Below are 55,397 nucleotides of genomic sequence, written 5' to 3' on the forward strand. Positions count from 1 at the left end.
CGGCCCGGCTGGCCGGCCACCCGGGGTGCCTGGAACGAGCGCGCCAGGGAACCCCCCCCCGGGCGTGGCGGCGCGTCTTGCCGGAGTACGGCTAGAACGTTGAGGTGGCGTGGGTGGGGGCGGGGTGGCGGATGGGGGAGGTGATGGTCAGGGCGAGGTAGGCCAGGAAGCCGGCTACCAGGCCAACCACCCAGGAATAGTCGTAGAGGGGCTTGAGGAAGGGGATCAGGCCGTTCTCGGGGAAGGGCCCGGCGCCCGGGTTGGAGTAGGCGCCGCCCACAGCCAGGATCGAGCCGAAGAGGGTGGCTACTACCGCGCGCCAGTTCCAGCCGCCGGCGTACCAGTAGCGGCCGTTGGGGAGGTAGAGGTCGGCCAGGAAGAGGTTCGTGCGGTCGACGAACCAGTAGCCGGCGATCAGTACGCCGGCGACCGAGGCGAGCAGGCCGCCGTAGAAGGAGAGCCAGACGAAGATGTAGATCGACGGGTCGGAGATCAGTCGCCAGGGCTGGATCACGATGCCGATCACGCCGGTCAGCAGACCCGCGGTACGGAAGTTCAGGTAGCGCGGCAGTGCGTTGGCGAAGTCGTACGACGGGCTGACCACGTTCGCCGCGACGTTGCACGACATGGTGGCCAGGATCGCCATCACGAGGCCGATCGTCACCACCACCGGGTTCTCGAAGCGGCGGGTGAGTTCGACCGGGTCCCAGATCGCGGTGCCGTAGACGAGGACGGTGCCGGAGGTGGTGATGATCGAGACCAGCGCGATGAACGACATGGTCGTGGGCAGGCCGATGATCTGCCCGATCACCTGCTGGCGCTGGCCTTTGCCGAAGCGGGTGAAGTCCGGCATGTTCAAGGAAAGGGTTGCCCAGAACGCGATCATGCCCATCAGCGACGGCGCGAAGATCTTCCAGAAGTCGGCGTCCCAGCCGAGCTTCGACGGCTGCGACAGGATCGGTCCGAGGCCGCCGGCCTTGACCAGGATCGCGATCATCAGCGCCAGGAACGCGACCGTCACCAGTGGCGCCGCCCAGTTCTCGAAGCGGCGCAGGCCGTCGATGCCGCGCCAGATCAGCACCATCTGCAGGGCCCAGAAGAACGCGAAGCTGAGCCACATCGTCCACGGGTGACCGCCGATCGACGAAGCATTCGTCCAGCCGGAGCCCGCGAGCTCGCCGACGATCACGTAGATCGCCTGGCCGCCGATCCAGGTCTGGATGCCGAACCAGCCGCAGGCGATGAACGCCCGCAGCAGCGCCGGGAAGTTCGCGCCGCGGACGCCGTAGAAGGCGCGCGCGAAGACCGGGAACGGGATGCCGTACTTCGTTCCCGCGTGGCTGTTCAGCAGCAGCGGGACCAGCACGATCAGGTTCCCGAGGGTGATCGTGAGGAACGCCTGCAGCCAGTTCATCCCGAGCGCGACCAGCCCGGCGGCGAGCAGGTAGCTGGGGATGTTGTGGGCCATGCCCATCCACAGCGCCGCATAGTTGTACGTCGTCCAGCGGCGCTCGGGGAGTCGAGTCGGCGCGAGCTCGGCGTTCCCGTACGGGCTGTCCGCGATGGCCGCCGGATCCTCCAGCTCGACACGGCCGTCAGGATGATAGATCTGTTCGGTGCTGGCCATTGGTCCCACCTCATCCGGTCGGTACGGCGAACGCTTCGCAACAACGTGCGGGATAGGGGATCACCGTGTCAACGGATAACCCCCGCAGCGCTACCGGATCGGTATTCCGGACGTCGGGTTCAGCCGGGACCGAGTAGCGGCAGCGTGGGTCGCCGGGGAGTCCCCAGGACCTGGTAGCCGCGGCGTACGGCGTTTTCCAAGTGGGCGACAGACCAGGGCCAGTCGTCGGTGTGGGCGAGCGCGGCCTCGAGGGACGTGCCGGCGTGATGCAGCCCCGAGATCGTGTTCGCGACTGTGCCGAGATCGCCGGCCTGGTCGCGCACGAACTCGGCATCGACCACCGCGCCGTGTCCCGGGACGACCCTGGCCGTCGCCGACAGCAGGCCGATCAACCGGTCGACGGTGTCGGGCCACTCCAGCGGATAGGAGTCGTCGCCGTACGAAGGCGGAGCCGACTCCTCGACCAGGTCGCCGACGAAGAACACGTCGACATCCGGTACGACGACCACCACGTCGCCGTCGGTGTGTCCGTTGCCCAGGTGCAGGAGCTCCACCCGGCGATCGCCCAGGTCGATCACCTTGGCGACGGCGAAGGTGTTGTCGATGGCAACGAGTTCGGTGTCGGCGACCTGTGCCAGCACCGCGGCCGGGATCTCCGGGAAGGACAGATCCGGGCCCGGGTTGTCGCGGTAGTGCTGCTGCAGTTCGGGTCCTCGCTCAGCCAGGGCGGTCGCGGCGTTCTCCTGCGCGTAGGTCGCCGCGTCCGGAGTGAACACGTGATTCCCGAAGGTGTGGTCGAAGTGGGCGTGGGTGTTCACCACCCAGCGGACCGGCGCATCGGTGAGTTCGCGGATCTCGGCCAGCAGCTCCTCGGCCTGGGCGGTCGTCGCGCGGGTGTCGATCACCAGCGCGCCCTCGGAGCCGACCACGAGGCCGATGTTCAGATCCCACTCGTGATACCGGCGGACCCAGCATCGATCGCCCAGCTCGGTCCAGTCACTCATACCGCCGACCTTAACCGCCGCGGATTCTCACCAACTCAGGACCACCAACCCGTCCCGCGACCCTGGACGGTCGACGGCCCACAGCGGGCAGGTTTCGGCAAGCCCTATCCAACGGCCGGGACGGCACTTGAAGGGCCGTGATCCGCCGCCTAGGGTCGTCTGGACTCATCCGATCTCTGGACAGGCTTTCTGAAGGGTGGACAGCGTGACGACACGACGGGCACTGGTGACCAGGGGCGGATGGGAAGGCCATCTCCCGATCGAGGCCACCGACCTGTTCATCCCCTTCCTGCGGGACAACGACTTCGAGGTGGCGGTGTCCGACGACCTCGACAGCTACCTCGACCTCGACGGCACCGACCTCGTGCTGCAGTGCATCAGCATGGGCGAGATCACGCCCGAGCAGTCCAAGGGACTCGAGGCCGCGGTCCGGGCCGGCACCGGTCTGGCCGGCTGGCACGGCGGCATCGTCGACTCGTTCCGGAACAACGCCGACTACCAGTTCATGACCGGCGGGCAGTTCGTCTCACACCCGGGCGGCTTCGTCGACCACCGGATCGAGGTCGTCTCGGACGACCCGATCGTCGAGGGCATCACGCAGTTCGACCTGCACACCGAGCAGTACTACGTCCACGCCGACCCGACCAACAACGTGCTGGCGACGACCACGTTCCGCGCCCACCCCGACTACCCGTGGATCGCCGGCGCGACGATGCCGTCCGTCTGGACACGCACCTGGGGAGAGGGTCGTGTGTTCGTCTGTACGCCGGGCCACAAGCTCGAGGATCTCGAGGTTCCGGAGGTTCGGACGATCATCGAGCGGGGGCTGCTGTGGGCGAGCAAGTGATCTCCGGGAACACGCGGATCGGCATCGTCGGCACCGGCGTCATCTCCGGTACCTACCTCGACCACCTGGCCAAGCTGCCCGGCGTCGAGGTGGTCGCCGTGGCCGACCTCGACCTCAGCCGCGCGCAGGCGATCGCCGACCAGAAGCCGGGTATCCGGGCCCTGACGTCCGGCGAGCTGATGGCCGACCCCGAGGTCGACATCGTCTTGAACCTCACCATCCCGGCTGCACACGCCCCGGTCCACGAGGCCGCGCTGAAGGCGGGGAAGCACGTCTACGGCGAGAAGCCGCTTGCTGTCGATCGCGCCGAGGCCAAGCCGCTGCTGAAGCTGGCCGCCACCAACGACCTGCGGATCGGCTGCGCTCCTGACACTGTGCTCGGCACCGGAACCCAAACCGCACGAGCCGCCCTGGACCGCGGCGACATCGGCGTACCGACTGCTGCGACGGCCTCGTTCGTCACGCCCGGGCACGAGCTCTGGCACCCCGCGCCCGACTTCTACTACCAGCCCGGCGGCGGCCCGCTGCTCGACATGGGCCCGTACTACGTGACCAGCCTCGTCACGTTGCTCGGACCGGTACGGCGGGTCTCCGGGCGCGCCGGGCGTTCGAAGGACCAGCGCAAGGTGCACACCGGCCCGCGGGCGGGTGAGACCTTCCCAGTGGAGGTCCCGACCCACGTCACCGGCGTACTGGAGCATGAGTCCGGTGCGCTGACCACCGTGTTGATGAGCTTCGACGTCTGGGCAGCCCGGCTGCCTCGGATCGAGGTGTACGGGACGGAAGGCAGCCTGTCCGTGCCGGACCCGAACACCTTCGACGGCAAGGTGGAGATCGCCACTGCGACCGCCCGTGACTGGACGGAACTCCCGGTAGCCGGTGGGTACGCCGGAGCGGGCCGTGGTGTCGGCGTGGCCGACATGGCCCGCGCGATCCGCAACGGAGAACCTCACCGAGCCAGTGGTTCCCTCGCGTACCACGTGCTCGACGTACTGGAATCGCTGCTGGAGGCGGCTGCCCAGGACCAGCCGGTGGACGTGGCCAGCACGGTCGAGCGGCCGGCCGCCGTACCGTTGGGAGCGTCTCCCGAATCCGCCTGAGACCTGTCCCACGCCGCAATCAGGCGGTAGGCAGCGCTACGGCTCGGTAGACTGGCACTCGAATCTCGGGAGTGCCAAAGCTGCTGCCCGACCGTGGCCTGATGTGGGAGAGAGGGTGGTGCGCGTGCTGGACGAACGCAAACTGGACGTGCTCCGGGCCATCGTCGAGGACTACGTGGCCACGCACGAGCCGGTCGGCTCGAAGACGCTGGTGGACCGGCACAACCTCGGAGTCTCCCCGGCGACGGTCCGCAACGACATGGCCGCGCTGGAGGAGGAGGGGTACATCACCCAGCCGCACACCAGCGCCGGCCGGATCCCGACCGACGCGGGCTACCGGCTCTTCGTGGACAAGCTCAGCACGGTGAAGTCGCTGTCGCCGGCCGAGAAGAAGGCGATCTCGTCCTTCCTGGCCGGCGCCGTCGACCTGGACGACGTCGTACGGCGAACCGTCCGGCTGCTCGCGCAGATCACCCGGCAGGTCGCGATCGTGCAGTACCCGACACTGACCCGCTCGAGCGTGCGCCACATCGAGGTGGTCACTATGACGCCGCGCCGGCTGCTGCTCGTGCTGATCACCAGCACGGGCCGGGTCGAGCAGCGGATCGTGGAGACCCACCACGACGTCGAGGAACAGCTGATCGCCGACCTGCGCTCGCGGCTGAACACGGCCCTGACCGGCCAGCGGATGACCGAGGCCGCCAGCGCTCTCGCCAGCCTCCCCGAGGGCTTCTCGCACGCCGACCGGCCGCTGGTGGCCGCCATCGTGACCAGTCTGCTGGAAGCCTTCACCGATGAAGGCGAGCAGCGGATCGCGGTCGGCGGCGCGGCCAACCTGACCCGGTACGGCGACGACTTCGAGCGCAACGTGAAGCCGGTGCTCGAGGCGCTCGAGGAGCACGTGATCCTGCTGAAACTGCTCGGCGAGGCGACCAATCCGCAGACCCTGACGGTCCGGATCGGCCACGAGAACCCGTACGAAGGGCTTGCCACCACCTCGGTCGTCGCCACCGGCTACGGCTCCAAGTCGGAGACGCTGGCCACGCTCGGCATCGTCGGCCCGACCCACATGGACTATCCGAGCACGATGGGCGCGGTTCGTGCCGTCGCGCGCTATGTCAGTCAGATCCTGGCCGACTCATGATCGAATACCGAACTGCTACCTACCGTTGGTCTGGAGTATGAGCACCGATTACTACGCCGTCCTGGGCGTCAGCCGTGACGCCTCACCGGACGAGATCAAGAAGGCCTACCGCAAGCTGGCCCGCCAGTACCACCCGGACGTCAACGATTCCGAGGACGCGCACCACAAGTTCCAGGAGATCGGCCGCGCGTTCCAGGTGCTGAGCGACCCGCAGAAGAAGCAGGTACACGATCTCGGTGGTGACCCCTTCGCCAGCGGTCCGGGTGCCGGGGCCGGCGCCGGGTTCGGCCAGGCCTTCACCTTCACCGACATCATGGACGCCTTCTTCGGCCAGACCGGCGGGGCCACCCGCGGTCCGCGGCCGCGCACCCGGCGGGGCCAGGACGCCCTGATTCCGCTGCGGATCGACCTGAGCGAGGCGGCCTTCGGCACCACCCGCGAGCTGAAGGTCGACACCGCCGTACTGTGCCCGACCTGTTCGGGATCCGGCGCGGCTGCCGGGTCCGAGCCGGTCACCTGCGAGATCTGCCACGGTCGGGGCGAGGTGACGCACACGCAGCGCTCGTTCCTCGGTGAGGTCCGGACGATGCGGCCGTGCCCGAACTGCCGCGGCTTCGGCACGACCATCCCGAGCCCGTGTGTGGAGTGCGCCGGTGACGGCCGGGTCCGCTCGCGCCGGACGGTCACGGTCAAGATCCCCGGCGGCGTCGACAGCGGCACCCGGGTGCAGTTGTCCGGCCAGGGCGAGGTCGGCCCCGGCGGCGGCCCGGCCGGCGACCTGTACGTCGAGATCGACGTCGAGCCGCACGAGATCTTCAGCCGCAACGGCGACGACCTGCACTGCACGGTCACGCTGCCGATGACCGCGGCCGCGCTCGGCACCACGATCGACCTGCCGACGCTCGAGGGCGAGACCACGCCGCTCGAGATCCGTGCCGGCACCCAGTCCGGTACTACGATGACGCTCACGGCTCGCGGAGTCCCGCGACTGCGGCACGCGGGTCGCGGCGACCTGATCGTCCAGGTGATCGTCGAGACGCCGACCAAGCTGGACGACGGCCAGGCCGCGCTGCTGAGGCAACTCGCCGCGGCGCGTGACGAGGAGCGCCCGCAGGGCCACGTCCAGGCCGCGCACAAGGGTGTCTTCGGCCGGCTACGCGACGCCTTCGGCACGCACTGAACTCCCGGACATGGGACTCGCGGTTTTCTACCTGGCTGACCTGACCGGCTCGGAGTTGACGCTGGATGGTGCCGAGGGTCGTCATGCGGCAGTCGTACGCCGGATCGCGCCGGGCGAGCGGATCCGCCTGACGAACGGGCGCGGGTCTTTCGTGGAAGGACCCGTCACGGGTGCTTCGAAGACGGGCCTGACGGTTGCCGCGGAGAACCGCGGGACTGTGCCGGCGGCGAGCCCGCGGCTGGTCGTAGTACAGGCGTTGCCGAAGGGGGAGCGAGCCGAGCTGGCGGTGGAGATGCTCACCGAGGTCGGTGTGGATCTGGTCGTTCCGTGGAACGCGGAGCGCAGCCAGTTCCGGTCGAACCCCGAGCGGGTGACCAAGACGCTCACCAAGTGGCAGGCCTGGGCTTTCGAAGCCAGCAAGCAGTCGCGGCGCTCATGGTTCTGCGAGGTGGCCCCGATCGCCTCCACTGCCGAGGTCGCTGCCTTGATCCACGAGTCGGCTCTCGCCGTAGTGCTGCACGAGGAGGCGAAGATCCCGCTCGCGTCCTTGCAGTTGCCCTCGGAAGGCGACGTCGTCGTTGTGGTCGGCCCCGAAGGCGGCATCTCTCCGACCGAGCTGGACGCCTTCGCCGTGGACCCTGTCCGTCTGGGCGACACGGTCCTGCGCACCTCGACCGCCGGAGTCGCGGCCGCCTCCGCACTCCTCGCCCGCTCGCGCTGGAGCTGACCGACTACCTGACCGAGACCGTCTTCGAGTCGACGTCGGTGATGCGGCCGTCCTGGGCCGAGACCAGGTAGGCCTCGATCTGCCACTCACCGGGCGTGAGCTTGGTGGTGAAGGAGAACGGCGAGAACGCTTGCCCTTGTTTCGTCAAGGTGAAGTCGCTGACGACGGCCTTGGTCTTCAGGTTGATGGCGCGCCAGTTCACCTGCGCCTCGTACGCCGCTGCCATGCCGCTGACGGTGACCGGGGTCTTCAGCGCGGTGCCCTCCACCGGCGACAGGATCCACACCAGCGCCTGGACGTTGCTGGCCTGGGCCCGGCTGAAAGGCTCGGTCGTGTCGACCTGGCCGAACAGTGCCTGCCCACTCCGGCCCTGTTCGGTCACCCTGACCTTCTGGGTCTCGTCATTCACCGCGCCCTGGACCGTGTAGACGAGCTGCTGGACGGCGACCTCCGCCATCGCCGGCTCCAACTGCAGCCGCGGCAGCACCTTGAAGTCCACGGTCACCACACCGTCCGACCGAGTGACCGAGTCGACGGCCGAGCCCGTCCACAGCGAGTAGTAGTCGGGATCGCCGGACTTGTCGGTGGTCAGCAACCGAACTGCCTCGAGGGCCGGCCGACCGCTGACTTTCGCGAACGTCCGGTAGAGCCGCACTCCGGCCCCGGTGTCGTTCCCCACCGACTTCCCCGCCCAGTAGATGGGTACCGCCCTGCCCTTGACCGCCGGCTCGGGGGTGCTGCGCTCCCTCGGGAAAGCCGTGGTGGCATCAGTCCTGGCGACTGTCGGCGGCATGGGGGGCGGCGTGGTGGGCGCCGACTTGGGGCTCGGGGCAACAGTCGCGCTGGTGGCGGTGCCGGCCGGACCGGCGACCTCGGGCACGCCCGTGTTTCTGGTGTCGTGGTCGAGCATCGTGAACGCGCCGATGGCCGCGGCGGTGCCGACCACTGCCGCGCCAGTCGTGAGCACCCATGGGCGCCGGGTCACGACCTTGCGCTGGGAGCTGACCCGCGCCTGGATCTCGTGCAGCGCGTCGGCCGGTTCGACCTTGTCCGCCTCGTTGGCCAGGGCACGGCGCAGCAGCTCGTCGAACTGGTCGTTCGGGTGGTCGTTCATGCGCTCTGCTCCAGGACCTGGCGCAGCGACCTGGTCGCCCGCGCGGCATGGCTCTTCACGGATCCCCGGCTGATCCCCATCGTGTCGGCGATCTCCGCCTCCGACAGATCACCGTAGTACCGCAGCACCATCACGGTGCGTTGCTTCTCCGGGAGAGTCCGCATCGCCTCGATCACCCGGTCGGTCTCGGCGGTCCGTAGTACGGCGTGCTCCGCGCTGGGCTCGTCCGGCAGGGAGCGGGGCATGTGCTTGTCCACCACGACCAGATGCCGCTGCCTTGAACGGCAGCGGTTCACCACGGCGGTGCGCAGGTATGCCAGGGCCTTGTGCGGGTCGCGCAGCCGGTTCCACCGGGCGTGCATGGCCACAAAGGCGTCCTGCACGATCTCCTCCGCCGAACCGGTGTCACGCAACAGCAGGGAGCCGAGGCGGACCAGCGACGAATAGTGCGCGGTATAGACAGCCGTCAGCGCCTCGTCGGCGTCCCACGAGGACTCATGTGCCACGCACTCTTCGTACACCACGGCCGGTTGTGCCACGTGACAGAGACGCGAAGGTCGGGTTCCAGGTTGACAACGTGGCCGGCAGGATCCGCAGGCGTCGCCGAGCGTGACGCGACCGGTACTCCGGGTGCGGGAATCCGGGCCTTGCGGGGTTTATCGGGTGAGCCTGTCGGAGCGGGCGGCTAGCATGGTCAAGTCACACCATCTGCACCAGGAGGAACAGGCTGTCCAGGCCACGCAGTATCGAGCCGTCGCACCCGGATGCGGCGCGCGCTGACCGCAGCGCAACCAGCGCCAATCACAAGGCGTCCCACAAGATCGTCGTGCCGAACAGCATCGACATGGTGGCGCTGCTCGGAGCCCGGGACGAGTTCCTCCGGATCGTGGAGAAGGAGTTCGCGGCCGACATCATGGTCCGCGGCAACGAGATCACCCTGAACGGTGAACCGGCCGAGCTGGCCCTGGCCGAGCGGCTGATCGACGAACTGATCGCGGTGGTCCGGACCGGTCACGGGCTGACCGCCGACTCCGTCGAGCGCAGCATCGCCATGATCAAGGCCGCCACGGTCGAGAGCCCGGCCGACGTGCTGACCCAGAACATCCTGTCCAGCCGCGGCCGGACGATCCGGCCGAAGACGCTGAACCAAAAGCGGTACGTCGATGCCATCGACAAAAACACCATCGTCTTCGGCATCGGCCCGGCGGGCACGGGTAAGACCTACCTGGCCGTCGCCAAGGCAGTGCAGGCGCTGCAGGCCAAGGAGGTCAACCGGATCATCCTGACCCGGCCTGCCGTCGAGGCCGGTGAGCGGCTCGGCTTCCTGCCCGGCACGCTGTCCGAGAAGATCGACCCGTACCTGCGCCCGCTGTACGACGCGCTGCACGACATGCTCGACCCGGAGTCGATCCCGCGGCTGATGACGGCCGGCACGATCGAGATCGCCCCGCTGGCGTACATGCGCGGCCGGACGCTGAACGACGCCTACATCATCCTGGACGAGGCGCAGAACACCTCGCCTGAGCAGATGAAGATGTTCCTCACCCGGCTAGGCTTCGGCTCCAAGATGGTCGTCACCGGCGACGTCACCCAGGTGGACCTGCCGACCGGCACCCGCTCGGGACTGCGCGTCGTCCAGGACATCCTGGAAGGCGTCGAGGACCTGACGTTCTGCCGGCTGACCTCGCACGACGTCGTCCGGCACAAGCTGGTCGGCCGCATCGTCTCGGCGTACGAGTCTTTCGAAAGTGACGCTGAGCTCAAGAGATGAACGTAGAGGTCAACAACGAGTCCGGCGTCGATATCGATGCGCACGGACTGATGCGGCTGAGTCGTTTCGTGATGTCGTCGCTGCGGCTGCACCCGGAGTGTGAGCTGTCGATCAAGCTGGTCGACGAGGACACGATGGCGCGCTACCACGTCGAGTTCCTGGACCTGCCGGGCCCGACCGACGTGATGTCGTGGCCGATGGACGAGCTGCGGCCGGGTGCCGACGATGACGCCGAGCCGCCGCTGGGGCATCTGGGCGACATCGCGCTGTGCCCCACCGTCGCGGCCGCGCAGGGCGCGAAAGCGGGCCACGGCACCTGGGCCGAACTGGAGCTGCTGACCGTGCACGGCGTCCTGCACCTGCTCGGCTACGACCACGCGGAACCCGCCGAGAAGGCGGAGATGTGGGACGTGCAGGGCCGACTGCTGGAAGCATGGCGCGCACCGGGAAACAGGCTCGGACAGGATTGAGGTTCCAGTGACCTACCACGACGGCGTCCTGCTGGTTGTGGCTGCGGTGCTCGTTCTCCTCGCCGGGTTGTTCGCCGGCGCCGAAGCGGCCCTGTCGTCGTACTCCAAGGTGCGCGCGAACGAGCAGGTCGAGCAGGGCAATAAGCGTGCGGTGAAGCTCCGCGACCTGCTGTCCGACGCGCCGCGCTACCTGAACACGCTGCTGCTCGTCCGGCTGATCTGCGAGATCACCGCGATCGTGCTGGTGACCCAGGCGTTGTCGAACGTCTTCACCGTCACCTGGATGCACATCCTCGTCACCTCCGTGGTGATGGTGGTGGTCTCGTACGTGATCATCGGCGTCGCGCCCAGGACATTGGGTCGGCAGCACTCGGACCGGTTCGCGATGATCTCCGCCGGTCCGGTGATGGCGTTGACCAGCGTGCTCGGACCGCTGCCCAGGGTGCTGATCCTGATCGGCAACGCGCTGACGCCGGGCAAGGGATTCGCCGAGGGCCCGTTCGCGACCGAGGCCGAACTGCGCGCGCTGGTCGACCTGGCGGAGAAGTCGTCGGTGATCGAGTCCGGCGAGCGGCAGATGATCCACTCCGTCTTCGAGCTCGGCGACACCATCGCCCGCGAGGTGATGGTGCCGCGGACCGACATGGTCTACATCGAGCGGCACAAGAAACTGCGGCAGCTGACCTCGCTGGCGCTGCGCAGCGGATACTCGCGGATCCCGGTGGTCGGCGAGTCCCTGGACGACATCCTCGGGGTGGTCTACCTGAAGGACGTGATGCGCCGGGTCTACGACAACGCGCAGGCCGAGTCGACCGAGCGGGTCGAGTCGGTGATGCGGCCGTGCATGTACATCCCCGACTCCAAGCCGGTGGACCAGTTGCTGCGCGAGATGCAGGCCGCGCGGATGCACGTGGCGATGGTCGTCGACGAGTACGGCGGAACGGCCGGGCTGGTCACCATCGAGGACATCCTGGAGGAGATCGTCGGCGAGATCACCGACGAGTACGACGAGGCGCCGGAATCGGTGCAGGCGCTGTCCGACGGAGCGTACCGGGTGTCCAGCCGGTTCCCGATCGACGAGCTCGGCGAGCTGTTCGGCGTACCGCTGGACGACGACGACGTGGACACCGTCGGCGGGCTGATGGCGAAACTGCTCGGCAAGGTACCGATTCCCGGCGCCCAGGTCGAGATCGACGGGCTCGGGTTGTCCCTCACCGCGGAGCGGCCATCCGGCCGACGCAACCAGGTCGGTACTGTGCTGGTCCGGCGCGGAGAGCCCGCCGACCAGCCGCAGGACAGCAGTCACCAGACTGCCTGAGCCCAATGGGAGTCTTCCTTGTCCGCTGACCTGTCCGCCGAGGACGCCAAACTGGTCACCCTTGCCCGCGCCGCGCGGGCCCGCACGCGCGCGGCCGAAGGTGCCGCCGTCCGCGACACCGACGGGCGGACCTATGCTGCCTGCACGGTGCAGTTGGACACCGTGCTGCTGAGCGCGCTGCAGTTGGCGGTGGCGATGGCGGTGTCTTCCGGCGTGAAGGGGATCGAGGCCGCGGCAGTGGTCACCGATACCCCGGACGTCGATGTGGAGGTGGTGCGCCATTTCGGTGGCGCGGCGCTCCCGGTAGTCGTTGCTGATGGCAACGGAGAGGTTCGTGATGTCGTCCACACCTGAGAACTTGGTCGAGTTCCGCAGCGGTTTCGCCTGTTTCGTCGGCCGGCCGAACGCGGGCAAGTCCACGCTCACGAACGCCCTGGTCGGGCGCAAGATCGTGATCACCTCGTCGAAGCCGCAGACCACCCGGCACGCAGTACGGGGCATTGTGCACCGGGCGGACGCCCAGCTGATCCTGGTCGACACCCCCGGCCTGCACAAGCCGCGCACGCTGCTGGGGGAGCGGCTGAACGACCTGGTGAAGACCACGTGGGCCGAGGTCGACGTGATCGCCATCTGCCTGCCGGCCAGCGACAAGATCGGCCCGGGCGACCGGTTCCTGGTCAGTGAGGCTGCCAAGGTCGCCAAGACGCCGAAGGTGGCAGTGGCGACCAAGGCCGACCTGGTCTCGCCCGAGCGGATGGTCGAGCACCTTGCCGAGATCGCCGAGCTTGGCGAGTCCGTCGGGATCGAGTGGGCCTCGGTGGTCCCGGTCTCCGCGACCTCCGGCTACCAGGTCGAGGTGGTCGCCGACGAACTGGTAAAACTGCTGCCGGCCGGTCAGCCGCTCTATCCGGACGGTGACGTCACCGACGAACCCGAGGAGACCCTGGTCGCCGAGCTGATTCGCGAGGCCGCGCTGGAGGGCGTCCGGGACGAGTTGCCGCACTCGATCGCGGTCACCATCGACGAGATGGGCCTGCGCGAGGACCGCCCCGAGGACAAGCCGCTGCTCGACATCTACGCGAACATCTATCTCGAGCGCGACAGCCAGAAGGGCATCGTGATCGGCCACAAGGGCGCCCGTCTCCGCGAGGTCGGCGCGAATGCCCGCCACCAGATCGAGGCCCTGCTCGGTACGCCGGTCTACCTCGACCTGCACGTCAAGATCGCGAAGAACTGGCAGACCGACGCCAAGCACCTCCGCAAACTGGGTTTCTGAGTTGGGCCCGCTGACGAACCCGGCGTACTACGCACTGGCCGGCGCGCACGCTGGTCTCGCGGAGGTCCGCGGTGAAGCCCGCCGCTATCCGGCTGAGGTCGCGCCGTTCTACGGGTTGCCGGACGATCCGACCGAGCAGGACTGGACGGATGCCGCCGCCCTGGTCGGCGTCGGACACACAGCGGCTCTGGTGCGCCCGGACCTGCCGATCCCGGAGATCTTCAAGGTCGACCGGCAGTTCGACCTCGTACAACTCCTCGCCCCCGAGTCCTTCGGCGCGGACGCCCCGCACGCCCCGCACGCCCCGGACGCGTCCCGGCTCGCCCCGGACGCCTCCCGGCTCGACCCGGACGGCACCCAGCGCGGCGTGGAAGCCGTCCCGCTCGGCCTCGACGACGTCGCCGAGATGCTGGCCCTGACAGCCCTGACCGAGCCCGGTCCGTTCCGCTCCCGCACGATCGAGTGCGGGCCCTACCTCGGCCTGCGGCGCGATGGAGCCCTCATCGCGATGGGAGGCCAACGCTTCCACCCGCCCGGCTATGTCGAGATCAGCGCGGTCTGTACGGATCCCGCCTACCGCGGCCAAGGCCTCGCCACCCGCCTCATCCGGGCGATCTCCGCGGGCATCCAGCGAACCGGCGACCGCCCGTTCCTCCACGCCAGCGCCACCAACACCAACGCGATCCGCCTCTACGAATCCCTCGGCTTCACCGTCAGCAACCGGATGAAGGTCACCCTCATCCAACCCCGCTGACCCGTACGCCGCCCTGCGCCCCGCTTCAACCACCCGCCCGGGCCACGGCTGGCGGGTTGTTCGGCGGCTGGCGGCAGACAAGGCGCCAGCGGGCGAAAAGGCCGTTACCGGTGGTTGGCGCCCGCGCGCGCGTGGGTCGCCGAGATCAGGCCGTCTTTTGGTAGGCGATGGAGCGGGCGATTATTCGGTAGTTGAGTTGTTGGTTGATGGCGATCATGTGGGCATTGGATTCGGCGTTCCAGGTGTCGAGCTGGGTGACGGCCGGTTCGGCCTCGCGCATCCACAGGAGCATGCCGGTCTTGACGAGGGCGCCGAGGCGGTGGCCGCGGTGTTCGCGGGCGACGGCGGTATCGGCCTGTTCGGCGATGTGGGGGCGTTCCCGCTCGACCACGATGGTCGAATGCCCTGCCAGTACGCCGGTTGCGCGCTCGCGGGCGATCACTCGGTAGAGGCTCCGGTCGTGCCCGAACTGGGCGTCTTCGTAGGCGCGCAGCCGTTCCGGGCTGTACTCGTCGTCCTCCATCTCGAGGTCGTCCCTCGGGGCATCGTTGATCGAGGCGGTCACCGCGACCATGCCTTCGAGCAGCTCGTCCGGCAGCCGGCCGTCGATCCGGATCAGCTCGTAACCGGCCGATGCCTGCACTGCCTCGTCATACAACCTCTGCACGACCGACCAATCGAGGCTGGCGATGTCCTGCCGACGGTTGACCTCGATCGCCTTCTGCTCGAACCCGTGCCGGCGCGCGAACACGTCCGCCTTCGGCAGGTCCCACGCGCTCATACCGAGAAGGTTCCGCCCTAGCCGCTGGGCCAGCTGTTCGCCGTACTGGAGCAGTTGCGTACCGATGCCGCGTCCACGGTAGTCCGGGTGCACCTCGACCTCGAACCAGGCGAGGTTGGTGTTGTCGTACGTCGGCAGGTCGACAGACAGGAGTCCCACTGCGAAGCCGTCGGCGTCCCGGGCGATGTAGCTGTGACCCGGATCACCGTCCCAGCCGTGCTTCAGGTGCGCCGCATAGCCGCGCGGTGTCGACTGCAGCGCTTCTGGGCAGTCGACTTTGGCGGTGGCGGCGAGCAGTGCCACGGCGTCCACGCATCCGACCTCGTCGTCGGGATAGAGCCTGGTGATGTCCACCGGCCCAGCGTGCGCCCCAGTCGTCGGTTACCGCGAGTCAATTATCGCGGCCAAGAAGTTCCTCGCTCAGGGTCCAGAGCGATGTGGCGTGCGTGCACCTCGGTCTCCGCGCCGGCTCGTCCGCGAAGCAACAGCCGATAGGAGAACGCTTCACGGTGCACGTGTGCCGGACGTAGTTCGTCCTTGGCGACACGCGTGATCAGCAGGTGATGAGTGCTCTGACTGACACCGCCGAGTGCCAGTCGGCGGCCGTCGGACAGCTCCAGGGCGATGCCGTGCGGCGACCTCGAGATCAGCAGCACGTGGCCGACGTCGCTGGCCACGTACTGCGTGAGCTGCTTCTCCAGGCGGCGCAGTTCGTCCAGCGCGATCTCATCCAGGTGCGCGTCGAGTTCCAGCATCTCCGGCGCGCGGAACGGGCGATCCAACGGGTCAACCTTCGCGTTGCCACGCCGGGAGCTTCCAACGATCCAGTAGGCGGCGCCGGTGACCAGAATCATCACGACACCCAGAATGAAGAGCATGGTGGGTCTCCCTTCCGGCCGACTGGTCGCGTTGACCTCGGCGTCAGATCAAGACTGGCCTGGGCCGGGCGCCAAGTCGCCGCAGCCAGCCGCCATCTTCAGGTAGGGGCTGATGTACCAGCGACTACCTGCTAGCCGGTAGTGCGGCCGGTTCTCAGGTGGCAGGACGGTCAGCTGCGGCCAGTTGCCCGGGTGCGAGGAACAGCGTTCCGCGCAGGCTGCCTCTCGCGGTACGGACCGCGACGATGATCCAGGCGGCGACGAGCCCGACGTAGAACAGCATCGCGGCGACGCGGAAGACGTCTGATCCGGTGTGCAGAGCGAGGCCGGAGGTGCCCTCGACGACGGTGCCGATGGGGAAGGTGAACGACCACCAGGTCAGCGAGAACGGCAGGTGATCCCGCGCCGTGCGTACCGTGATAGCGGCTGCGATGGCGGCCCACATCACGGCGAACCCCCAGACCGGAACCCCGTAGACGACGCCGAATGCCTGCAGGGCCGTCGAGTACGGGCGTGGTAGAGCCTGCGAGGCGACGCCGCCCAGGAGGTTGGCGGCTGCGACCGACTGGCCCAGCGGGCCGAGCACGATCCAGAGTGTGGGCACCATCGCCGCCAGTCCCACCTTGTAGACGGCAAGGCGGTACCAGATCAGTGTGATGACCACGACCGAGGCAAGGAGCGACATACCGAACATCGCGTAGCAGCACAGCAGTAGCGCAAGCCTGGCTTGCCCGGCGGGTGCGTACGGGACCAGCAGGGCGCCCGTGGTGGCCGACACCATGGGTGGCACGACCGGCATCAGCCAACCGCCGAACGCGCTGTCAGGTTTGACTTCATGCCGGGTGAACATGACGAACGGCACCACAACGGCCACGGCCAAGCCGGTGATTGTGCCTGCGAACCAGAGGACCCAGTCGATGTCGACTGCAGCCCGGAGACCGAGAACATCCCGGCCGAGCAGGATCGTCCCGGCTCCCACCGTGAGCATGGCCATTGGTGGAGCGCCGTAGAAGTGGCCCATCACGGGGTTGAGGAGGTGGCGTCGGGCAGCGCCGGGGTAGCGCACCCAGTGGGTGACGGTCGCCGCTGTGAGCGCGACCAGCAGGATGGCGGCCAGTGCCCAAACAACAATGGCGGCGGTATGCAGGCCAGACGGCTGCCACGGCAGTGATGCGGCGGCGCCGGCGACGATGCCGGTGCCCATGATCGAGGCGTACCAGTTCGGCGTCAGGTTGGAGAAGACGTCTGACGGGCGGTTCAGATCCCGGAAGAGACCGGCCCGCGGCGGGCGAGTTGGCTGTCGCGTCTGCATCTGCTGCTGCGTGCTCATAAGCCCAGATTTGCGCAGGTCGACCCGCTCTTTCTGCACCGCCAGCAGCCGTAGCAACCCCCTGCCAGCAGGCAGAACGCCTACTAGCAGGGGACGGCGGCTCAGGGCTGCGGCATTCCGTAGGCGTGGTCGACGGTCATCGAGAAGACCAGCCGGCGGTCGCGGACCATGGCACGCCGGTAGTCGTCCCAGTCGGGGTGCTCACCGGCGGCTGCGCGATAGAGGTCGATCAACTCCTCGACCACAGGGTCGTGCGGATCAGCCGCCACCGCGCTGAGTTCCGCCTTGCCTTCGAGTACGACGTACGACCTGCCCTTGGGGCCGTTGACGTAGAGGCTGGCGCGCGGATCGCGCCGCAGGTTCGCGGTCTTCGCCCGGCCGTCAGTGAGGGAGACCCGGACCAGGTTGCGCGCCGCGTCGTACGCGTAAGTGACGTTGGACAGCTGGGGGCGGCCGTCGCGCTTGATCGTCACCAGTACGCCGAGGCCGCGGCTGCCGATCCGGTCCTGCAGGGACTCCGTCATAGACCAAGCCTAGGGATTCAAGTCCCCTTGAAGACAACTCGGCCACGCCGCGAGGCGATTAGGGGGTTCAACGTGCGTTGGCTTTGAGGAACGCAACTGCGCGGTCCCACGCTAGCTTGGCGTACTGCTCGTTGTAGGTCCCCAGCTGATCCTTGTCGTTGTGGAACGCGTGCCCAGCGGGGTAGTAGAAGAACTCGACGCCACCCTTGGACTCCTCGCGGATCTGCTGCTCCTGCGCGCGTGCCTGCTCGACCGGATAGAACGCGTCCTGCTCGCCGTAGTGACCCTGGATCGGTGCTGTGACAGTGCGGTACTGCTGGGGAACGGCCGGCCCCACGCCGTAGAAGGGCACGGCTGCGCTGACCTTGTCGCCGTGCTGCGCCGCGAGCTGCAGGACGAAGCCGCCGCCCATGCAGAATCCGACCGCTCCGACCGTCGTGGAGGTCACGGACGGATCGGCGAGCAGGAAGTCGACGGCGCCGGCGAGATCCTTCGCGGCCTGCTCGACCGGCAGCTCCGCGAGCATCTGACCTGCCGTGTCGGCATCGTGGGCGACCCGGCCGCCGAACAGGTCCGGGGCCAGCGTGACGAATCCCTCGGCGGCGAACCGGTCCGCGACCTCGGCCAGGTGGTCGTCCAGACCCCACCACTCCTGGATCAGGATCAGTCCCGGCCCCGACCCACCGGCCGGCTTCTTCAGGTAGCCGTGCGCCTGTCCGCCGTTGCTGGCGAACGTCACGTTCTGACGTGGGTTGACCTCAGTCATGGCAATTCCTCTCGATTCAGAAGTTGTGACTGCACAGACGGTTGTTCATGCCTCACGGCGAATGGCGTTTGCCAGGCGTGGCGAGCTGTACGCCGGGTGGTCGCCGGCGAGCCAACTCTCGATGTCCGGCGCATGCGGGCGGGCCCCTCCGAGCAGCAGGACCCCCAGGATCAGCGCGCCGGAAACCACGCAGAGCAAGACAAGGATGAGCGCGGACACCCTGATCCCGTCGGTCGGCATGCGGAACAGCGTCACCAACTCCGCGACGACCGGGGCGATCAGGAAGGCCGCCTCAGAGCGCAGGAGTTCCACCAGGGCGAATGTCGGTCCCAGCCGGTTGGACGGCACGCTGAGTCCGGCCATGAACAGACCTGGCGCCACCCCGGCCCCGGCACCGAACCCCAGGAACAGGCCCGAGACAGCTACCAGAAAGATCCCCTGGCCCAGGCCGATCCCCAACAGGATCGCGCCGCCGATCGCAGTCATGCCGAGGCCGCCCAGGGCGAGGACCGGCAACCACCGCGTACGCAGTACCGACTTGAAAAGCACTGCTGCCACGGCGACGCCCACGACCTGGGCAGCAAGAATCGTTCCTGTCCGCACTGGTGAGACATGCTCGACCTGCAGCAGATAGACCACCGCCAGGTCGACCAATGCGGTCACCGAGGCTCCCGTGACCATGGCTGTCGTAATGCCGGTCACGGGCAGCGTGTGCGCGATCAGCTTGAGCGGCATCAAGGGACGATCCTTGCGGTACTGCTGGATCAGCAGGAGCAGGAGCGCAAGCAGCCCGACAGCTACTGGTACGAAGAAGATCGGGGAGCCGAAGCCGCCGCGGACCAGCCAGGACACGCCGAAGAACGGCAGGACCGTCGCGGCCAGCGCCAGCGGGATCCCAGACCAGTCGAACCTCATGGCCGGTGCGGTGGGGACCCCCCGCTCGAAGGCGAGCACCCCCAGCAGGGTGCCGGCGACGCCCAGGACGGCCGCGACGGCGAACATCAGCCGCCAGGTGCCGCTAGCGGCCACGATTCCGCCGATGATCGGTCCGATGGTCACCATGCCGAACAGACCCAGGTTGACGAACGCCGCGCTGAGTGGCACGTGCGATGCGCCATGTCTGGTGAGCAGCGGCGGAAGAGCGACCACCAGCAACATGCCGGTCGCGAGCCCCTGCAGCACCCGCCCTACTGTGAAGAGCCCGATGTCGGGCGCCAGGGCCACGAGCAACGATCCAAGGGCGAAGCCTGCCTCGATCCATACGTACAGGCGCCAGGTCGGCAGCCGCTGGAAGAGGTCGGCGGCCGCGACGGCACCGAAGGCATACCCGGCATTCGACAGGCCGCCCGCCAGCAGGACCCCGAACGCGGAGGCGTGCAGGTCGGTTGACACCTGCTGCGTGATGAACAGCGACGCGGTGGACAAGACGATGAACGGGCACAAGGCCACCAGCACCAGGGACACCGCCGCGCGGTAACGGCCCGCGAACGGCGGACTGTGGCGAGACAGTTGTTGCGTCTGCTGCTGGGTCGTCATAGGCCCACAGTGACGCCGCAGGCTGTGCTTCTGCTGCACCGCCAGCGGCCGTTGTCACCCCCCGCTAGCTGGAATTCTCCACGCTTGAAGAGAGGACGGTCGCGCTCCGTCATGCTCACCCAGGGTCAGGGATGTCTCGCCGATCGAGACCCCCGGTTCGACGGGCGTCTGGGTTGTGCATAGACTCACTGGCATCATGCGGCACCAGCTTCTCCTCCTTCGCTGCCGCGGCGAGGCCTGACAAGGCCGGTTCCCTCGCCGCGGGGTTCTGTCGTACGCCGGTCGTCCACGACCCCACGACAACAGCAGCACCACTCCCGAGGAGACCCCCCGTGGCACCCAAGAACCAGCCCAAGCCCGTTCAGCAACCTTCGGTGATGCCGATCCACCGCTACTCGGCCTTTCCGCCGATCGAGCTGCCGGACCGGACCTGGCCGGCCAGGTCCGTCGACCGGACCCCGCGCTGGCTGTCCACCGACCTGCGTGACGGCAACCAGGCCTTGGTCGAGCCGATGTCCCCGGCCCGCAAGCGGCGGATGTTCGACCTGCTGGTGAAGATGGGCTACAAGGAGATCGAGGTCGGTTTCCCCAGCGCCAGCCAGTACGACTTCGACTTCGTCCGCAGCCTGATCGAGGGCGACGCGATCCCAGCTGACGTCACCATCTCGGTGCTGACCCAGGCACGCGAGGAACTGATCGAGCGGACCGTGCAGTCGCTGCAGGGCTCACCGAGGGCCACCGTCCACCTCTACAACGCGGCCGCGCCGCTGTTCCGCCGGGTCGTCTTCAACGTGAACAGAGCCGAGTGCCTCAACATCGCCGTCCGCGGCACCGAGACGGTGATGAAGTTCGCGGACGACATGCTGGGCGACTGTGAGTTCGGCTACGAGTACAGCCCGGAGATCTTCACCGACACCGAGCTGGAGTTCGCGCTCGAGGTCTGCGAGGCGGTCAGCGACGTGTGGCAGCCGGCCGAGGGCCGCGAGATCATCCTGAACCTGCCGGCCACCGTCGAGATGTCCACGCCGAACGTGTACGCCGACCAGATCGAGTGGTTCGGGCGCAACCTGACCCGGCGTGAGCACAGCACGATCAGCCTGCACCCCCACAACGACCGCGGTACCGCGGTGGCCGCGACCGAGCTGGGCCTGATGGCCGGCGGGGACCGGGTCGAGGGGTGTCTGTTCGGCCATGGCGAGCGGACCGGCAATGTCGACCTGGTCACGCTGGGGATGAACCTGTTCAGCCAGGGCATCGACCCGCAGATCGACTTCTCCGACATCGACGAGATCCGCCGCACCGTCGAGTACTGCACCCAGATGCGGGTGCCCGAGCGCCAGCCGTACGCGGGCGACCTCGTCTACACCGCCTTCTCCGGGTCCCACCAGGACGCGATCAAGAAGGGACTGGAGGCGCTGGACAAGCAGGCCGCGGCCGAGGGCAAGCCGGTCGGCGAGATCGCCTGGGAGGCGCCCTACTTGCCGATCGACCCCAAGGATGTCGGCCGCAGCTACGAGGCCGTGATCCGGGTCAACTCGCAGTCCGGCAAGGGCGGCGTCGCCTACATGATGAAGTCGGAGCACCGGCTCGACCTGCCGCGACGGCTGCAGATCGAGTTCAGCCGGGTGATCCAGCTGCACACCGACTCCGAGGGCGGCGAGGTCGGTCCGCAGCAGATGTGGGACATCTTCGCCTCGGAGTACCTGTCGCCGGGCAAGCTGTCGCTCCTGACCGTGAACTCCTCCTCGAGCGAGGGCCAGAACGACGCGCTCCGCGTGCAGGTGTACTCCGAGGGCGTACCGCACGAACTGGTTGGCGAGGGCAACGGCCCGGTCTCCGCGTTCGTCGACGCGATCAAGCCGCTGAAGTACGACGTCCGTGTGCTCGACTACCACGAGCACGCTCTCTCGGCCGGCGGTGACGCGCTCGCCGCGGCGTACGTCGAGTGCGAGGTCGGCGAGGACGTCTACTGGGGGGTCGGCCGGGACGCCAACATTCTCACTGCTTCGCTGAAGGCGGTCGTCTCCGCGATCAACCGCGCCACCCGCTGAGCACCCGTCGCCCGCTGCCCCTATTGGGTGGCGGGCGACGTCCGCGTTTGGTTGGCTCGGCAGGTGATCACCGTGCGCGAGATCGACGCGACCGACTCCGGACTCTTCGATTCCTGGTACGACGTCTTCCGCGCAGGCGCGACCGCGGACCGGGAGGCGGCGCTCGTCACCAGCCACGCGGCGCTGGCGTTCTCGCTGCGCACGATTTTGATGCGCTGAGCAATCGTTCGATCACTGTACGCGATTTAGTGTTACGCGTTCTGTCAAACCGTTGACGCGGTGTGTGTGGTTGTCCAAACTAGCGTCACTGTGCGCAGATCCATGCAACGCAGCATTCTTAATGACGGTGCCAGGAACACCGTTTCGACGGATCTTTGGGTCCGGCGCACACCCGCCGTCCTTCGGTAGTTCCGTGGAGGTGAGCAGTGAGCGATGCCGTCGACACACCGGCTCCGAGGCTGGTCGAAGGACTGCCCGAGGAACCGAAACCGTCGCCCGCGCGGCGCTTGGCCGATGCCTGGCTGGTGCGGCGCCTCGGCAAGGCCCTCCTGACCATCTTCCTCGTCACTACGCTGACGTTCTTCCTGGTCCGGCTGCTGCCGGGTAACCCCGTCGACACCTACATCCAGACGCAGATCGCGCAGACCGGCGTCTCGTATGCCGAGGCGGCCGCGCAGGCCCGCGGCCTGTTCTCGCTGGATCCGAACGAACCCCTGATCCAGCAGTACTTCGACTACCTGGGCAACGTGCTCCATGGTGACTTCGGGAACTCGCTGCTCTCGCCCGGCACCACCGTGGCGCAGGTCATCAAGACGTACCTGCCCTGGACCCTCTTCTCGGTCGGCATCGCCACGATCCTGAGTTTCGGCATCGGCATCCTGGCCGGGATGCTGATGGCTTACCGGCGCGAGAGCTGGATCGACCACGTGCTGACCTCGATCGGCTCGCTGCTGCACGCGATCCCGAACTACATCCTCGCGATCATCATCGTCGTCTTCTTCGGCGTGAAACTGCAGCTCTTCGACCTGTCGACCATCCGGGGCTCCTACTCGCCCGGCATGTCGCCCGAGTTCAGCCTGAGTTTCCTCAACGACGCCTTGTACCACGCGTCGCTTCCGATCATCGCGTACGTCCTGACCACGGTCGGTTCCTGGGCGCTGGTGATGAAGTCCTCCACCGTCGAGACCCTCGGCGAGGACTACGTGACCGTCGCCCGGGCCCGAGGGCTGACTGACGCGAGGATCCGAGCCGGGTACGTCGGCCGGAACGCCGTGCTGCCGTTGTTCAGCCAGCTCGCCGTGTCCCTCGGGTTCGTCGTCGGCGGGTCGATCTTCGTGGAGAAGATCTTCGGCTACCAGGGCATCGGCTACAGCCTCTACACCGCGGTGTCGGGTCGCGACTACCCCGTCCTGCAAGGGATCTTCCTGGTCATCACCATCTCGGTGGTGGTCGCCAACCTGCTCGCTGATCTTCTCTACGGCCGGCTGGATCCGCGGATCCGCACCGCCGCCAAGGCCAAGGGGTGACGACAGATGGCTGACACTGTGACCACTGCCGGCGCCGTCGCGGCGATCGGTACGACGAACGTCTCCAGGTTCTCCGGCATCATCCGGTCGATGCGGCGCAGCCCGTCGGGCTTCATCGGGTTCGTGATCGTGCTGCTGCTGGTGGCGATCGCGGCGATCGGGCCGTTCTTCACCCCCGCCTTGAGCCCGGACGTGAAGTCGATCCTGCTGCCGGCCGGATCCCCGGGTCATCTGCTCGGCACGGACAACGAGGGCAAGGACGTCCTGATCCAGATGATCGACGGCGGCCGGGCCGTCATCTTCATCGGCTTCTTCGCCGCGGCGGTCTCGACCATCATCGCGATCGTCCTCGGGTCGCTGGCCGCCTATCTGGGCGGCGCGTTCGACTCGGCGGTGGTCACCGTGGCCGACGTCGTCCTCACCATCCCCCAGATCGTGCTGCTGGCGGTGCTGGGTTCGTTGATCAAGCTCGACTCACCAATCCTGCTTGGCGTGCTGGTCGGTGGCTTGTCCTGGCCGGTGCTCACCCGAGCGGTGCGCGCCCAAGTCCTCTCGCTGAAAGAACGGGAGTTCGTCGAGGCGGCGAGGCTGCTCGACCTCGGCACGGTCCGGGTGGTCTTCGTCGAGATCCTGCCGAACATGGCGAGCTTCATCCTGATGAACTTCATGATCGGTGTCACCAACGCGATCTATGCCCTGGTCGGGCTCTATCTGCTGGGTCTTGCTCCGCTGACCGGCTCCAACTGGGGCATCATGCTCAACCGCGCCTGGATCGCGGGAGCGATCTTCAACGATGCCAGTCTGGCGTTCATCCTGAGCCCGGTCGTGGCCATCGTTCTGCTGCTGCTGGGACTGGTGATGATGACCAGATCGCTCGAAGAGATCCTCAACCCTCGCCTGCGGGACCGGTGACCATGGTGACGACGACTTCTGCAGGCGCGGCTCGCGCCGTCCGTGGTGGCAAGGGCGAACCGCTGTTGTCCGTCCGCGACTTCGCCGTCGAGTACCGGACCGGAGCCGGCAGCACGGTGAAGGCCGTCCGCGGCGTCGACCTCGACCTCTACCCGGGCGAGAGCCTCGCCCTGGTGGGGGAGAGCGGCTGCGGCAAGACGACGTTGGGCCTGGGCCTGCTGCGCTTGCTCCCGAAGCTGGGCACGGCCACCGGCAAGGTGACCTTCAACCGCCAGGACGGCACTGTCATCGATGTGCTCGGGCTGGACAGTCGCGATCTGCGCAGGTTCCGCTGGCGGGATGCGGCGATGGTCTTCCAGGGCGCGATGAACGCTTTCAACCCGGTGCTGAAGATCCGCGGTCACATGCACGACACGATGCGCGCGCACACCAAGGCTTCGCGCTCGGAGATCGAGGAGCGGGCCGGGGAACTGCTGCGGCTGGTGCGGCTGGAGCCGGGCAGGGTGCTCGACAGCTACCCGCACGAACTGTCTGGTGGGATGCGTCAGCGGGTGCTGATCGCGATGAGTCTGCTGCTCGATCCGGAGATCCTCATCCTCGACGAGCCGACCACCGCGCTGGACATCCTCACCCAGCGGTCGATCGTCGACGTGCTGCACGAGGTCCGCGAGCGGCTCGGGTTCTCGATGATCTTCATCTCGCACGACCTCTCGCTGGCCGCCGAGCTCGCCGACCGCGTCGCCACCATGTATGCCGGGCGCATCGTCGAGACGGGTGGAGTTCGTGACCTGTTCTACCGCCCGCGGCATCCGTACACGCTCGGCCTGATCAATGCGGTGCCGCCGATCGTCGGCGAGCTGCCCGACCTCGAGTCGATTCCCGGCGGCCCGCCGAGCCTTGCCGACCTACCGCCCGGCTGCACCTTCAACCCCCGCTGCAAGTTCGCCACCGAGGAATGCCGAGAGACCGACCCGCCGCTGCTGCCGGTCACGGACCAGCCCGGCGACGCGCACGAAGTCGCGTGCATCCACTCCGACCAGGTTCACCTCGACCGCCCGAAACCGGCTGCCGACAGACCGGCTGCCGATGAATTGGGGACGGCATCATGACCACCACCGAGACTGTCTCGACGTCCCCAGCCGCGGCTGACAAGCCGCTGATGACGCTCGCGGGCGTCAGCCAGGTGTTCGACACCAAGGCCGGCCCGATCCGCGCGGTCGACGGCGTCAGTCTTTCCGTCAACCCCGGCGAGGTGCTCTGCCTGGTCGGCGAGAGCGGCTCCGGCAAGACCACAGCGGCCCGAATGGCGGCGGGCCTGGCGCGCCCGAGCGGCGGGCAGGTGGCCTTCGGCGGCAAGGACATCTGGTCGCTGAAGAAGAGCGAGTTCACCACCTTCCGCCGTAGCGTCCAGTACGTCCACCAGGATCCGTACGCCTCCCTCAACCCGACACGGACGATCCAGCAGATGCTCACCGCGCCGTTGCTCAAGCACGGCGTGGTCAAGGGAGCGAAGGCCGCCGCCGAGCGAGCCGCCGAGCTGCTGGCGAAGGTCGACCTGACGCCGCCCGAGGCCTACCTGCCGAAGTACCCACATCAGTTGTCGGGTGGTCAGCGGCAGCGGGCGGCCGTGGCGCGCGCCCTGACCCTGGACCCGAAGCTCATCATCGCGGACGAGTCGACCTCGATGCTCGACGTGTCGATCCGGATCAGCGTGCTGGCGATGCTCGGCAGGCTGCGCGACGAACTCGGCGTCGGCTTCCTCTTCATCACCCACGACCTGGCGATCGCGAAGTACTTCGGCTGGCACGGCAAGACCGCCGTCATGTACCTGGGCCGGATCGTCGAGTTCGGCCCGACCCGCCAGATCATCAACGCGCCGACGCATCCCTACACCCGGGCGCTGATCGACGCGATCCCCGAACCCGATCCCGACCTGACCAGGACCAAGGGCGCTGGATCGCTGCGCAGCTTGGAGATCCCGAGCCTGACGGACCTGCCGCGCGGGTGTACGTTCCATCCGCGCTGTGGCCTGTTCGAGCCCGGTCTGTGCGATGGCGCGGTGCCCGCGCTGCTCGAAGTACGGCCTGGTCAGTCGGCTGCGTGTCATGTGGTGGCCCGCGATGGCGCCCGCGCGGGTGGGCCGAATGAGTCGGTCGCCTGATGCCGCCCGCGGTCGGCCGGGTCGCCCTCGGCTGGGCGGCGTTCCTGGTGCTGGCCAGCGTGGTCCTGCTGCTCACCCTGACGCCGGGCACCCCCGAGTTCGTCATCACCCTGTTCACCTTGTGTATCGGCCTGTTCCTGGGCCTGATCGTCGTCGCCGCCGTCGTCCTGACGCGGCGCCGCGGGAAACGCGAGGACGTGTAGTCAGTTCTTCGACCCAGAAACCCTGACCACGCCCGGCGTGCGGTCAGGATCAGGAAAGGACATCGGATGAGTCCCACCGGCAACAACGAGTCCGGCGCGAGTGCTGAGACCAATGCTGTCTCCCGTCGGCACGTTCTCCAGCTGTTCGGCATCGCCGGGGTCGGCATCGCCGGCATCGGGACGCTCGAAGCATGCTCGCCGAGCACTCCCAAGAACGACAGCGGCGGCAAGTCCGGCAACAAGGAGTTCCACGGCGCGTATCCCTACCAGGTGCCGCCCAAGGGTCACTTGAACCTGGGGGCCGGTGTCCTCGATGGGCTGCAGCAACAGAGCCCGTACCTGGACCTGATCTATCCGAGCGCCGCCATGTACTACTGGTCGGACAAGAAGTGGGAATACCTGATGGCAGAGTCCAGCACCCTGGACGAGAAGACCAACACGTACACCCTCAAGCTGCGGTCCGGCCTGACCTGGAGCGACGGCACGCCGGTGACCAGCAAGGACGTCGTCTCCACCTTCAACCTGCACTGGCTGATGCGCCAGCAGTCGTGGACCTTCCTGTCCGACGTGAAGGCAGGCGACGCCAACACGGTGGTCTTCACCATCGGCACCCCCTCGACGGTGCTGGAGCGCTACATCCTGCGGGCGCCGATCCTGCCCGACGCGGTCTACGGTCAGTTCGCGACCAAGGCGGAAGCGCTGCGGAAGGCGAAGGCCAGCCTGGACGACGGGGAGGGCAAGAGCCTGAACGCCGACTTCCAGAAGCTCCGCCCGGAGAACCCCGTCGTTTCGGGCCCGTTCAACTACGACATGAAGACCATCACCAACGCGCAGATGACCTTGGTCAAGAACGACAAGGGCCTGATGGCCGACAAGATCGGCTTCACCAAGGTCGTCCTCTACAACGGGGAGACCTCGGACGTCACTGCGACCGTGATGAACAAGGACGTCGACTACGCCACCCACGGGTTCGCCGTCGCCAGCGAGAAGGGCTTCGAGTCCAACGGCTTCCGGATCCTGCGCCCACCGGTGTACTCCGGTCCGTCCCTGGTGTTCAACTACGGTTCGCACCCGGAGTTCGCCGACAAGCGCGTGCGACAGGCGATCGCGTACGTCATCGACCGGAACGAGAACGGCACCATCGCGCTCGGTGATTCGGGCAAGGCGGTCAAGTTCATGGCCGGGTTCTCCGACATCACGGTGCCGGACTGGATCTCAGAGGCCGACCAGGCCAAGTTGAACACCTACCAGAAGGACCTGAACAAGGCGACGTCGCTGCTGCAGGAAGCCGGCTGGAAGAACACCGGCGGCAAATGGATGACGCCGGCCGGCAAGCCCGCCAACTACGACATCAAGTTCCCGGCCGAGTTCGCGGACTGGAACCCGTCGGCGACCAACGCGGCGGACCAGTTGAACAAGTTCGGGTTCAACATCACCAAGCGCGGCATCACCTTCACCCAGCTCAACCCCGACGTCCTGGCCGGCAAGTTCGACCTGGCCATCCAGGGCTGGGGCGCGTCCAACCATCCGCACCCGTACTTCGCGTTCGTCCAGGACCTCTACACCTTCAACTACGTGATCGCGGCGAACTCCGGCGGCAAGGGCATGAACTTCCCGCTGAAGCAGGAACTCGCGTCGGGGCCGGTCGACCTCCAGGCCGTGGTGGAGAAGTCCGCCCAGGGGCTGAACCTCGACGAGCAGAAGAAGAACGTGACCACCGCCGCGATGGCCTACAACGAACTCCTGCCCGAGGTTCCGCTGTTCGAGCGGTACGGCAACAACCCTGCCCTCGAAGGCGTCCGCGTCGCCAAGTTCCCCGCCGACGACGACAAGATCCTGCTGAACGCCCCGTACGCCGACAACTTCGTCATCATGTACCTCTACCTGGGCAAGATCACCCCCGCCTGAGCGAAGGCCTCGCTGGTCGACACCTCACCTGAGAACTACAGCCGGCGTTCCCAGGTGAGGTGGCCTTCGTCCATGGTGGCGTGGCCGTCGGCGCCGGCGGCGACGTTGGGGTCGTGGGTGGCGATGATGACGGCGGCGCCGCGGTCGGCCTCGCGGCGGAGGAGGTTGAGGACGCGTTCTCGGTTGGTGCTGTCGAGTTCGCTGGTGGATTCGTCGGCAAGGATGACGCGGCCGTGCTGGGCGATACCGCGCGCGACGGCGACGCGTTGTTGTTCACCGCCGGACAGTTCCTCGACCAGATGGTCGCCGCTGTCCTCGAGCCCGACGTCGGCGAGGGCTTTCGCGATGGTCCGGTCCACGGTGTCGAGGGCGTGGCTCCGCTCGTCCTCCCGCTCGTACTCGGGCTCGTCGCCGGAGCCGCCGCGACGCCGGTTCAGTACGCCGATGAGCGCGCGATCGGCCAGCAGTGGCATCGAGAGGTTCTCGCGGGCCGTGAGCACGCGCGCAAGACCGTTGCCCTGAGGAATGAGTACGACGCGGTGCGCGGCGGCACCCGGCCGGTCGGTGATCGTCAGGCCGTCCACCTCGACGGTGCCGGACCTCGCCGCGACCGCGCCGGCGATTGCCCAGAGCAACGAGCTCTTCCCGGCGCCGGACGGCCCGCTGACCGCGAGGACACACCCGGGCGGTACTCGGAGCGACACGTCCGCCACGGCGACCAGTTCGTCGTACGCGACGGTGAGGTTGGTGACCGTGATCATGCCTGACCTTCCTGCCCGACCGGGGTGAGGCGGACGTTCCCGTCCTCGGTGGTGACGCGCAGCAGGGTGCCGGGTGGGAGCAGTTCGGCCACATGCGGTGGTAGCGGCAGCGACCCATCCGTGGCGACGACGGCGAACTCTTCGCCGGAACGGCCCTCGGAGGCGATCCGGCCGTCGCGGATGGTGATGGTGCGGGGGAGGACGGCCGCGACCTCGGGGTCGTGGGTGATCAGCAGCACGGTCATGCCGGTGGTTGCGTTGATCGTGGAGATCGCCGCGAGGACCTCGTCGCGGGCGTGGTGATCGAGCTGGCTGGTCGGCTCGTCGGCGAGCAGCAGCCCGGGGAAGGTGGCGATCCCCACAGCGACCGCGCAGAGCTGGATCTGCCCGGGCGTGAGGGACGCGAGTGGCGCATGAGCTTTGTTGCTCAGGCCAACGAGTTCGAGGACTTCCAGAGGCGTCGGCAACGTCCGGCCGCGGGGAGCGGCGCCCTGGGCGTAGCGGATGTTGTCCTCAGGCGTCAGATAAGGAACGAGGTTGCGCCCTGCGCCTTGGAGCACGATGCCGACATCGCCTGCGCGCATCCGGTCGAGCTCCGCCTCGGTCATCGTCGCCACGTTGTGCTCGCCGATCTGCAACCGCCCCGCGCTCGGCGTCAGCAGCCCACCACACAGCTGCAGCAACGTCGACTTCCCGGCACCCGACGGTCCTAGCAGGCCGACGAGCTCGCCCGGGCGGACGTTGATGCCGATGCCGGACAGGGCGGCGACGTCGTGACCCTGGCTGCGGTAGATGTGCACCAAGCCGCTGGTGCTGATCGCGAGCCCACTCATGACAGCTCCTCCCGGATCCGGCTGTAGCCGGCGCGCCGATTGACGCCGGTGCCGAGCAGCATGGTGGTCGTGGTCAGTACTGCGGTTCCGATCAGCCAGAGCGCCAGTGCGACGACCCAATTCGTCTGCAGGTCGAGCGGGATCGGCGAGGCCTCCAATGTTTCGGCGAACAGCGGTATCAACGGCAGCGCGATCTGCGCACCCACGATGCCGCAGATGGTTCCGAGCAACGCCGCGAGCGCGACCGGCCCGGTCTGCTCCCAGCGTGCTGCTCGCCCTGTGGTGTTGGCCGGTACGCCGGTGATGCGCAGGCTGGCGTAGTCCTGGGCCCGGGACCGCCACGAGGTGACCACCATGAGCAGGAGCACGATGATCGCCAGGGACCAGCCGGCGATCCCGACGACCGGGGTCAGCTGCAACGCCAGTGCACTCGCCGAGCGGCCGTAACCGTCGATCCGGTCCTGCCTGCGGTCGACCAGAGTCGCCGAGAGCCCAGCCTTGCCGAGTTCCTCGACGAGCTTCGCGGAGTTCGCCAGCCCGTCGGCGTTGAGCCAGATCTCGAACGCGGTCGCCCCCTCGTCCACGGAACCACCCAACCGCCGTACTGTCTCCAGATCGAGCACGGCCGTGTGGTCGGAGTACCGGTTGATCGGGCCCTGCGGTGCGTCGATCTGCTCGATCGGTAGTGCGAGTCCGTCGATCCCCGGCACGGTGGTCGTGTCGTTGACCGCGAAACCGGGCGCGACGAGCGCGGGTGCGATGGTCGGCACCGAGGCGTGCTGCAGATCCTGGTCGTTGCCGGTGTTGGTGAGCTCGAGCGTCAGCCCATCGGCCCGTCCGTCCTTGGCTGCGATCGATCCGGTGACGGCGCCGGTCTGCTTCACTGGCTTCCAGTCCTCTGCCCGGCCGAGCGGGATCGACGGCTTGTCGTCCGAGGCGAGCTTGCTGATCACGACATCACCCTGGAACCCGGAGGAGTCGTTCAGGTCACGGGCGACGCCGAGCCGGACCAGCCGGCACCCGAACGGGCAGTTGACCTGGGCACTGAGCTCGAACGTCCTGCCGGGCACCAGCGGCATCGGTGGGAACCTGACCAGGAACCGTGCTCCGCCGCGCAGGCTGACGACGTTCGCCGTCAGGATGACGGACCGGGCGGGCGGCTGCGGCGGCGGTAGTTCGCCGTTGACGGTCGGCGGGAGCACGGGCTTCATCGGCCCCGGTGTCGCGGTGATCTCGAGGTTGTGACTGCGAAGCTCGACGGGAGCCAGATTGCCGGGGGCCTTGAGTGCCTCGAAGCCTGCCGAGTTGGTGAGCTCGTCACCGCGGAAGGCGATCCGCCGGAAGCTGTCCGGCTCGATCATCATCGTCTTCAACGCGTCCGGCGACGGCGGTCTGACCAGCACCACCGGAGTGAGCCATTGCCGGTCCGCGTCGACCTTGTCGACCGCCGCGGTGAAAACCCCCAGGTCGGTGGAGGTCATCGAGAGCACGCCGTCGGCCCCGGTCTCGTACCCGGCGCGCAGCTGACGGTTGTCGCCGGCAACGGACGCGGCCTGACCCGCGAAGGATGCCAAGGCCGTCGCCACAGCGACAACAGCGACGATTCGCGTCACCGCCGGGCGACGGGAGACCTGCAAGGCGCCCAGCGCCAGGCCCAAACGCCCCCGGCGGAGCGCCCGGCGGCTGACCAGTCCCGCTGCCGGTAGCAGCAGATGAGCAAAGGTCAGGCCGACTGCCAGTGCCAGCAGCGTGGGCGTGAGCACAGGCAGCGGGCCACGACCGCCGCCCGTCAATGCGGCGACCAGGCCGGCCGACGCCAGCACGATGATGATCAGGTCGATCACGCCGAGAGCCCGGCCGCGGCGCCGCGGCACCACCCGCCGCAACAGCGTCGAGATCGGCTGCTGTACGACGGCCCGTACCGACCAGGTCACGACGGCGACTCCTGCGACAACAGCCAGTGCGATGGCGGCAGGCACGGTCCACGGCAACTCGAGCGGCGCCCCGTCGTTCAGCCAGGTAGCTCTCACGACCAGCAGCAGCCCGAACCCGCTGACGATGCCCGCGAGCATCCCGGTCAGCACAGGCGCGCCGAGCTCGACCGCTAACGCCCGTCCCGTACGCCGTGCGCTGGATCCGCGCAGGCGGGCCACCGCGAGCTCGGGGCGTCGCTGGTCTACCACGGCGGCCAGCGCGAGCGCCAGGACGACCACGCCGAACAGGGCGACCTGCACCATCACCAGCGGGATGATCGTGGTCGCCTGCTTGCGTTCGGCCTGGATCCGGTCGATCACCCCGATCAGGCCCGAGCTGTTGCGGGCGTTCAGCTCGAGCTCCGCGGCATTGCCGTCGACCCTCGTGGTCGCGTCCTCGATGCGCTGCAGGTCGTCAGCCCGCGCGACTCCGGACATCGGCCGGGTGTCGAGCGTGGAGCGCTGACCCCAGATGCCCTTGGTGAACGTGGTGCGATCGGTCAGCAGGAAGTCGCCGGACGCCTCGTTCGGATACTCCGCCGGGTGCGAGTGTCCTACTGGCCCGCGCCCGAACCAGTAGTCCGCCGGCTGATCGACGGGCCGGTAGATCCCGACCACGGTCAGGTTGCCCCCGCCGGTGTAGCCCGTCGGTTTGGCCTGGAGCGTCGCGCCGATCTTCGCGGTGAAGTTCGCCTTGTCAGCGGTGGACGCGACCACTTCATCAGCGCTGCGCGGGCAACGACCCTCGGTGAGTACGAGCTGGGCGCAGTAGCCGTCTCGCCAGACCAACTTCGCCACCATCTTGACGTCCTTGTCATCCGTCGGCAGCTTCCACTGGACGTCCGTGGTCAGCCCGTAGACAGGAGGCGTGAAGAGCGGTTTCAGGTCGTCCGGGAGGAGTTGGGTCAGTTCCTCCGGCTGTTTGGCTGCCGTGGGGCCGCTGAACGTGCTGGGTGGAGCTGCCTCCAGCTGCCAGGCCGTGGACAGTCGCTGGCTCGCGAGTGTCTCGGTGGTCACGGTCTGCTCGACCGCTCGGGCGAACCACGGTGCGAAGACGGCACAGGTCCCGATCAGGAGGCTGACCCCGGCTAGAACCAGCGCCTGGGCATACCGGTAACGCAATGCCCGCCGCAGAAACATTCCGGCCCCCCAGACCCCGCCGCTTATCTGACTCGCTGAATTTACGAAGCGTGCGGTCCAAAGTCTGCCGCTGACCTGGCAACGATGCTCAGTTGTTGTACGAACCGTCGCACCTTTGTCCCTCGATGCAAGCGTTGCTGCTGAATGCGATCAGGACGACTACTGAGCGTGGTGTCCAGCCCCGACGCCGAGCGGCGGCGCCGCGGCGGTAGGTTCGGGTTATGCGTGAATCCCAGCTCGGAGAACTGACCGTTTCCAGCCTCGGCCTCGGCTGCATGGGGATGTCCCAGTCCTACGGTGTCCAGGGCGACGACGCCGAATCGATCGCCACCGTGCACGCCGCCATCGACGGGGGCTGCACCTTCATCGACACCGCCGACGTGTACGGCGACGGCGCGAACGAGGAACTCGTCGGCCGGGCCCTCGCGGGCCGGCGGGACGAGGTGGTGCTGGCGACCAAGTTCGGCTTCAAGCGGCGGCAGGCCGGCGATGCGATGCCGAACGTAGTGGACGGCAGCCCGGAGTACGCGCGGACCGCCATCGATGCCTCGCTGCGGCGGCTCGGCGTGGACCACGTCGATCTCTGGTATCTGCACCGGCGCGACCCCCAGGTGCCGATCGAGGAGTCGGTCGGCGCGATGGCCGAGGCCGTTGAGGCCGGCAAGGTCCGCTACCTCGGGCTGTCGGAGGTGTCGGGCGACACGGTCCGCGCGGCGCACGCGGTGCACCCGATCAGCGCCGTACAGAGCGAGTGGTCCCTGTGGACCCGCGACCCGGAGACCGGGGTGCTGCCGACGCTGCGGGAGCTCGGGATCGGGTTCGTGCCGTTCAGCCCGCTGGGCCGCGGTTTCCTGACCGGGCAGATCACCTCGCCGGACGACTTCGAGGCCGACGACATGCGGCGGGAGATGCCGCGGTTCACCGGTGAGAACTTCCAGCGCAACCTCGATCTGGTCGAGCAGGTCCGATCGATGGCGGCGGACAAGGGCGTCACCGCAGGGCAGCTGGCGCTGGCGTGGTTGCTTGCTCAGGGCAATGACGTTGCGCCGATCCCGGGGACGAAGCGCCGCAAGTACCTGGCGGAGAACCTCGGTGCGGTGGACGTCTCGCTGTCGGCGGAGGACCTTGCCGCACTGGACGAGGCATTCCCGCCCGACGCGGTGGCGGGGGACCGGTACAACCCCGGTGCCATGAAGATGGTCGACCAATGAGCTGGATGGAAGACACCGGCCCGGCTGACGTCGAGGTGGTCGTGACCGAACAGCCTGACTCGCGGATCGCCGTGACCGGATCCACGGGTCAGGTGGGCGGACGAGTCGCGCGGCTGCTGGCGGAGTCCGAGGTGCCGCTGCGGTTGCTCGTGCGGGATCCGGCCCGCGCCCCGCAACTGCCGGACGCCGAGGTCGCCCAGGCGGCGTACGGGGAGAAGGCTTCTCTGCTGAACGCCCTGGACGGGGTGGACACGCTGCTGCTGGTCAGTGCCTCCGAATCGGCCGATCGCGTTTCGTTGCACAAGGCAACGGTTGATGCCGCGGTCGCGGCCGGCGTACGGCGGATCGTGTACACGTCGTTCGTCGGGGCGGCGCCGGGTGCGACCTTCACCTTCGCGCGGGACCACTGGCACACGGAGGAGCACATCCGGGCGAGCGGCGTCGAGTACACCTTCCTGCGGGACAACATCTACCTGGACTTCATCCCAAACATGGTCGGTGAGGACGGCGTGATCCGCGGACCTGCCGGGGACGGGCGCGTTGCCGCCGTGGCCCGCGACGACGTTGCCGACGTGGCTGCTCGAGTGCTGGTGGAGTCGTCGCACTCGGGAATGACGTACGACCTGACCGGGCCGTCCGCGTTCACCCTGGCCGAGGCGGCCGCGGAATTGAGCTCTGCGTGGGGACGGCCCGTGCGGTACCAGGCGGAGACGCTGGACGAGGCATACCGTTCGCGCGAGTCTTTCGGCGCTCCCGCGTGGGAGGTGGCGGGCTGGGTGACGACGTACGCCGCGATCGCCAGCGGGGAACTCAGCGACGTGAGCAGTGCCGTCGAGGACATCACCGGGCATCCGCCGATCGGGTTGTCGGAATACCTTTCCCGGTCCCTCACTGAGGCCTGAGCTCGGTCGGCCTGGCTTTCGCAGCCGTGATGAGAGACTGGGCGGGTGCCGCTCTACCGTGACGAAGCGATCGTGCTCCGCACCCAGAAACTGGGTGAGGCCGATCGGATCGCCACGCTCCTGACCCGCACCCACGGCAAGATCCGGGCGGTCGCCAAGGGTGTCCGCCGGACCTCCTCGCGGTTCGGGGCCAGGCTCGAGCCGTTCAGCCACGTCGACCTGCAACTCGCGACCGGCCGGACCCTCGACGTGGTCACCCAGGCCGTGTCGATCTCGGCGTACGGCGAAGGCATCGTCGGCGACTACGCCCGCTACACGACCGGAACCGTGCTCCTCGAAACCGCGGACCGCCTCGTCGTCGAGGAGAAGGAACCCGCGACCCAGCAGCACCTCCTGCTGGCCGGAGCCCTCCGCGTCCTGTCCACCGGCGAACGCGAACCGGGCCTCGTCCTCGACTCGTTCCTGCTCCGCTCGCTGGCGATCTCCGGCTACGCCCCTTCGTTCGGCGACTGCGCCAAGTGCGGCGAAGAAGGCCCGCACCGAGCCTTCAGCCCCGCCGCCGGCGGCATGCTCTGCTCGTCCTGCCGCCCCCCGGCCGCAGCAATGCCGGCCCCCGCCACCGTCACCCTGCTAGCCGCGCTCCTCACCGGCGACTGGCCAATCGCCGAACAAGCCGACCCCCGAACCCGCCGCGAAGCCAACACCCTCGTAGCCGCCTTCGTAACCTGGCACCTGGACCGCCAACTCCGCTCCCTCCCTCACCTGGACCTGACCATCAGCACTCCTCGCGCGGGCTCGGTGGACCACTGACCATCAGCACCCCCCGCGCGGACTCGGCGGACTACTGACCTGGCCGCCGGCTGGATCCACCAGGACGGGGACCGCTTCGCCGATCTGGAGCTGGGTGGCGGCCTGTTGGGTCATCGAGATCTGGCCGGTGTCGCCGAGCGTGCTCTGCCAGGTGATATCCCACCGGGTGGTCGCGCCGACCTTGTACTTGCAATCCGCCTGCGCCCGCGAGGTTTTGCGGTACAGATGACCACAATCCGGTGACGCCTTGATCCCATAGGACTTGCTGTACGGCGTACCGGCGCCGTCGCAGCGGACTGTCTTCCCATCACCCATGTTCCAGTCCACCGCCTTCACCTTGGCCGTAGCCGTCACCGTCAACCCCGGCACACTCGCCTGCCTGACGATCGGCCCCCAGGTGTTCTCCGACTGCTCCACCCACAACCACACCGGCATATTCACCAGCCCCACCTGCCCCGCCGCCGGCGCACTCCGCACCACCGGCGGCGCCAGCTGCATAGCCGCCACCGCCCGATACGCCAACGTCACCGGATCCACCACCACCGTGTCTGGCTCCCCAGGCAACCAAACCCACCGAGTCACCAAATGCCGCCCCTGATCAAACCCCTGCTCCCGAACACACGCCCAGATGGAGCCGTCGGTGTGGCCACCCCACCGAACATCCGAGAACGGGGGCTGAGGACTTTCCCTCTGCAAATAGCACTGCTGACTGTTCGACCAATTTCCAAGCTTGGAGCTGCAGGCTTGCGCGGCGCCTCCGTGCTGACATACAGGCTTCGCCTTATTACCGCCTTTGTCACCGACCTGCTGGTCGCCTGACCCATCACCGCCAATTGCGCTGCGCAGGACCCAGGTGCAGTCGCCGACCGCTCCGAAGCATGCCCACACATAGTTGGGTCCAGGTTTTGGAGGCCTGCTCTCGGCGTGTGCGGAGCCTGACATCACGGTCGTGGCGCCGATTATCAGTACAGCTATGAGCAGGACCCGCTGCGTTCCCAGGCTCAGCATGTTCCCGCTGCCTTATCAGCGACCAAGAACCACATCTTCGCTCCGCCTTCTGCAGGCGGAGCGAAGACTAGTTGTGACGAGAATTTGTGACGTTTACCGTTCCCGGGCCCCATCGGAACGGGCTGATGGTCCTTCTGAAATCGGGACACCACGCCGGAGGTGTCGATGCAGTTTGTGAGTCTCACCTCGGGCTGCTCAATGCCGAGCTTGACCGACGTCACCTGTGTCGATGACACCTTGACAGTCCCGCTGCGGTACCAGCCGTACCTCTCTAGATTCATCGCATCCCCAATGACCGCGATGATCCACTCGCCGCCGTTCCCGGACTTCTGCAAGGCGTTCCGATCAAGCTTGGCCGGTTCCGCAAATGCTTTGTCAACGGCGGCCCTCGCAGCGAGATAGCGAGCTTTGGCGGAGGTGATGGCGGCCTGTTCCTCTTCGGTCCAGGTTGGCGTCGAGGGGGATGGCGTTGGTGTCGTGGTCGGGGAGGCAGTGGGCGGCGGGGTGGTGTTGGGCCGGCCGGCTTCGGGGGAGCCGTTGCAGGCCGTCAGCGTCAGAGTGGCGCAGAGGGCGGCGGCTGCGAGCAGCGGTCGGCGGATCATTGCAGAACGGCTCCGTTCGGTGGGTGTTGCAGACGGTATAAGGCTGCCATACGGAGGGTTCCCGCCTGAGGGTTATCCACAGGCAGCAGGAGCGTGCGCTACCCGAGGGACGCGCGGGGGACTACCCACTGGGTTGGCTGGCCCGTTAGTTCTGCGAGCAGGTCGAAGTCTGCGTCGTAGTGGAGGACGGTGACTTTGTGGCGCTCCGCGACGGCTGCGATCACGAGGTCTGGCAGGGAGACGGCGCGATGCTTGCCGAGGGCAGTCAGTTGGCGCTGGACCTCGATTGCCCGCTCGAAGTCCTCGTCGATGGTCAGCAGCCATTCGTGTGCCGCGAGGCCGGACCGGATGCGGTCGTGTTCCGCGGAGTTCCGCGCGCTGTAGAGCATCTCCAGCGTGACCATCCCGGTGGTTGCCGTGAGGCCGGCCTTCACCAGTTGGAGGAGGACAGATGCGACCTCTGGACGAGCCAGTCGGGCGAGGGCACTCTTGTCGACCAGGTAGGTGGCTAGTGGCGCCATGCGCCCTTCATCACTTCCGGGTCCAGCAGGTCGTCGAATCCGCCGGCGCGGGCGAAGGCGATCAGGTCCTCGGTGGCCGCGATCCGGGCCACTCGGGCCAGAGCCGCGTTGACGGTGTCTTTCTTCGTGGTGGTGCCGAGGGCTTCGGCGGCTTTGGCCAGGAGGGTGTCGTCGATGTCGATGAGGGTCTTGGTCATCGTCGCGCCTCCGTATATATGAAGTACGGTCAACTGTATATCTCCCTCATCCGGTGCGGAACCATGAACGAGGAATCCTGGCAGGTTTCGGCGGGGCGCGTCGGAGGGGCTGTGGATAAGGGGACCAGCCGCCGGATCGGCAAGGCGGATGGGAGAGGATCTGGGGTATGTCGCCTCTGTCTCGTCGTCGTGGTCGGGTGGAAAGTCGTCGGCGGGGGCCTGTGCTGCAGCCTGAGCCGCATCCGTCGGGGGCTCGGCCGCCGGCGATTCCGGCGGAGCTGGTGCCGCGGCATGTGGCGATCGTGATGGACGGGAACGGGCGGTGGGCGAAGGCCCGGAACCTGCCCCGGACCGAGGGGCACAAGATGGGCGAGGCCTCGCTGCTGGACGTGATCAAGGGCGGCATCGAGATCGGCGTGAAGTACATCTCGGCGTACGCGTTCTCGACGGAGAACTGGGCCCGGTCGCCGGAGGAGGTCCGGTTCCTGATGGGGTTCAACCGCGACGTGATCCATCGGCGGCGGGACGAGCTGGACGCGATGGGAGTCCGCGTCGTGTGGTCGGGGCGCCGGCCGCGGCTGTGGAAGAGCGTGATCTCCGAGCTCGAGAACGCCCAGGAGCGGACCAAGGACAACGACACGATCACGCTGCAGTTCTGCGTGAACTACGGCGGGCAGGCGGAGATCGTCGACGCGATGAAGTCGATCGCCGCGGAGGTTGCCGCGGGCAAGCTGAGCCCGGACCGGATCACCGAGAAGACGATCGCGCGGCATCTGTACGCGCCGGACATCCCCGAGGTCGACCTGTTCGTGCGGTCGTCGGGGGAGCAGCGCACGTCCAACTTCCTGGTCTGGCAGCTCGCCTACGCCGAGATGGTCTTCCTCGACACGCTCTGGCCGGACTTCGACCGCCGCGACCTGTGGCGCGCGATCGAGCTCTACGCCCAACGCGACCGCCGCTACGGCGGCGCAATCCCCAACGCCGTCGAGACCCCCTGACCGCGTACGACGTCCGCGTGACTCACGCGTCGAGTGTGAGGAGTCTGCGCGCGAGGGTAAGAAGCGTGTCGTCTGTAAACGTTTACAGACGACACGGTCCGCACAGTCGACTCACGAGGCGTGGGCCCAGGACCAGGGCCAGGACCAGGACCAGGGCCTCAGCGGCGGGGGGAGGGGAGTAGGCCTCGTTCGATGGCGACGGTGACGGCGCGGGTGCGGTCGTCGACGTCCAGTTTGGTGAAGAGCCGTTGGAGGTGGGTCTTGACGGTCGCTTCGCCGATGAAGAGTTCGCGGCCGATCTCCGCGTTGCTCAATCCACGGGCCACGGCGGCCAGCACCTCCAGTTCGCGAGGCGACGGCTGGACCGCGGCGGGGGCGGCCGGAGTACGGAGGCGGGACATCAGGCGGGCAGCGACTGGTGGTGCGAGGACTGTTTCGCCACGGGAGGCCGCGCGGATACCGTCCAACAACTCGGCGTGCGGGGTGTCCTTCAGCAGATAACCTGTCGCGCCGGCTTCGACCGCGTGCAGGATGTCGGTGTCCGTGTCGTACGTGGTCAGCACCAGCACCTTGGTCGCGGGATACCCCGACACGATCGCGCCGGTCGCGGACACCCCGTCACGGCGCGGCATCCGCAGGTCCATCAGTACTACGTCCGGCCGGGTCGACTCCACCAGCGCAAGGGCTTCCTCGCCGTCGCCGGCCTCGCCGACCACCTCGATGTCGTCGGTCACCGCGAGCATGCCGATCAGCCCGGACCGAACCACCGGGTGATCGTCGACCACCAGCACCCTTACGCTCACGAATCCTCCTGTCCAGTCGCTGGAATCAAGACCTGTACCCGGGTACCACGGCCCGGCGCACTCTCGACCTGCACCGTCCCGCCCGACTCCTCCACCCGCCCGCGCATCGCGGCCAGCCCGAAACCACCGGCAGGCGCCTCGGGCTCGAACCCCGTCCCGTCGTCGCGGATCTCGATCTCTACGCCATCCGCCGACATCCCGAGCCTGATGAGCACCGACGTCGCGCCCGCGTGTTTGCGTACGTTGGCCAGCGACTCCTGTGCGGCCCGCAACAACACCACCTGCTGACCTTGCGGCAACGCGGCGACCTCGTCGTCCGGCAGGTCGAGCGACACCTGTACGTCGACTCCCGTCTCCGCGGCGAATCGCTCAGCCTGCCGACGCAGTACCTCGGTCAAAGGTGCCTCGGACAACGCGACCGGCGTGAACGCGGCAACCAGCGCACGAGCCTCGGCCAGGTTCTCCCGAGCCGTGTCCTCGATCGCGGCGAGCCGGGCAGCGGCCGGTTCCGCAGCACCCCGGGAAAGCTCGACGGCTGCGGTCTGCGCGAGCATCACGATGCTGGTCATCCCTTGCGCCAGGGTGTCGTGGATCTCGCGGGCCATCCGCTCGCGTTCGGCCATCACTCCGGCGGAGTGATGGGCCTCGGCCAGTTGGTCGCGAGCCGCCTCGAGCTCTTCGATCAGCTCGGCGCGTTGCTGGCTCTGGCTGATCACTTTGTCGATCCAGATCCCCAGCAGCAGGCTCACCGCCAAGCTGATCAGCATCCACGGCAAGATGTCCCAGAAAGCACTCGTCGTCCAGCCCGCCGACCAGAGCTGGGCCGTTCCGACCGCGAAGAGCAGCAGCAGGCTGAGCGGTACGGCGTCGCGCGTCCGCTGGCTCAGCAACCAGATCTGCGGCGAGACGATGAACAAGATGAACACGGACTGCGGATAGATCGCGACGGCCCCGGCGACGCAGACGATCATCAGCAGGCGGTACACGTGAGCCCCCAGCCGCCGGTTGGAGGTCATCGCCGGGATGGCGATGAACTGGTATGCCAGCGCCAGCACAGCCAGTAGGCCCAGGAAGGTCATCCGCCGCCGCGCGCTGAGATCGGCGGTCAGAGAGGCGATCGCGGTGACGCCGACCAGCACGTAGAACACCACATGCCAGCCGATGAGGGTGCGAACCCAGACCGGCTGCTCGATCCGTGCGCTGGGGAACTCCATGCGCACCATCTTCCTCCAGAGCCGTCGGCGGTCGCTCATCGCGCCGCCGGCGGTCCGGGAGGAAGCCAGGCTGAACATCAGCCCGCGTCCCGCCGGGTCCAGCGGAACACCCGCTGGGCGACGACCAGTCCGACGATCAGCCAGGCCGTCAGCACGATCGCACCGAGGCCGAGCTGCCAGGATCCGCCGGGCTCGTTCACCTCGTACCCGTCCGGCAGGAACACCGAGCGCATGCCCTGGGCGAGCCACTTCAGCGGGAAGATCTCCGCGATGCCGCGCATCCAGGCCGGCAGGCTGCTGTAGACGAAGTACACGCCGGACATGAACTGCAGCAGCAGGACCACCGGGCTGACGACCGCGGAAGCCGCCTTGCCGGACCGCGGTACGACGGAGAACGCGATGCCGAGCACGGACCCCGACGCCGTACCGAGCACGAAGATCCACAGGAAGTGCAGCCACTTCACCGGTTCGGTCGGGATGTCCACACCGAGCAGCAGCCCGGCGATCGCCAGCAGCAGCGCGAACTGCGCCAGCGAGGTGGTCAGCACCAGGCCGATCTTGCCGATGAAGTAGGACTGCGGCGACATCGGCGTTCCGCGCAGCCGCTTCAGCAGGTCCTCGTCGCGTTCCATCGCGATGGTGATCGCGAGCGACTGGAAGCTGGTCAGGAAGATGCCGGAGGCGATCATCCCCGGCGTGAAGTAGGTCGCCGCGCTGACGCCGCCGGAGAAGTCGGTGCCGCTGAACACCGCCGAGAAGATGCCCAGGAAGATGATCGGGAAGAGGAAGGTGAAGATCAGCTGGTCCCTCTCCCGGAAGAACTGCTTCACCTCGAGGGCGGTGCGCGACAGGCCGACCTTCAGCGTCGACGGCAGCGGCTTCACAGCGGTGACGGTGCTCATCGGGCAACTCCAGCTTCGGCGGCAACGGGGATCTCGACAACAGAGGCTTTGCCGATCAGGTCCAGGTAGATGTCTTCCAGACTCGGCCGGCGTACCTCGAGCTCAGGCACCTCGCCGTCGAACCGCGCCATCAACGCGGCGATCTCGGCGGTCGGCCGATCGGTCCGTACTTCGTGCGCCCCGTCGGTGTCGAGCCAGGACACCCGCGCGGTGCGGGCGCCGCGGCCGCCCAGCGTCTCCGGCGTACCGACCTCGATCATCCGGCCGTCCGCGATCACGCCGACCCGGTCGGCCAGGTGCTCGGCCTCGTCCAGGTAGTGGGTGGTCAGCAGGATGGTGGTGCCCTCGGTCCGGAGGTTCTCGATCAGGGTCCAGAACTGGCGGCGGGCCTCGGGGTCGAACCCGGTGGTCGGCTCGTCCAGGAACAGCAGTTCCGGGTTGCCGAGCACGCCGAGCGCGACATCGAGCCGCCGACGCTGACCGCCGGACAGCTTCCGGGTCCGGGTCTTGCGCTTCTCGTCCAGGCCGACGGACGCGATCACCTCGTCGGGGTCCCGCGGGTTCGGGTAGTAGCCCGCGTAGTGGTTCACCAACTCGGCGACGGACAGCTCGGCCTCGTCCCGGGACGACTGCGCGACGATCCCGATCCGCGCCCGCCACTGCCGGTCGCCCCTGCTCGGGTCCACGCCCAGCACGCTGATCTCGCCCTCGTCGGCCCGGCGGTACCCCTCCAGCACCTCCACGGTGGTGGTCTTGCCGGCGCCGTTCGGGCCGAGCAGGGCGAACACCTCGCCGCGGTGAATATCAAGGTCGACGCCCGCGACGGCGACCTTGGCGGGATAGCGCTTGACGAGTCCGCGGACCCGTACGGCGTTGTCGTTGTCGGTCATGGGTCAACCTTCCCGTCGCGGCGCCCCTCGCCGGGAGCGTCGACCGGCGGACCGGCTGTCCCCCGACCGGTGGACAGACCGCTTCATCCGTACTCCGGACCGCCCGCGCCCGGCGTCCCGTAGTACGGACAACCAGGCGGAGAAAACAGCGGCACGACGCGCGGAAGGCAGACGGGGGCCAACCCGGGCGGTTAGCGTCGGCACATGAGTCAGACCGTGCGTGGAGTCGTGGCCCTCAGCAAGGGCGCCCCGGTATCGATCGAAGAGATCACCATCCCCGATCCCGGCCCGGGCGAGGCGGTGGTCAAGGTCCAGGCTTGCGGTGTCTGTCACACAGACCTGCATTACCGAGAAGGCGGAATCTCAGCTGACTTTCCCTTTCTCCTGGGGCATGAAGCCGCCGGCATCGTGGAGAGCGTCGGCGAGGGTGTTACTGACGTGGAGCCTGGTGACTTCGTCGTGCTGAACTGGCGGGCCGTCTGCGGCAACTGCCGCGCATGCCTGCGAGGTCGCCCCTGGTACTGCTTCAACACGCACAACGCCAAGCAGAAGATGACCCTTGCCGACGGCACCGAGTTGTCGCCCGCGCTCGGCATCGGCGCGTTCGCCGAGAAGACGCTGGTCGCCGCCGGCCAGTGCACCAAGGTGGACCCGGCTGCCAGGCCCGAGGTCGCCGGACTTCTCGGCTGCGGGGTGATGGCCGGACTCGGCGCCGCCGTGAACACCGGGAACGTCGGCCGCGGTGACACCGTCGCCGTGATCGGCTGCGGTGGAGTCGGTACTGCGGCCGTCGTCGGCGCGCGGCTCGCCGGAGCCGCGCGGGTGATCGCGATCGACCTCGACGAACGCAAACTCAAGGTCGCGGAGGAGCTCGGCGCGACCCACACCGTGCATGCCGAGGGCCTGGATCACGACGGCGTGGTCAGCGCGGTCCAGGACCTCACCGGCGGCTTCGGCGCGGACGTGGTGATCGACGCCGTCGGTCGGCCCGAGACTTGGAAGCAGGCGTTCTACGCCCGCGACCTGGCCGGCACCGTCGTCCTGGTGGGTGTCCCCACGCCCGACATGACACTCGACATGCCGCTGCTCGACTTCTTCGGCCGGGGTGGCTCGCTGAAGTCCAGCTGGTACGGCGACTGTCTGCCGAGCCGCGACTTCCCGATGTTGATCGACCTGCATCTGCAGGGGCGTCTGCCGCTCGACCGGTTCGTCTCGGAGACGATCGCGCTGGGCGAGGTCGAAGCCGCCTTCGACAAGATGCACCGAGGCGACGTACTGCGTTCGGTGGTGATCTTCTGATGGCGGCCCGGATCGAACGGCTCGTGACCTCCGGCAAGTTCAGCCTCGACGGCGGCACCTGGGATGTGGACAACAACGTCTGGTTGATCGGCGACGATGAGGAAGTCGTGGTCATCGACGCCGCTCACGACCCGCTCAAGATCCTCAAAGCCGTGGACGACCGCCGGGTGGCCGCAGTGATCTGCACGCACGGCCACAACGACCACATCAACGCGGTGGGCGGCATCCGCGACGTCATCGAATGCCCGGTGTGGCTGAGCTCGGCCGACACGATGCTCTGGGAAGCCCTGTACGACGACCGGCCCGACCACGACCTGACCGACGGCACCACCTTCGAGGTCGCCGGCATCACTCTCCGCGCCATCCACACCCCGGGTCACAGCCCGGGCAGCACGTCGCTCTATGCCGAGGACCTCAAAGCCGTCTTCACCGGCGACACTCTCTTCCAGGGAGGGCCCGGCGCGACCGGCCGCTCGTACTCCGACAAGCCCACGATCCTCGAGTCGATCCGCACGAAGCTCCTGACCTTGCCGCCCGACACGATCGTCCACACCGGCCACGGCGACACCACCACCATCGCCGCGGAAACACCCGCCCTCACCTGATTCCTTGCGTCCGAAGGACTGGAGGGCCTGCCCGCTAGCTCTTCGGACGCAAGGTGGGTGCGGCGAAGGAGATCCAGACGTCGGGGGGAGAGGCGGGATCGCTCGGGATCGGGCGACGTTCCTCGGTCCAGGTGTCGCCGGCGATCTCGGTGGCGACGCGGCGCCAGAAGGAGACCGCGGTCGCATTGGCATCCTGGAACGCGACCTCCCACGGTCCCGGGTGATGGCCGACCACTGACTTCACCGCGCGCAGGCCGATGCCCGACCTGCGCAGGCCCCGCACGACGAAGAAGCTGTTCAGCACGCGGGCCGGGCCGGACAGGCTGCGGACGAAGGCCAGCCCGGCCGGGCGCTCGCCGCTGCTGAACAGGTAGGCCGCCCAGTCGGGGTCGTCGATCGCCGAGTGCAGCCGCTCGCTGCGGAAGGTGCCGTCGGGGTTGGGCAGTTGACCGCCGAACTCGGACAGGTCGTGGCGGAACATCAACCACAGACGTTCCAGCACCGGACGATCGGCAGCGGTTGCCGGGCGTACAGACAGCTCAGGCATCAGAACTCCTTGCAGGGGAAGGCGTGGCCACACCGGACCGGGACGCAGAAAGCCTTCCGCGGCCGGAAGGTTCCGACGACGAAAGGCTTGCCCGCAATCTATCAGCCGCATGGGTCACCCAGACCCCCAAAGCTCAACATGCATCTAAGCATGCATCTATGATGACCGCGTGACAGAACAGGCGATGGCTCCAGCGGGTGACCGTGCCTACCGGCATACGAAGGAACTGATCCTGTCGGGTGAACTCGCCGGCGGGCAGTTGCTCAGTGAGGGCGAGATCGCAGGCCGGCTGGACATCAGCCGTACGCCGGTGCGCGAGGCCTTCCTCCGCCTCGAGGCCGAGGAGTTCCTGCGGTTGATCCCCAAGCGGGGGGCCATCGTCGTGCCGGTGCCGCCGGGGGAGGCCGAGGACGTCCTCGATCTCCGCGAGGCACTGGAGACCGCGGCGGTCCGCCGGCTGGCCAGGGACGAGCGCCTGCTCGCCGATGCGGAGCCCCGGCTGCGAAAGGCGCTGCAGAGGCAGACGGCATCGGCCGAGCGGCAGGACGCGGAGGCCTTCGCGGCGGCGGACGACGCCTTCCATACCGGCATCGTCGAGGCGGCCGGGAACAGGTTGGCGACCAAGTTCTATGCCTCGCTCGGCGACCGGCAGCGCCGGATGAGCCTCGGCGTACTGCGCCCCAAGGCCCAGCAACTCGACGTCGTACTGCGGGAGCACGGGCAGTTGCTCGACCGCATTCTGGCGCGCGATCCCGAAGACTTCTCTCGTTCGCTGTCCGAGCACCTCGACCGTCACCACCGTTGATGCGGGCTGGCTGGAAGCAGGTTGTCGCCGCGATGTTCTGCTGTGGTTGGGGCGGCAACCAGTTCACCCCGATGTTGCTGCTCTATCGCCGCGAGGGCGGCTACTCGACCGTGACGGTCGACCTCTTCCTCGGTGCGTATGTCGTAGGCCTGATCCCAGGCCTGCTGCTCGCCGGCGCACTCTCCGACCGGCACGGCCGCAAGCCGCTGATGGTCGTCGGCACCGTGCTGTCTCTGCTCTCCAGCGTCACGCTGATGTTCGGCCCGATCGGCCCGGCTCCGCTGTACCTCGGCCGGTTGGCCACCGGCTTCGCGGTTGGCATCGCGATGGCCGTCGGCACTAGCTGGGTCAAGGAACTCTCGCAGCCGCCGCACGACCTGGTAGCGGACAGCGGCGCCGGAGCACGACGAGCAGCACTCGGGTTGACACTCGGCTTCGGCCTGGGCGCCGGGGTCGCCGGTTGCCTGGCCCAATGGGGTCCGTGGCCGATGGTTCTCCCTTACGTCGTGCATGCCGGGCTGGTGCTTCCGGCACTGGTGCTGTTGCGCGCGGTGCCGGAGAGCCGAACCCAGCCGGCGACCGGCGGCCTGTGGTCGCTACTGAAAGTGCCCGCTGTCGCTCATCGGCGGTTCATCCGGGTGGTGCTACCGATGGCGCCCTGGATCTTCGGTTCGGCCGGAATCGCCTACGCGGTCACGCCGACGTTGGTCGGTGACCGGGTCGGCAGTTGGGGCTTGGCCTACGCGACGCTGCTGACTGTCTGCACGCTGGGCACGGGCGCTCTCGTCCAGCCGTTCGCGAAACGCCTGGACTCGGTCTCGACAGCCCGGGCGATCGTCGTCGCGATGATCCTGATGTCGGCCGGGGTGGCGCTCAGCGCGGTCGTCGCCAAGGTCGGTCTTCCCTGGCTCGGCGTGGTGGACGGAATCCTGCTCGGAGCCGCCTACGGGATCGCCGTGGTCTCCGGCTTGCTCGAGATCCAGCGCATCGCCGCGGCGAACGGGGGAGACGATCTCGCCGGCCTGACCGGTGTCTACTACTCGGTCGCCTACGTGGGCTTCCTGCTGCCTTCTGTCCTGGCGGCGATCGCGGAGCTGGCCCCGTACGCCGTTCTGCTGGCTGGGGTCGCTCTGATCACTCTGGCCTGCACCGGCGTCGTTCTGGCCTCGTCCCGCCGGCACCTGCCCGCTTGATCAGCTCCCGCCGGCCTACTTGCAGTCCGAGCAGGTGCCGAAGATCTCCAGGGTGTGGCTGATGTCCGAGTAGCCGTGCTCGGCGGCGATCTTGTCGGCCCAGCGCTCGACCGCGGGCCCTTCGACCTCGACGGTCCGGCCGCAGTTGCGGCAGACCAGGTGATGGTGGTGTCCCCTCGAGCACCGCCGGTACGCCGTTTCGCCGTCGGCGGTCCGCAGCACGTCGACCTCCCGGGAGTCGGCGAGTGCCTGCAGGGTCCGGTAGACCGTGGTCAGGCCGACGGCCTCACCCGCGCCCCGGAGCTCCTGGTGGATCTCCTGAGCCGTCCGGAAGTCGTCGAGATTGTTCAGCGCGGATGCGACTGCCGCGCGCTGACGGGTCGAGCGTGTTCCGATGGCCACCGTGCCTCCTGTCATCTCGTCACCGTGTTTCTCCCCGGTAACCCGCCAATTCTCTCACTTCTGCCGAAGCCAGTGTCCCGCACTGGCGCGACCCTAGTGCTCATCCCAGTGATCTCCGTGCGCCGCGTGCAGATGGCCGTCGTGGACGTAGTCGACGTGGTCGTTGTGTTCGACCTTGACGTGCCCGCACGCCGGGTTGTGCGCATGCGGGTGGCCGGGGCTGACCACGTGCGGCGCGGGATCCGGGATGCCGACCTCCGGCTCCTCGTCCGCCAGCGGTGCCCGCACGCCTTGCCGCCGACGAAGCAGGGTGCCGACGGTAGCCGCCACCACGAACCCGGCCAGCGCCAGGACGACGATCGTCGCGCCCGGGGCGACGTCCGCGTTGTACGACGTGATGATTCCGGCCAGGCAGGCGACCACGCCGATCCCACAAGCAGTCACGAACGTACTGCGGAACGACCGGGTGAGCTGCTGCGCTGTAGCCACCGGCACCACCATCAGTGCGCTGACCAGGAGCAACCCCACAGTCCGCATGGCGACAGTCACAGTCACTGCGGCCATCACCGCGATCAGCAGGTTCAGCAGCTGCACCCGCAGCCCGGTGACGCGGGCGAACTCCTCGTCCTGGCAAACCGCGAACAGCTGCGGCCCGAGCCCGATCGCCACCACCAGGACGGTCACCGCCAGCCCGACCACGACGTACAGGTCGGTCGGCGACACAGTGGTCAGCGAGCCGAACAAGTAGGTGTTCAGCGTCGCCGCGCCCTGCCCTGCGAGGCCGATCAACAGCACACCGCCGGCGATACCGCCATAGAAGAGCAGAGCGAGCGCGACGTCGCCACTGGCCTTGCCCCGCGCGCGGACCAGTTCGATAGCGGAGGCGCCCACGATGGCTACCAGTACTGCGGTCAGCACCGGCGCGGTCCCAGTGAGCAACCCCAGGGCGACACCGGTGATCGCGATGTGGCCGATGCCGTCGCCCATCAAGGACAACCGGCGCTGGACCAGGTACGTGCCGATCGCGGGTGCCGACAGGCCCGTCAGCAACCCAGCGATCAACGCCCGTTGCATGAACTCGAGCTGGAACATCGTCATGACAGCCACCCTGGCTCGTCGTCCGCGCTGTGCGGGTGGACATGTGCATGGGTCTGAGAGACGTGCGGCGCCCCGTCGTACACGATCCGGCCACGGCGCAGTACGACCGAACGGTCGATCAGCGCGTCCATCGGCCCGAGGTCGTGGCTGACCATCACCACGGTCGTCCCGCGGGCGACCCGTTCGCGGATCGCCTCGGTGAAGATGCCCTGGCTGACCAGGTCGACGCCGGCCGTCGGCTCGTCGAGGACCAGCAGGTCCGGATCCGACACCAGCGCCCTGGCGATCAGCACCCGCTGCTGCTGCCCGCCGGACAACTCCGCGACCGCGTCCTTGCGCCGGTCGGCCATGTCCACGATCTCCAGCGCCCCTTCGATGGCAGCACGATCAGCTGCTTTGAGCGGGCTGAACAACCGCCGCTTGGATAGCAGCCCGGACGAGACCACTTCCTGCACAGTCGCCGGTACGCCGCCCGCTGCGGTGATCCGCTGCGGGACGTAACCCACACGTCGCCACTCGCGGAACCGTGGCACGGCCGTGCCGAAGAGCTGCACCTCACCGCGGGCCGGGGGGAGCAGGCCGACCATGGTGCGGATCAGGGTGGACTTGCCGGAGCCGTTGGTGCCGAGCACGGCGACCACCTCGCCCTGGCGGATCTGCAGGTCGACGCCCCGCAGTACGAGACGACCGCCCAGCTCGACCGAGAGATCGGTGACCTGGACGGCCTTCGCGGCCTGACCGGGGTGATGGGGTGGGGTCAGGGAGGACGTGGAACTGACGTCTTGGTCCGTCACGCGCAGCTGTTCGCCTTCCGGAGCTCCTGCAGGTTCTCCCGCATCAGCGAGAGGTAGGACTCCTTCGAGTTCGCGTCCGAGAGACCCTCGATCGGGCTCAGGACAGCGGTCTTGACGTGGACGTCGCGGGCGATCGACTCGGCCACCTTGGGGCTGACGAGCTCCTCGTAGAAGATCGTGGTCACCTTCTGCTGCCGCACGATGTCCTGGACCTCCTTGATCCGCGCCGGGGTCGGCTCGGCGTCCGGGGCCAGCCCGGCGATGCCGACCATCTGCAGACCGTACCGCTTCGCGAGGTACGCGAACGCCTCATGGCTCGTCACGAACGTCTTGAGCTCGCAGGTCGCGAGGCCGGTCTTGAATTCGCCGTCGAGCTTGGTCAGCTCGCCGAGAAGGGCGGTCGCGCGCTGCTTGTAGGCGTCCGCATGCGCCGAGTCCAGGGAGACCAGCTTGTCCGTGATGGCCTGCGTCACCCCGGCGTACCGGACCGGGTCGAGCCAGAAGTGCGGATCGAGCGCGCCGCTGGTGAAAGCGGCCGGCTTGACGGCGCCGGAGGGAGTGGCGCCGCCCTCGCCGTGCCCCTCGAAGTTCGCGCCGGTGTCCTCGAGCTTCGCGGCGGGGGCCACGTCGAAGCCGGCGTCCTTGGCGTTCTGCGCGACGGCCTCGTCCACGGCCGGTTGGAGGTCCTTCTCGAAGAGGACGAGCTTGGCCTGCGCGATGCTGCCGACCTGCTTCGGGGTGAGCTCCAGATCGTGCGGCTCGACTCCGGGCGCAGTCAGGGTGGTGACGTTGACGGCGTCACCACCCACTGATTTCGCGATGAACTCGAGCGGGTAGAACGAGGCGACGACGTCCAGCCTGCCGCCGCTCCCACCGGAGCCGCCTGCACCGGAGTTGCCGCAACCTGCCAGAGTAATGAGGGCAAGTGCGGCGAGGCCGGCGACGGCAGCACGAGTAGATCTCATGACAATCATTTTCATTTAATCGGAACTGGTTGTCAAAACAGGGAGTGGATGGATGGCGAGGCGGAACGTAGGACGCAGGCGGGCCGACAGCAAGCCGAACCGCAGGCGCCGGATCGACATTCCGTCGGGTCACGGCCACGGACACGGGCACAGTCACGCCCACGACGATCATGTGATCGACACTTCGGTCGTCAACGCCGATGCGGTCGTCGCCCGACGGGTACGGATAGTGGTCGCCGCCGTGCTGGCTCCGCTGATCGCGGCCGCCGTGATCGCCATGATCGTGCTCTGGCCGGGCGGGGACCTCAAGGTTCCGGCCGCCGAGCAGACCGGGGCGAGCGGGACCGTCGTCTCGCTCAAGCCCTGTGCTGACACGCCGAAGGACTGTGACGACGCCACCGTGAAGCTCACCGGTGCCCCTGGTGCGGACAAGGGCCTGGATGTTCCGGTCAAGGTGCCCACGGGCAAGCAGGTGACCATCCCGATCAAGGTCGGCGACAAACTGCTGCTCAACGTGCAGAAGGGGGCGGCGCTCGCGGATCGGTACCAGTACGTCGACCACAACCGCTCCATGCCGCTGATCGTGCTGGCGGTCATCTTCGCCATCGCTGTGATCGCGCTGTCCCGCTGGCGGGGCGTCGCTGCGCTGGTCGCTCTCGGGGTCACCGCAGTGACCCTGACCCAGTTCATCCTGCCTGCGATCCTCAAGGGTTCGAACCCGCTGCTCGTGGCGGTCGTCGGCGGTTCGGTCATCATGGTGGTCGCGCTCTTTCTCACTCACGGCATCAACGCGGAGTCCTCGGTAGCGCTGGCGGGCACCATCGCCTCGCTGGGGCTGACCGCGTTCCTGGGCTGGTTCTTCGTCAAGATCTGCGACTTCTCCGGGCTCGCCGCCGACGGCGCGTCGAATATCAAGGGCTTCGTCCCGAACCTGGATCTGGCCGGGCTGCTCGTGGCCGGCATCGTGATCGGTGCTCTCGGCGTGCTCGACGACGTGACGGTGACTCAGGCGAGCGCCGTCTGGGAGCTCTCGGCCGCCAATCCGTCGGCCGGTCGCGCGGCCCTGATCGGAGCCGGCCTCAGAATCGGGCGCGCCCACGTGGCTTCGGTGGTGAACACGCTGGTGCTGGCCTACGCGGGTGCGGCCCTGCCCGTCCTGATGATGTTCGCCATCGGCGGGGTGTCGACCGGCTATGTGATCACCACCGAGATCGTCGCGGTGGAAATCGTCCGAGGTCTGGTCGGAAGCCTGGGCATCATCATGGCCGTCCCGTTGACGACCGCGCTGGCCGCGATGGCTGTGGCCGACCGGTCCGTCGACCTGGTCGCCGAGCCGGAACCCCTAGCCGGAGCAGGAGAACCTGCTCCGACGGTGTAGTCCGGAAGTTGCTCGGATCCTGCTCTGAACTTCCGCCGATCTGTCGCCCAGGTTCTTCCCAAGGCGCCGCGGGTCCCTCTAGAGTTCCGATCAGTCACGGATCGTCCGCCCAAGACTACCTTCCGTGGCTGGGACTCGTGAGGAGCCGCGGATGCGTCGACGCGTTGGTGTCTGGTTGTTCGGAGCAAGAGGTTCGGTCGGGACCACGACCATCGCCGGAGCCGCCGCGCTGGCTCACGGTTCCCCGCCGGCGGGGGTGGTCACGGAGCTGCCCGACTTCGCCTCGGTCGGCCTGGTCGGGCTGGATCAGCTGGTCTTCGGTGGCCACGATCTGGTCGACACGCCGCTCACCAAGCAGGTCGAGCGACTCGCCGCGGGCGGTGTTCTCCCGCCCGGCCTGGACGGCCTGATCGCAGCCGACCTGGCCGATGCCGAGCGGAACCTGGTGGTCCCCTCGGCCGGCGGCAGCCAGTACGACCAGGTGCGCAGGATGGCCGAGGACATCCGTGCCTTCCGGCTGCGGAACGACCTCGACCGGGTGGTGGCGATCAACGTCGCCTCCACCGAGCCGCCGTACGAGGTGGCCGACGTCGACCTCGCCGGGCTGCGGCGAGCGCTGGCGACGTCGGCGGTGCTGCCGCCAAGCTCTCTGGGAGCACTCGCGGCCTTCGAGGCGGACGCGGCGTACGTGGATTTCACGCCCTCGACCTCGATCCGGCCGGCCGCGGTACGCGAGTGGGCGGTTGAGAAGGGCCTCCCGTACGGCGGGCAGGACGCGAAGACCGGGGAGACCCTGGTGAAGAGCGTGCTGGCTCCGATGTTCGCAGCCCGGGCTTTACCGGTTCATGCGTGGTCCGGGACCAACCTGCTCGGTGGTGGAGACGGCGCGACCCTAGCCGATCCGCGCGCGGCGGAGTCGAAGAACGTGTCCAAGGAGCGCGGGCTGTCGGAGATGCTGGGCGATGTCGCGGGTCAGGTGCACATCGACTATGTGGATCCGATGGGCGACTGGAAGACCGCCTGGGATCACGTGCTGTTCTCCGGCTTCCTCGGCGTCCGGATGACGCTGCAGTTCACCTGGCAGGGCTGTGACTCCGCGTTGGCCGCGCCGCTGGTGCTCGACCTGGCCCGGCTGTCGGCGCTGGCGCTCGAACGGGGTCACGTCGGCGCGATGCCGTTCCTCGGGTTCTACTTCAAGGACCCGATCGAGTCGACCGAGCACTCGCTCTCCCGGCAGTACGACGAGCTCCTGCGCTGGGCGCAATCATGCTGAGGAGGCTGGGTGAGCTGGTCAGGCCGATGTGGCCGGCCAGGTCGTCTGGTCCGACCCAGCCGGCGGGACTCGGTGACCTGGCTGAGCTGGTTCGGGCTCCGGCGGCGTTGACGGTGCCAGGCGACGTTCTCGCCGGTGCTGTTGCTGCGGGCAACCTTCGGCCGGGCAGGTTGGTCGGACTGGCGGTTTCGTCGGTCTGCATCTACTGGGCTGGGATGGCGTTGAACGACTGGGCCGACCGGGAGGTGGACGCCGTCGAACGTCCGGAGCGGCCGATTCCCTCTGGGCGGGTGACGCCCCGGACGGCGTTCGGGTTGGCCGCCACTCTGACGACCGCTGGCTTGGGGCTCGCCGCAGCCGCCGGTGGGAAGGTGGCTTTCCGGACCTCGGCGTTGCTGGCGGCAACTGCTTGGAGCTACGACCTCGGGCTGAAGAACACCCCGGCCGGTCCGGCGTTCATGGCGGCCGCGCGATCGCTCGACGTACTGGTCGGTGCAGGGCCGGAGCGGCGGAAGGCGTGGGCACCGGCGCTCGCGGTCGGGACGCACATCCTCGGCGTCACGGCGATGTCGCGCGGCGAAGTACACGGAAGCACGCCGGCGCCGGCCCGCGCAGCCCTCACCGCGACGTCCGCCATCACGGTCGGAACTGTCAGCGGTTCGAGTGCGGCCACTGCCGTGTTGGCGGGGTTGTTTGTTCAGTCGGTGGGGCCGGCGCAAATAGCGGCGGCCCGGCATCCGAGCGGGGCGAAGCTGCGAGAGGCGGTCGGAGCCGGCATTCACGGGTTGGTGCCGCTGCAGGCTGCCTGGATTGCGCGAGGGGGAGCGCCGCGGCTCGGGGCCGCACTGATTGCCGCGCTGCCGCTGGCCCGGGCCCTCGCGCGGAAGGTGTCACCGACATGAGACTGGGCTACGGCACGAACGGATTCGCGAACCACCGCTTGGCGGATGCGCTCGCGGTGATCGCCGACCTCGGGTACGTCGGGGTCGCCCTCACTCTGGACCACAACCACCTCGACCCGTTCGGCCCGGACCTGAGCCAACGGACCGCCGAAGTAGGTCGCCTGCTCGCGCAGCACGATCTCGCTGTCGTGGTCGAGACGGGTGCGCGGTATGTGCTCGATCCGCTCCGCAAGCACGAGCCGACGCTGCTGCACAACCACGGCGCGGAATGGCGGATGTCGCTGCTCGAACGAGCGATCGAGGTCGCAGCCGATCTCGGCGCCGAGGCAGTCTCCTTCTGGTCGGGCACCTTGCCCGCCGACGTCTTCGCCGATCTTGGCTGGCAGCGACTGGTGAGCGGATGCCGGCAGCTCGTCGGGTACGCCGCCGACCGTGGCGTGCGCCTCGGCCTCGAACCGGAGCC

General features: G+C 68.0%; 57 protein-coding genes (1 of these 57 running past the window's edge). 31 read left to right on the forward strand and 26 right to left on the reverse strand.

Going from position 1 to position 55,397, the window contains the following annotated elements; translation table 11 throughout:
• Positions 1-91: 91 nt before the first annotated feature.
• Entirely contained in the window at positions 92-1,627 is a 1,536-nt protein-coding gene (locus ABD210_RS31685) for an NCS1 family nucleobase:cation symporter-1 (protein WP_344116651.1), read from the reverse strand.
• A gap of 119 nt (positions 1,628-1,746) precedes the next feature.
• Positions 1,747-2,631 carry an MBL fold metallo-hydrolase gene (locus ABD210_RS31690; protein ID WP_344116654.1) on the reverse strand — a complete coding sequence of 295 codons (885 nt, stop codon included), beginning with the start codon at positions 2,629-2,631 and terminating at the stop codon, positions 1,747-1,749.
• 205 nt (positions 2,632-2,836) lie between these two features.
• Here ABD210_RS31690 and ABD210_RS31695 point away from each other — a divergent pair, with 205 nt between their 5' ends.
• The 5 genes from ABD210_RS31695 (at position 2,837) to ABD210_RS31715 (ending at position 7,629) form a co-directional block, all read left to right on the forward strand.
• Entirely contained in the window at positions 2,837-3,478 is a 642-nt protein-coding gene (locus ABD210_RS31695; RefSeq protein ID WP_344116656.1) for a ThuA domain-containing protein, read from the forward strand.
• A complete protein-coding gene (locus ABD210_RS31700) occupies positions 3,463-4,578 on the forward strand; it encodes a Gfo/Idh/MocA family protein (protein WP_344116658.1) in 1,116 nt (371 codons plus the stop codon). Before ABD210_RS31695 ends, ABD210_RS31700 begins: the two co-directional genes overlap by 16 nt.
• A 124-nt stretch (positions 4,579-4,702) precedes the next feature.
• The gene (hrcA, locus tag ABD210_RS31705; RefSeq protein ID WP_344116835.1) at positions 4,703-5,722 is read left to right on the forward strand and encodes a heat-inducible transcriptional repressor HrcA; all 1,020 of its coding nucleotides are present in this window, start codon (positions 4,703-4,705) and stop codon (positions 5,720-5,722) included.
• Positions 5,723-5,759: 37 nt separating this feature from the next.
• The gene (dnaJ, locus tag ABD210_RS31710) at positions 5,760-6,902 is read left to right on the forward strand and encodes a molecular chaperone DnaJ (RefSeq protein ID WP_344116659.1); all 1,143 of its coding nucleotides are present in this window, start codon (positions 5,760-5,762) and stop codon (positions 6,900-6,902) included.
• A 10-nt stretch (positions 6,903-6,912) separates the two neighbouring features.
• Positions 6,913-7,629, forward strand: a complete 717-nt coding sequence (locus tag ABD210_RS31715) for a 16S rRNA (uracil(1498)-N(3))-methyltransferase (protein ID WP_344116660.1) — start codon at positions 6,913-6,915, stop codon at positions 7,627-7,629.
• A gap of 4 nt (positions 7,630-7,633) precedes the next feature.
• On the opposite strand, the gene ABD210_RS31720 is transcribed toward ABD210_RS31715, so the two are convergent.
• Positions 7,634-8,743 (reverse strand): Gmad2 immunoglobulin-like domain-containing protein, encoded by a 1,110-nt coding sequence (locus ABD210_RS31720; protein ID WP_344116662.1) that lies wholly within the window; start codon positions 8,741-8,743, stop codon positions 7,634-7,636.
• Positions 8,740-9,249, reverse strand: coding sequence for a SigE family RNA polymerase sigma factor (locus ABD210_RS31725; protein WP_344116664.1), 510 nt, complete (start codon positions 9,247-9,249; stop codon positions 8,740-8,742). The genes ABD210_RS31720 and ABD210_RS31725 overlap by 4 nt, the downstream gene beginning before the upstream one ends.
• 338 nt (positions 9,250-9,587) lie before the next feature.
• On the opposite strand from ABD210_RS31725, the gene ABD210_RS31730 reads away from it, so the two are divergent.
• Genes ABD210_RS31730 through ABD210_RS31755 form a run of 6 tightly spaced genes read left to right on the forward strand, consistent with a single transcriptional unit; the run spans position 9,588 to position 14,332 of the window.
• The gene (locus ABD210_RS31730) at positions 9,588-10,514 is read left to right on the forward strand and encodes a PhoH family protein (protein WP_344116837.1); all 927 of its coding nucleotides are present in this window, start codon (positions 9,588-9,590) and stop codon (positions 10,512-10,514) included.
• Positions 10,511-10,984 carry an rRNA maturation RNase YbeY gene (gene ybeY / locus ABD210_RS31735; RefSeq protein ID WP_344116665.1) on the forward strand — a complete coding sequence of 158 codons (474 nt, stop codon included), beginning with the start codon at positions 10,511-10,513 and terminating at the stop codon, positions 10,982-10,984. The genes ABD210_RS31730 and ybeY overlap by 4 nt, the downstream gene beginning before the upstream one ends.
• Positions 10,985-10,991: 7 nt before the next feature.
• Positions 10,992-12,302: a hemolysin family protein gene (locus tag ABD210_RS31740; RefSeq protein ID WP_344116666.1), complete on the forward strand. Its 1,311-nt coding sequence runs from the start codon at positions 10,992-10,994 to the stop codon at positions 12,300-12,302.
• Between the two features lie 18 nt (positions 12,303-12,320).
• A complete protein-coding gene (locus tag ABD210_RS31745; protein ID WP_344116668.1) occupies positions 12,321-12,656 on the forward strand; it encodes a cytidine deaminase in 336 nt (111 codons plus the stop codon).
• On the forward strand, positions 12,640-13,578 hold the full coding sequence (gene era, locus ABD210_RS31750; RefSeq protein ID WP_344116669.1) for a GTPase Era: 939 nt from the start codon (positions 12,640-12,642) through the stop codon (positions 13,576-13,578). Before ABD210_RS31745 ends, era begins: the two co-directional genes overlap by 17 nt.
• A 1-nt stretch (position 13,579) precedes the next feature.
• Positions 13,580-14,332 carry a GNAT family N-acetyltransferase gene (locus ABD210_RS31755; RefSeq protein ID WP_344116670.1) on the forward strand — a complete coding sequence of 251 codons (753 nt, stop codon included), beginning with the start codon at positions 13,580-13,582 and terminating at the stop codon, positions 14,330-14,332.
• Between the two features lie 145 nt (positions 14,333-14,477).
• On the opposite strand, the gene ABD210_RS31760 is transcribed toward ABD210_RS31755, so the two are convergent.
• From ABD210_RS31760 to ABD210_RS31785, 6 genes are all read right to left on the reverse strand, one after another.
• The gene (locus tag ABD210_RS31760; protein WP_344116672.1) at positions 14,478-15,467 is read right to left on the reverse strand and encodes a GNAT family N-acetyltransferase; all 990 of its coding nucleotides are present in this window, start codon (positions 15,465-15,467) and stop codon (positions 14,478-14,480) included.
• Positions 15,468-15,508: 41 nt separating this feature from the next.
• A complete protein-coding gene (locus tag ABD210_RS31765; RefSeq protein ID WP_344116673.1) occupies positions 15,509-15,991 on the reverse strand; it encodes a hypothetical protein in 483 nt (160 codons plus the stop codon).
• 154 nt (positions 15,992-16,145) lie between these two features.
• Entirely contained in the window at positions 16,146-17,321 is a 1,176-nt protein-coding gene (locus ABD210_RS31770) for a TDT family transporter (protein WP_344116675.1), read from the reverse strand.
• Positions 17,322-17,422: 101 nt separating this feature from the next.
• Positions 17,423-17,845: a PPOX class F420-dependent oxidoreductase gene (locus ABD210_RS31775; protein WP_344116677.1), complete on the reverse strand. Its 423-nt coding sequence runs from the start codon at positions 17,843-17,845 to the stop codon at positions 17,423-17,425.
• A 67-nt stretch (positions 17,846-17,912) separates the two neighbouring features.
• Positions 17,913-18,611 carry a dienelactone hydrolase family protein gene (locus tag ABD210_RS31780; protein ID WP_344116679.1) on the reverse strand — a complete coding sequence of 233 codons (699 nt, stop codon included), beginning with the start codon at positions 18,609-18,611 and terminating at the stop codon, positions 17,913-17,915.
• 45 nt (positions 18,612-18,656) lie between these two features.
• Positions 18,657-20,147 (reverse strand): MFS transporter, encoded by a 1,491-nt coding sequence (locus ABD210_RS31785; RefSeq protein WP_344116681.1) that lies wholly within the window; start codon positions 20,145-20,147, stop codon positions 18,657-18,659.
• 377 nt (positions 20,148-20,524) lie between these two features.
• On the opposite strand from ABD210_RS31785, the gene leuA reads away from it, so the two are divergent.
• The 8 genes from leuA (at position 20,525) to ABD210_RS31825 (ending at position 28,908) form a co-directional block, all read left to right on the forward strand.
• Positions 20,525-22,198, forward strand: a complete 1,674-nt coding sequence (gene leuA, locus ABD210_RS31790; protein WP_344116838.1) for a 2-isopropylmalate synthase — start codon at positions 20,525-20,527, stop codon at positions 22,196-22,198.
• 63 nt (positions 22,199-22,261) lie between these two features.
• A complete protein-coding gene (locus tag ABD210_RS31795) occupies positions 22,262-22,417 on the forward strand; it encodes a hypothetical protein (RefSeq protein ID WP_344116682.1) in 156 nt (51 codons plus the stop codon).
• A 206-nt stretch (positions 22,418-22,623) separates the two neighbouring features.
• On the forward strand, positions 22,624-23,724 hold the full coding sequence (locus tag ABD210_RS31800; protein ID WP_344116683.1) for an ABC transporter permease: 1,101 nt from the start codon (positions 22,624-22,626) through the stop codon (positions 23,722-23,724).
• A 6-nt stretch (positions 23,725-23,730) separates the two neighbouring features.
• Positions 23,731-24,636: an ABC transporter permease gene (locus tag ABD210_RS31805; protein ID WP_344116684.1), complete on the forward strand. Its 906-nt coding sequence runs from the start codon at positions 23,731-23,733 to the stop codon at positions 24,634-24,636.
• 5 nt (positions 24,637-24,641) lie between these two features.
• Positions 24,642-25,745, forward strand: a complete 1,104-nt coding sequence (locus tag ABD210_RS31810; protein WP_344116686.1) for an ABC transporter ATP-binding protein — start codon at positions 24,642-24,644, stop codon at positions 25,743-25,745.
• Positions 25,742-26,797, forward strand: a complete 1,056-nt coding sequence (locus ABD210_RS31815) for an ABC transporter ATP-binding protein (RefSeq protein WP_344116688.1) — start codon at positions 25,742-25,744, stop codon at positions 26,795-26,797. Before ABD210_RS31810 ends, ABD210_RS31815 begins: the two co-directional genes overlap by 4 nt.
• Positions 26,797-27,000 carry a hypothetical protein gene (locus ABD210_RS31820; RefSeq protein ID WP_344116690.1) on the forward strand — a complete coding sequence of 68 codons (204 nt, stop codon included), beginning with the start codon at positions 26,797-26,799 and terminating at the stop codon, positions 26,998-27,000. The genes ABD210_RS31815 and ABD210_RS31820 overlap by 1 nt, the downstream gene beginning before the upstream one ends.
• A gap of 66 nt (positions 27,001-27,066) precedes the next feature.
• Positions 27,067-28,908, forward strand: coding sequence for an ABC transporter substrate-binding protein (locus ABD210_RS31825; protein ID WP_344116692.1), 1,842 nt, complete (start codon positions 27,067-27,069; stop codon positions 28,906-28,908).
• Between the two features lie 35 nt (positions 28,909-28,943).
• Here ABD210_RS31825 and ABD210_RS31830 read toward each other — a convergent pair whose 3' ends face one another.
• Genes ABD210_RS31830 through ABD210_RS31840 form a run of 3 tightly spaced genes read right to left on the reverse strand, consistent with a single transcriptional unit; the run spans position 28,944 to position 33,615 of the window.
• A complete protein-coding gene (locus ABD210_RS31830; protein ID WP_344116694.1) occupies positions 28,944-29,669 on the reverse strand; it encodes an ABC transporter ATP-binding protein in 726 nt (241 codons plus the stop codon).
• A complete protein-coding gene (locus ABD210_RS31835) occupies positions 29,666-30,502 on the reverse strand; it encodes an ABC transporter ATP-binding protein (protein ID WP_344116696.1) in 837 nt (278 codons plus the stop codon). Before ABD210_RS31835 ends, ABD210_RS31830 begins: the two co-directional genes overlap by 4 nt.
• The gene (locus tag ABD210_RS31840) at positions 30,499-33,615 is read right to left on the reverse strand and encodes an FtsX-like permease family protein (RefSeq protein ID WP_344116698.1); all 3,117 of its coding nucleotides are present in this window, start codon (positions 33,613-33,615) and stop codon (positions 30,499-30,501) included. Before ABD210_RS31840 ends, ABD210_RS31835 begins: the two co-directional genes overlap by 4 nt.
• A gap of 221 nt (positions 33,616-33,836) precedes the next feature.
• On the opposite strand from ABD210_RS31840, the gene ABD210_RS31845 reads away from it, so the two are divergent.
• The 3 genes from ABD210_RS31845 to recO are packed head-to-tail and all read left to right on the forward strand — an operon-like array spanning position 33,837 to position 36,538.
• Positions 33,837-34,826 carry an aldo/keto reductase gene (locus tag ABD210_RS31845; RefSeq protein WP_344116700.1) on the forward strand — a complete coding sequence of 330 codons (990 nt, stop codon included), beginning with the start codon at positions 33,837-33,839 and terminating at the stop codon, positions 34,824-34,826.
• On the forward strand, positions 34,823-35,728 hold the full coding sequence (locus tag ABD210_RS31850) for an SDR family oxidoreductase (protein WP_344116702.1): 906 nt from the start codon (positions 34,823-34,825) through the stop codon (positions 35,726-35,728). The genes ABD210_RS31845 and ABD210_RS31850 overlap by 4 nt, the downstream gene beginning before the upstream one ends.
• A gap of 45 nt (positions 35,729-35,773) precedes the next feature.
• Complete coding sequence (gene recO, locus ABD210_RS31855) at positions 35,774-36,538, forward strand: DNA repair protein RecO (RefSeq protein ID WP_344116704.1); 765 nt, start codon at positions 35,774-35,776, stop codon at positions 36,536-36,538.
• Between the two features lie 3 nt (positions 36,539-36,541).
• Here the strand turns inward: recO and ABD210_RS31860 are convergent, their stop codons facing one another.
• The 4 genes from ABD210_RS31860 to ABD210_RS31875 all read right to left on the reverse strand — a co-directional run bounded on the left by ABD210_RS31860 (position 36,542) and on the right by ABD210_RS31875 (position 38,866).
• Positions 36,542-37,066, reverse strand: a complete 525-nt coding sequence (locus ABD210_RS31860; RefSeq protein WP_344116706.1) for a hypothetical protein — start codon at positions 37,064-37,066, stop codon at positions 36,542-36,544.
• A 473-nt stretch (positions 37,067-37,539) separates the two neighbouring features.
• Positions 37,540-38,148 (reverse strand): hypothetical protein, encoded by a 609-nt coding sequence (locus ABD210_RS31865; RefSeq protein ID WP_344116708.1) that lies wholly within the window; start codon positions 38,146-38,148, stop codon positions 37,540-37,542.
• Between the two features lie 98 nt (positions 38,149-38,246).
• Positions 38,247-38,669, reverse strand: a complete 423-nt coding sequence (locus tag ABD210_RS31870; protein ID WP_344116709.1) for a PIN domain nuclease — start codon at positions 38,667-38,669, stop codon at positions 38,247-38,249.
• Positions 38,657-38,866, reverse strand: a complete 210-nt coding sequence (locus tag ABD210_RS31875; protein WP_344116711.1) for a type II toxin-antitoxin system VapB family antitoxin — start codon at positions 38,864-38,866, stop codon at positions 38,657-38,659. The genes ABD210_RS31870 and ABD210_RS31875 overlap by 13 nt, the downstream gene beginning before the upstream one ends.
• A gap of 167 nt (positions 38,867-39,033) precedes the next feature.
• Here ABD210_RS31875 and ABD210_RS31880 point away from each other — a divergent pair, with 167 nt between their 5' ends.
• Positions 39,034-39,864, forward strand: coding sequence for an isoprenyl transferase (locus tag ABD210_RS31880; RefSeq protein ID WP_344116713.1), 831 nt, complete (start codon positions 39,034-39,036; stop codon positions 39,862-39,864).
• A gap of 158 nt (positions 39,865-40,022) precedes the next feature.
• On the opposite strand, the gene ABD210_RS31885 is transcribed toward ABD210_RS31880, so the two are convergent.
• From ABD210_RS31885 to ABD210_RS31900, 4 genes are all read right to left on the reverse strand, one after another.
• Positions 40,023-40,667: a response regulator gene (locus ABD210_RS31885; protein WP_344116715.1), complete on the reverse strand. Its 645-nt coding sequence runs from the start codon at positions 40,665-40,667 to the stop codon at positions 40,023-40,025.
• The gene (locus ABD210_RS31890; protein ID WP_344116717.1) at positions 40,664-41,881 is read right to left on the reverse strand and encodes a sensor histidine kinase; all 1,218 of its coding nucleotides are present in this window, start codon (positions 41,879-41,881) and stop codon (positions 40,664-40,666) included. Before ABD210_RS31890 ends, ABD210_RS31885 begins: the two co-directional genes overlap by 4 nt.
• Before the next feature lie 77 nt (positions 41,882-41,958).
• Positions 41,959-42,783 (reverse strand): ABC transporter permease, encoded by an 825-nt coding sequence (locus ABD210_RS31895; protein ID WP_344116718.1) that lies wholly within the window; start codon positions 42,781-42,783, stop codon positions 41,959-41,961.
• On the reverse strand, positions 42,780-43,673 hold the full coding sequence (locus tag ABD210_RS31900) for an ABC transporter ATP-binding protein (protein ID WP_344116721.1): 894 nt from the start codon (positions 43,671-43,673) through the stop codon (positions 42,780-42,782). Before ABD210_RS31900 ends, ABD210_RS31895 begins: the two co-directional genes overlap by 4 nt.
• A gap of 204 nt (positions 43,674-43,877) precedes the next feature.
• On the opposite strand from ABD210_RS31900, the gene ABD210_RS31905 reads away from it, so the two are divergent.
• Both ABD210_RS31905 and ABD210_RS31910 read left to right on the forward strand, forming a co-directional pair.
• Positions 43,878-44,972: an S-(hydroxymethyl)mycothiol dehydrogenase gene (locus ABD210_RS31905; protein ID WP_344116723.1), complete on the forward strand. Its 1,095-nt coding sequence runs from the start codon at positions 43,878-43,880 to the stop codon at positions 44,970-44,972.
• Positions 44,972-45,577, forward strand: a complete 606-nt coding sequence (locus ABD210_RS31910) for an MBL fold metallo-hydrolase (RefSeq protein WP_344116725.1) — start codon at positions 44,972-44,974, stop codon at positions 45,575-45,577. Before ABD210_RS31905 ends, ABD210_RS31910 begins: the two co-directional genes overlap by 1 nt.
• Positions 45,578-45,611: 34 nt before the next feature.
• On the opposite strand, the gene ABD210_RS31915 is transcribed toward ABD210_RS31910, so the two are convergent.
• Positions 45,612-46,124, reverse strand: coding sequence for a GNAT family N-acetyltransferase (locus ABD210_RS31915; protein ID WP_344116727.1), 513 nt, complete (start codon positions 46,122-46,124; stop codon positions 45,612-45,614).
• A gap of 169 nt (positions 46,125-46,293) precedes the next feature.
• Here ABD210_RS31915 and ABD210_RS31920 point away from each other — a divergent pair, with 169 nt between their 5' ends.
• Positions 46,294-46,929, forward strand: coding sequence for a GntR family transcriptional regulator (locus ABD210_RS31920; RefSeq protein ID WP_344116729.1), 636 nt, complete (start codon positions 46,294-46,296; stop codon positions 46,927-46,929).
• Positions 46,929-48,122 (forward strand): MFS transporter, encoded by a 1,194-nt coding sequence (locus ABD210_RS31925; protein ID WP_344116731.1) that lies wholly within the window; start codon positions 46,929-46,931, stop codon positions 48,120-48,122. The genes ABD210_RS31920 and ABD210_RS31925 overlap by 1 nt, the downstream gene beginning before the upstream one ends.
• A gap of 15 nt (positions 48,123-48,137) precedes the next feature.
• On the opposite strand, the gene ABD210_RS31930 is transcribed toward ABD210_RS31925, so the two are convergent.
• The 4 genes from ABD210_RS31930 to ABD210_RS31945 all read right to left on the reverse strand — a co-directional run bounded on the left by ABD210_RS31930 (position 48,138) and on the right by ABD210_RS31945 (position 51,381).
• Positions 48,138-48,524 carry a Fur family transcriptional regulator gene (locus ABD210_RS31930; protein ID WP_344116733.1) on the reverse strand — a complete coding sequence of 129 codons (387 nt, stop codon included), beginning with the start codon at positions 48,522-48,524 and terminating at the stop codon, positions 48,138-48,140.
• A 93-nt stretch (positions 48,525-48,617) separates the two neighbouring features.
• Positions 48,618-49,622, reverse strand: coding sequence for a metal ABC transporter permease (locus tag ABD210_RS31935; protein ID WP_344116734.1), 1,005 nt, complete (start codon positions 49,620-49,622; stop codon positions 48,618-48,620).
• Entirely contained in the window at positions 49,619-50,416 is a 798-nt protein-coding gene (locus ABD210_RS31940) for a metal ABC transporter ATP-binding protein (protein WP_344116736.1), read from the reverse strand. The genes ABD210_RS31935 and ABD210_RS31940 overlap by 4 nt, the downstream gene beginning before the upstream one ends.
• Positions 50,413-51,381: a metal ABC transporter substrate-binding protein gene (locus tag ABD210_RS31945; protein WP_344116737.1), complete on the reverse strand. Its 969-nt coding sequence runs from the start codon at positions 51,379-51,381 to the stop codon at positions 50,413-50,415. Before ABD210_RS31945 ends, ABD210_RS31940 begins: the two co-directional genes overlap by 4 nt.
• 52 nt (positions 51,382-51,433) lie before the next feature.
• Between ABD210_RS31945 and ABD210_RS31950 the strand changes: the two genes are divergently transcribed.
• The 4 genes from ABD210_RS31950 to ABD210_RS31965 all read left to right on the forward strand — a co-directional run.
• Entirely contained in the window at positions 51,434-52,759 is a 1,326-nt protein-coding gene (locus ABD210_RS31950) for a YibE/F family protein (protein ID WP_344116738.1), read from the forward strand.
• A 151-nt stretch (positions 52,760-52,910) separates the two neighbouring features.
• Complete coding sequence (locus ABD210_RS31955) at positions 52,911-54,032, forward strand: inositol-3-phosphate synthase (protein WP_344116740.1); 1,122 nt, start codon at positions 52,911-52,913, stop codon at positions 54,030-54,032.
• Entirely contained in the window at positions 54,026-54,934 is a 909-nt protein-coding gene (locus tag ABD210_RS31960; RefSeq protein ID WP_344116742.1) for an SCO3242 family prenyltransferase, read from the forward strand. The genes ABD210_RS31955 and ABD210_RS31960 overlap by 7 nt, the downstream gene beginning before the upstream one ends.
• Positions 54,931-55,397, forward strand: the 5' portion of a protein-coding gene (locus ABD210_RS31965; protein ID WP_344116744.1) for a sugar phosphate isomerase/epimerase family protein. 358 nt of this gene lie beyond the right edge of the window; 467 of the gene's 825 nt are visible here — the first part of the coding sequence; the start codon lies at positions 54,931-54,933; its stop codon lies off the right edge, out of view. The genes ABD210_RS31960 and ABD210_RS31965 overlap by 4 nt, the downstream gene beginning before the upstream one ends.

The organism is Kribbella alba, from assembly GCF_039529635.1.
Lineage (GTDB): Bacteria > Actinomycetota > Actinomycetes > Propionibacteriales > Kribbellaceae > Kribbella > Kribbella alba.

Bases quoted from the DNA above. Each gene is read 5' to 3' on its own strand.
- ABD210_RS31685 (WP_344116651.1), bottom strand. From the start codon at position 1,627: ATGGCCAGCACCGAACAGATCTATCATCCTGACGGCCGTGTCGAGCTG.
- ABD210_RS31690 (WP_344116654.1), bottom strand. From the start codon at position 2,631: ATGAGTGACTGGACCGAGCTGGGCGATCGATGCTGGGTCCGCCGGTAT.
- dnaJ (WP_344116659.1), top strand. From the start codon at position 5,760: ATGAGCACCGATTACTACGCCGTCCTGGGCGTCAGCCGTGACGCCTCA.
- ABD210_RS31715 (WP_344116660.1), top strand. From the start codon at position 6,913: ATGGGACTCGCGGTTTTCTACCTGGCTGACCTGACCGGCTCGGAGTTG.
- ABD210_RS31720 (WP_344116662.1), bottom strand. From the start codon at position 8,743: ATGAACGACCACCCGAACGACCAGTTCGACGAGCTGCTGCGCCGTGCC.
- ABD210_RS31730 (WP_344116837.1), top strand. From the start codon at position 9,588: ATGGTGGCGCTGCTCGGAGCCCGGGACGAGTTCCTCCGGATCGTGGAG.
- ybeY (WP_344116665.1), top strand. From the start codon at position 10,511: ATGAACGTAGAGGTCAACAACGAGTCCGGCGTCGATATCGATGCGCAC.
- era (WP_344116669.1), top strand. From the start codon at position 12,640: ATGTCGTCCACACCTGAGAACTTGGTCGAGTTCCGCAGCGGTTTCGCC.
- ABD210_RS31765 (WP_344116673.1), bottom strand. From the start codon at position 15,991: ATGCTCTTCATTCTGGGTGTCGTGATGATTCTGGTCACCGGCGCCGCC.
- ABD210_RS31770 (WP_344116675.1), bottom strand. From the start codon at position 17,321: ATGAGCACGCAGCAGCAGATGCAGACGCGACAGCCAACTCGCCCGCCG.
- ABD210_RS31775 (WP_344116677.1), bottom strand. From the start codon at position 17,845: ATGACGGAGTCCCTGCAGGACCGGATCGGCAGCCGCGGCCTCGGCGTA.
- ABD210_RS31780 (WP_344116679.1), bottom strand. From the start codon at position 18,611: ATGACTGAGGTCAACCCACGTCAGAACGTGACGTTCGCCAGCAACGGC.
- ABD210_RS31785 (WP_344116681.1), bottom strand. From the start codon at position 20,147: ATGACGACCCAGCAGCAGACGCAACAACTGTCTCGCCACAGTCCGCCG.
- leuA (WP_344116838.1), top strand. From the start codon at position 20,525: ATGCCGATCCACCGCTACTCGGCCTTTCCGCCGATCGAGCTGCCGGAC.
- ABD210_RS31805 (WP_344116684.1), top strand. From the start codon at position 23,731: ATGGCTGACACTGTGACCACTGCCGGCGCCGTCGCGGCGATCGGTACG.
- ABD210_RS31815 (WP_344116688.1), top strand. From the start codon at position 25,742: ATGACCACCACCGAGACTGTCTCGACGTCCCCAGCCGCGGCTGACAAG.
- ABD210_RS31820 (WP_344116690.1), top strand. From the start codon at position 26,797: ATGCCGCCCGCGGTCGGCCGGGTCGCCCTCGGCTGGGCGGCGTTCCTG.
- ABD210_RS31825 (WP_344116692.1), top strand. From the start codon at position 27,067: ATGAGTCCCACCGGCAACAACGAGTCCGGCGCGAGTGCTGAGACCAAT.
- ABD210_RS31830 (WP_344116694.1), bottom strand. From the start codon at position 29,669: ATGATCACGGTCACCAACCTCACCGTCGCGTACGACGAACTGGTCGCC.
- ABD210_RS31835 (WP_344116696.1), bottom strand. From the start codon at position 30,502: ATGAGTGGGCTCGCGATCAGCACCAGCGGCTTGGTGCACATCTACCGC.
- ABD210_RS31840 (WP_344116698.1), bottom strand. From the start codon at position 33,615: ATGTTTCTGCGGCGGGCATTGCGTTACCGGTATGCCCAGGCGCTGGTT.
- ABD210_RS31845 (WP_344116700.1), top strand. From the start codon at position 33,837: ATGCGTGAATCCCAGCTCGGAGAACTGACCGTTTCCAGCCTCGGCCTC.
- ABD210_RS31850 (WP_344116702.1), top strand. From the start codon at position 34,823: ATGAGCTGGATGGAAGACACCGGCCCGGCTGACGTCGAGGTGGTCGTG.
- ABD210_RS31865 (WP_344116708.1), bottom strand. From the start codon at position 38,148: ATGATCCGCCGACCGCTGCTCGCAGCCGCCGCCCTCTGCGCCACTCTG.
- ABD210_RS31870 (WP_344116709.1), bottom strand. From the start codon at position 38,669: ATGGCGCCACTAGCCACCTACCTGGTCGACAAGAGTGCCCTCGCCCGA.
- ABD210_RS31875 (WP_344116711.1), bottom strand. From the start codon at position 38,866: ATGACCAAGACCCTCATCGACATCGACGACACCCTCCTGGCCAAAGCC.
- ABD210_RS31880 (WP_344116713.1), top strand. From the start codon at position 39,034: ATGTCGCCTCTGTCTCGTCGTCGTGGTCGGGTGGAAAGTCGTCGGCGG.
- ABD210_RS31890 (WP_344116717.1), bottom strand. From the start codon at position 41,881: ATGGAGTTCCCCAGCGCACGGATCGAGCAGCCGGTCTGGGTTCGCACC.
- ABD210_RS31895 (WP_344116718.1), bottom strand. From the start codon at position 42,783: ATGAGCACCGTCACCGCTGTGAAGCCGCTGCCGTCGACGCTGAAGGTC.
- ABD210_RS31900 (WP_344116721.1), bottom strand. From the start codon at position 43,673: ATGACCGACAACGACAACGCCGTACGGGTCCGCGGACTCGTCAAGCGC.
- ABD210_RS31905 (WP_344116723.1), top strand. From the start codon at position 43,878: ATGAGTCAGACCGTGCGTGGAGTCGTGGCCCTCAGCAAGGGCGCCCCG.
- ABD210_RS31910 (WP_344116725.1), top strand. From the start codon at position 44,972: ATGGCGGCCCGGATCGAACGGCTCGTGACCTCCGGCAAGTTCAGCCTC.
- ABD210_RS31915 (WP_344116727.1), bottom strand. From the start codon at position 46,124: ATGCCTGAGCTGTCTGTACGCCCGGCAACCGCTGCCGATCGTCCGGTG.
- ABD210_RS31925 (WP_344116731.1), top strand. From the start codon at position 46,929: ATGCGGGCTGGCTGGAAGCAGGTTGTCGCCGCGATGTTCTGCTGTGGT.
- ABD210_RS31935 (WP_344116734.1), bottom strand. From the start codon at position 49,622: ATGACGATGTTCCAGCTCGAGTTCATGCAACGGGCGTTGATCGCTGGG.
- ABD210_RS31945 (WP_344116737.1), bottom strand. From the start codon at position 51,381: ATGAGATCTACTCGTGCTGCCGTCGCCGGCCTCGCCGCACTTGCCCTC.
- ABD210_RS31950 (WP_344116738.1), top strand. From the start codon at position 51,434: ATGGCGAGGCGGAACGTAGGACGCAGGCGGGCCGACAGCAAGCCGAAC.
- ABD210_RS31955 (WP_344116740.1), top strand. From the start codon at position 52,911: ATGCGTCGACGCGTTGGTGTCTGGTTGTTCGGAGCAAGAGGTTCGGTC.
- ABD210_RS31960 (WP_344116742.1), top strand. From the start codon at position 54,026: ATGCTGAGGAGGCTGGGTGAGCTGGTCAGGCCGATGTGGCCGGCCAGG.